This window comes from Streptomyces sp. YS415, assembly GCF_023544665.1.
In the GTDB taxonomy this organism is placed as follows: domain Bacteria; phylum Actinomycetota; class Actinomycetes; order Streptomycetales; family Streptomycetaceae; genus Streptomyces.
Genome location: NZ_JAMJFL010000016.1, coordinates 55897 through 113567, shown reverse-complemented (window position 1 = coordinate 113567; position 57671 = coordinate 55897). Strand labels below are relative to the sequence as shown.

Genomic DNA, 57671 nt, shown 5'->3' with positions numbered 1-57671 from the left:
CCTCTTCCCGGGCACCGGATTCGTCGAGCTGGCGATCAGGGCCGGGGACGAGGTCGGCTGCGGACACCTCTCCGAACTCACCCTGCACGCCCCGCTCCTCCTCCCTGAGCGTGGCGCCATCCACCTCCAAGTGGTGGTCGGCGCACCGGACGAGAGCGGGGACCGGGCAGTGACTGTGCACTCCCGCACGGAGGGCGCGGAGCCGGATGACCCGTGGACGTGGCACGCCGAAGGGGTGCTCGGAGCCAAGACGGTCGAGCCACTCGCGACCGACCTCACCGCCTGGCCACCGCCGGGCGCGGACGCGCTCGATGTGTCCGGCTTCTACGCGGGCGCCGAGGCGGCCGGCTACGGCTACGGCCCCGCGTTCCAGGGCCTGCGCAAGGCTTGGAAGCGCGGGGGCGAGGTGTTCGCCGAGGTTGAGTTGGGGGAGTCGGAGCGGGCGGAGGCGGCACGGTTCGGGATTCATCCGGCGTTGCTGGACGCGGCCTTGCACGCCAATGGGTACGGGGATTTCGGCGGTGGCGGGGAGACGCTGCGGCTGCCGTTCGCCTGGACGGGGGTTTCCCTGTTCGCGGCGGGTGCTGATCGTCTGAGGGTGCGGATCAGTGCGGCGGGTGAGGACGCACTGGCTGTGGAGGTGGCCGACGGCACCGGTCAGCCGGTTGCCGAGGTGCGCTCGTTGGCGCTGCGCCCGGCTACGGCGTTGGGCGGTGGCCGGGACGGGGAAGCCGACGATCTCTTCCGTATGGAGTGGGCGTCGCTGCCGGTTCCCGCGGAGGTCACCGGGGCCGGGGTGTGGGCGGTGCTCGGTGCGGAGGACCCGTACGGCGTCGGCGCTGCCGTCCAAGGCGCCGGAATGGCCGTGGACACGTACCCGGACCTTGGCGGGGTGCGGGTGGTGATGGAGGCCGGGGTGCCGGCGCCCGAGGTGGTGTTCGCCTGCGTTCCGCCGGTGGACGGGGCTGACGGGCTCGCCGGGGCCGGGCAGCGGGCGACGGCGGACGTGCTGGCCCTGCTGCGGCACTGGTTGGCGGACGAGAACCTGAGCGACACCCGGCTGGTGGTGGTGACGCGGGGTGCTGTGGCGGCGCGTGAGGGGGAGGACGTACGGGATCTGGTGGCCGCTCCGGTGTGGGGGCTGATCCGGTCGGCACAGTCGGAGAATCCGGGCCGGTTCCTCCTCCTTGACCTGGACCCGGCATCGGAGTCGGGTGCTGATCTTGTCGCTGAGGGTGTGGTGGCGGCATTGGAGGCGGGGGAGTGGCAGCTTGCGGTGCGGGGCGAGGACGTCCTGGTGCCGAGGTTGGCGCGGGCTGCTTCCGGTGCCGGGCTGGTTCCGCCGACCGGTGAGCGGGCCTGGCGGCTGGACACCGTGGCCTCCGGCACGCTCGACGGGCTGGCGCTGGTGCCGGCTCCGGAGACGACCGCGCCGCTCGCCGCAGGGCAGGTCCGCATCGCCGTCCGGGCCGCCGGAATGAACTTCCGCGACGTCCTCATCAGTCTCGGCATGTACCCGGGACAACCCATCCTGGGCAGCGAAGGCGCGGGTGTGGTGGTCGAGGTCGGCGAGGGGGTCAGCCATCTCGCCCCGGGCGACCGAGTCATGGGTGTCGTCCCGCACGCGTTCGCTCCGCTGGTAATCGCCGATGCACGGCTCGTGGCGCCGATCCCTGAGGGGTGGTCGTTCGAGCAGGCGGCCTCCGTCCCGGTGGTCTTCCTGACGGCGTACTACGGCCTGGTGGACCTCGGTGGTCTCAAGCGGGGTGACACCGTGCTGGTGCATGCGGGTGCGGGTGGGGTCGGTATGGCGGCGATCCAACTGGCCCGGCACTTCGGCGCAGAGGTCCTGGCCACGGCCAGTCCGGGCAAGTGGGATGTGCTGCGGGGGCTGGGGCTGTCGGACGACCGGATCGCCTCCTCCCGTGATCTGGACTTCCGGGAGAAGTTCGGGGCGAGGGCCGAGGGTGTGGACGTCGTCCTGAACTCCCTCGCCCGCGAGTTCGTCGACGCCTCCCTCGAACTCCTTGCCCCCGATGGACGGTTCGTGGAGATGGGCAAGACGGATCTCCGTGACCCTGAGCAGTTGGCGCAGGCCAACCCGGGCATGACGTACGCGCCCTTCGAGCTGGGCGAGGCGGGGCCGCAACGGATGGGCGAGATCCTCGCCGAGGTGATGTCCCTCTTCCAGTCGGGCGTGCTGAAGCCGTTGCCGGTGCGGACGTGGGATGTGCGCAGGGCGCCGGAAGCCTTCCGGTTCATGAGCCAGGCCAAGCATGTCGGCAAGGTGGTGCTCACCATGCCGCCGGTCCTCGACCCCGAGGGCACGGTCCTGATCACGGGCGGGACGGGAACCCTGGGTGGGCTCCTGGCCCGTCATCTGGTCACCGAGTACGGGGTACGGAACCTGCTGCTCACCAGCCGCACCGGACCCGAGGCGCCGGGCGCCAAGGAACTCATCGCCGACATAGAGGAGTTGGGCGCTGTTGCGACCGTCGCCGCTTGTGACGCCGCCGACCGTGATCAGCTAGCCGCCCTGCTGGACGGCCGTAGGGTCACCGGTGTCGTCCACGCGGCGGGTGTCCTGGCCGATGGCGTGCTGACCTCGCTCACCCCGGAACAGCTGGCCGCGGTCTGGCGGCCGAAGGTCCAGGCCGCCGTGAACCTCCACGAGCTGACCCAGGACTCCGACCTCGCCTTCTTCGCGCTGTACTCCTCCGCCTCCGGCGTCTTCGGTGCGCCGGGCCAGGCCAACTACGCGGCGGCGAACGTCTTTCTGGACGCCCTCGCCCAGCACCGCCGTGCCCAGGGCCTGCCCGCCACCTCGGTGGCCTGGGGTTACTGGGAGCAGGCCAGCGCCATGACCGGGCACATGGAGAACCGCGACCGCGCCCGCCTCTCCCAAGGCGGTCTCGTCCCGCTCACCTCCGAACACGGTCTCACCCTCTTCGACAAGGCCCTGCGCCTGGACGAAGGGCTGCTGGTGGCCAGCGGGATCGATCTCGCGGAACTCCGCTCTCTCGCTGCCGGCGGGGTGCTGCCGGGGCTGTTGCGAGGGTTGGTGCGTGCGCCGGCCGTGACTCGGAGGTCGGCGGCCTCGGTGGGGGCGGCCGGTGGCGCGGGTTCGCTGGCGGAGCGGCTGGCGGGGCTGAGCGAGGCCGAGCGGGAACGGTTCCTGCTGGACCTGGTCCGCTCGCACGTCGCCGCCGTACTCGGCCACACCAACCCGCAGGCCGTCGACGCCGAACGCCCCTTCAAGGAACTCGGCTTCGACTCCCTCACCGCGGTCGAACTGCGCAACCGCCTCAACACCGCCACCGGCCTTCGCCTGCCCGCCACCCTCGTCTTCGACCACCCCACCCCCACCGCCCTCACCCGGCAGATCCGCGCCCAGCTCCCGCTCGCCGAGGCGGCCGACACGGCGCCGACCCTCGCCGCGGAGCTGGAGCGGCTGGAGCGGGTCATCGGCGCGGCCGACTCCGACGAGGTCGTCAGCCACCGTGTCACCGACCGGCTCCGGGCGCTGCTCGCGGCCCTGGAGGGCGCGTCGCCCGCCGCCGATCCGGCGGAGGACGACGACCTGGACGGGGCCACGGACGACGAACTGTTCGACCTCCTCGACAGCGAGTTGGGGACAGCGTGAACCGATCCGGCCGACTCGACGCGCCTCCGGGAGACCTCCGATGAACAACGAGCAGAAACTCCGCGACTACCTCAAGCGGGCGACTGCCGACCTCCGCCAGGCCCGACGCCGCATCAAGCAGCTGGAGGAACAGCCTCCCGTCGCGATCGTCGGCATGGCCTGCCGCTACCCGGGCGGCGTCGTCTCCCCGGAGGACCTGTGGCGGCTCGTCCTCGAAGGCGAGGACGCCATCGGTCCCTTCCCCGAGGACCGCGACTGGGACCTCGACGGCCTCTACGACCCCGACCCGGACGCCGAGGGCAAGACCTACGTCAAAGGCGGCGGCTTCCTGCAATCCGTCGGCGACTTCGATGCCGAGCTGTTCGGGATCTCACCGCGCGAGGCGCTGGCGATGGACCCCCAGCAGCGGCTGCTGCTCGAAGCGTCCTGGGAGGCCGTCGAGCGGGCGCGCATCGACCCGCACAGCCTGCGCGCCACCCCGACCGGAGTGTTCACGGGCGCCCCGTCGTCCGAGTACGTGTCCCGGCTGAACAGCCTCCCCGACGGCATGGAGGGCTACATCAGCATCGGCAACGCCGCCAGCGTGTCCTCCGGACGGGTCGCCTACACCCTCGGCCTCGAAGGCCCGGCCGTCTCCGTCGACACCGCCTGCTCCTCCTCCCTGGTCGCCCTGCACCTGGCGATCCAGGCACTCCGCAACGGCGAGTGCACCCTGGCGCTCGCGGGCGGGGTCACCGTCATGCCGACCCCCGCGACCTTCGTGGAGTTCGGCCGCCAGCGCGGGCTGGCCGAGGACGGCCGCTGCAAGGCGTTCGCGGCGGCGGCCGACGGCTTCGGCCCTGCGGAGGGCGTCGGCGTCCTCGTCGTGGAACGGCTCACGGACGCCGTTCGCAACGGTCACCCCGTCCTGGCGGTCGTCCGTGGCTCGGCCGTCAATCAGGACGGCGCCTCCAACGGGCTCACCGCCCCCAACGGCCCCTCCCAGCAGCGAGTCATCCAGCAGGCCCTGGCCAACGCGGGAGTGGCTGCCGCCGACGTCGACGTGGTGGAGGCGCACGGCACGGGCACGACCCTCGGCGACCCGATCGAGGCGCAGGCGCTGCTGGCCACCTACGGGGTGGACCGAGAAGCGGAACGGCCGCTGTGGCTCGGTTCCGTGAAGTCCAACATCGGGCACACGCAGGCCGCGGCGGGCGTCGCGGGCGTCATCAAGATGGTGATGGCGATGCGGGCGGGCATTTTGCCGCAGACCCTCCACGTCGACGATCCCACCCCCCACGTCGACTGGACGACGGGCGAGGTCGAGCTCCTCACCGAGGCCCGCACGTGGACGACGCCCGACGGGCGGCCCCGCCGCGCCGCCGTCTCCTCCTTCGGTATCTCCGGCACGAACGCCCACGTCGTCCTGGAGCAGGCCCCCGCCGACGAGCACTCCGGACCCGAACCCGTCCCGGCCGACGGTGGCCTCGCCGGTTCCCCGCTGATCCCCTGGCCGGTCTCGGCCCGAACCGCCGAGGCACTGGCCGCCCAGGCACAGCGCCTCGCGGATGCCGTGGCCGACACCGACCCGGTCGACGCGGGGTGGAGCCTGCTGACCTCCCGCGCCAAGCTCAACCATCGTGCGGTGGTGTGGGGTTCGAAGACGGAGGAGCTGACCACCGGCCTGCGTACCCTGGCCTCGGCCGGAGTCGCGCCCAATGTCGTGACGGGCGCGGCGGATACAGGCGGCTCCGGAGTCGTGCTCGTGTTCCCCGGGCAGGGGTCGCAGTGGCTGGGCATGGGGCGGGGGCTGCTGGAGTCCTCGCCGGTGTTCGCGGCGCGGATCGGTGAGTGCGAGGCGGCGCTCGGACCGTACGTGGACTGGTCCCTCAGCCAGGTGCTGAAGGGCGACGACGACGCCTGGATGCGGCGGGTGGACATGGTCCAGCCGGTGCTGTGGGCGGTCATGGTCTCCCTGGCGGCGGTCTGGGAGTCACTGGGCATCGAACCTGCCGCCGTCATCGGCCACTCGCAGGGTGAGATCGCGGCTGCGGCGGTGGTCGGTGCGCTGAGTCTGGATGACGCGGCTCGGGTGGTCGCTCTGCGCTCGGCTGCGATCCGGGACGAACTGGCCGGTCGCGGTGGCTTGTTGTCGCTGGCGACGGGCCCGGAGCAGGCGGCGGAGTGGGTGTCTTCGTATGGCGATCGGGTGTCGATAGCCGTCTACAACGGCCCCGATGCCACGGTGGTGGCCGGTGATCCGGAAGCCCTGGACGAGATTTCCGCGATGGCGGAGGCCGCCGGCATCCGCGCCCGGCGGGTTCCGGTGGACTACGCCTCGCACTCCGCCCATGTCGAGGACATCAAGGCGAAGCTGCTGGAGGCCCTCGCCCCGGTGACACCGCAGACCTCCCGCATCCCGGTCATCTCCACAGTCACCGGCGGTGCGTTGGACACGACGACGATGGATGCCACCTACTGGTACGAGGGCCTCCGTCGACCGGTGCGCTTCACCGAGGCGATCACCGCCGCGCTCACCGCCGGGCACACCCGCCTGGTCGAGGTCAGCGCGCACCCGGTGCTCACCATGGGCGTGCAGGCCATGGCGGAGGCGGCGGAGCAGCCGGTCACCGTCGTCGGCACCCTGCGCCGGGACGAGGACGACAACGCCCGCTTCCTGGCGAGCGCCGCCGAACTGTGGGTCAACGGCACCGACATCGACTGGTCCGCCGTCTACGCGGGCCGCGCGGTAAGCCGCGTCGACCTCCCTACCTACGCCTTCCAGCACCGCCGCTACTGGCTGGAGGCGGGTTCCGCGGAAGCCGATGTCGTCGGCGCCGGACTGGCCCCCACCGGTCATCCGCTCCTGGGAGCCGCTGCCGGTCTTGCCGCGGACGGCGGAGTCGTGCTCACCGGCCGGCTCTCCACGCGCACCCACCCGTGGCTGGCCGATCACGCCGTCGCGGGCACGGTCCTCTTTCCCGGTACCGGGTTCGTGGAGCTGGCGATCAGGGCCGGGGACGAGGCGGGCTGCGGGCATCTCGGCGAACTCACCCTCCAGGCGCCGCTGGTCTTCCCCGAGCAGGGCGCGGTACAGGTGCAGGTGTTCGTGGAACTGCCCGACGGCTCCGGGCGGCGTGCGGTTTCCGTGCACTCCCGGCCCGAGAGCTCCGACGGCGCCGCGGAGGAGTGGACGTTGCACGCGGAGGGCGCCCTGCTGCCCGAACAGCCCTCTCCTGCCGAGCCGTTCGGTGAGGTGTGGCCCCCGGCGGGCGCGGAGCCGGTGGACGTCTCCGGTTTCTACGCCGCCGCGGCCGAGGCGGGCTACGCGTACGGGCCCGCGTTCCAGGGCTTGCGCGCGGTGTGGCGGCGCGGTGCCGACCTCTTCGCCGAAGTGGCGCTGCCCGAGGGCCAGAAGGGCGACGCCGCCCGCTTCGGGCTGCACCCGGCGCTGCTGGACGCCGCCCTGCACGCCCACGGTTGTGCGCCCGCGCCGGAGGCTGCCGCAGGACCGGACGGGACGCTGCGGCTGCCCTTCGCGTGGAACGGGGTGACCCTCTTCGCCACGGGCGCCGACCGGCTGCGGGTCCGGCTCCGCGCCGAGGCCGCCGACGCCGTACGCCTCGACCTCGCCGACGGTACCGGCGCGCCGGTCGCCTCCGTAGACTCCCTGCTGGTCCGCCCGGTGACGGCGGCCCAGCTCGCGGCGGCCCGGGCGCCGCGGACGAGCGACATGTTCCGGGTCCGCTGGACCCCGTTGCCCTGCGATCCGGAGGCCGTGCGCCACGCCACCTGGGCCGTGGTCGGGGACGACCCCCACGGTTTGGGCGCGGCGGTGCAGGGCGCGGGCCTGGCGGCCGATGCCTACCTCGATGTGGCAGGGGTCCGTGGCGTACTCGAGTGGGGGGTGCCCGCCCCGCACGTCACCTTGCTCGCGGTGCCCCCGGCCGCTGCCTCGTCCCCCGGCGACCCGGCGGGGGCGGGCCAGGAGACCGCGGCGCGGATACTCGCCGTCATCCAGGAGTGGCTGGCCGAGGAAGGGCTGGCCGAGTCGCGGCTGGTGTTCGTCACCCGGGGTGCCGTGGCCGCGGGCGGCGACGACACGCTGACCGACCTGGCCGCCGCCCCGGTATGGGGTCTGATCCGTTCCGCGCAGTCGGAGCATCCGAACCGGTTCCTGTTGGTCGACCTGGACCCGGCGGAGCAGCCGGGCGGCCCGGACGCCGATCTGCTGCCGGCGGCCGTCACAGCCGCCCTGGACACCGGTGAGGGGCAGGTCGCGGTGCGCGGCGGAACCACCCTGGTGCCCCGGCTGGTGCGGCCCGGCGCCGAGGACGCCCTGGTGCCGCCCGTGGACGCGGAGTCCTGGCGGTTGGACGCCACGGGCAGCGGCACCCCGGACGGCCTGACCTTGGTGCCCGCCCCCGAGGCGGACGCCCCGCTGGCGCCGGGCGAGATCCGGGTCGCCGTGCGTGCCGCCGGTGTCAACTTCCGCGATGTGCTGTTGACCCTGGGCATGTATCCGGGTCGGCCGATCCTCGGCAGCGAGGCGGCCGGGGTGGTCCTGGAGGTCGGCGCCGACATCACCGGCATCGCCCCGGGGGATCGGGTCATGGGTCTGATGACGGAGGGTTTCGGCCCGCGGGTGGTGACGGACGCCCGGCTCGTGGTGCCGGTCCCCGACGGCTGGACCTTCGAACAAGCCGCGTCGGTGCCGGTGGCGTTCCTGACGGCGTACTACGGCCTGGTGGACCTCGGTGGTCTCGAGCGGGGCGACACCGTGCTGGTGCATGCGGGTGCGGGTGGGGTCGGCATGGCGGCGATCCAACTGGCCCGGCACTTCGGCGCCGAGGTCCTTGCCACGGCCAGTCCGGGCAAGTGGGATGTGCTGCGGGGGCTGGGCCTGACGGATGACCGGATCGCCTCCTCCCGCGACCTCGACTTCCGGGAGAAGTTCGGTGCGAGGGAGGAGGGTGTGGACGTCGTCCTGAACTCCCTCGCTCGTGAGTTCGTCGACGCCTCCCTCGAACTCCTCGCTCCCGATGGCCGCTTCGTCGAGATGGGCAAGACGGATCTCCGTGACCCGGAGCAGCTGAAGGAGACGTACCCCGGAATGACGTACGCGCCCTTCGAGCTGAGTGACGCCGGCGCCGAGCGGATCCAGGAGACCCTGGGCGAGCTGATGCGGCTGTTCGAGTCGGGTGTGCTGGAGCCGTTGCCGGTGCGGGCGTGGGATGTGCGCAGGGCTCCGGAAGCCTTCCGGTTCATCAGCCAGGCCCGGCATGTCGGCAAGGTCGCTCTGACCATGCCGGTGCCGGTGGACCCGGACGGCACCGTCCTGATCACCGGTGGCACCGGTACCCTCGGCTCGCTCGTGGCCCGCCACCTGGTCGCTGAGCACGGCGTACGGAACCTGCTCCTCACCAGCCGCACGGGCCCGGATGCGCCGGGCGCGCGGGAACTCGTCGCGGGCATCGCTGAGTTGAGTGCGACCGCGACCGTCGTCGCCTGTGACGCCGCCGACCGTGATCAGCTCGCCGCCCTGCTGGAGGGCCGTACGCTCACCGGTGTCGTGCATGCGGCGGGCGTTCTCGCCGACGGGCTGGTCACCTCCCTCACACCCGAGCAACTGGCCACCGTATGGCGGCCCAAAGCCCAGGCCGCCCTGCACCTGCACGAACTCACCCAAGACTCCGACCTCGCCTTCTTCGCGCTGTACTCCTCCGCCTCCGGCGTCTTCGGCGGCGCCGGTCAGGCGAACTACGCCGCCGCCAACACCTTCCTCGACGCCCTCGCCCACCACCGCCGCGCCCAGGGCCTGCCCGCCACCTCCCTCGCCTGGGGCTTCTGGGCCGAGACCAGCGCCCTGACCAGCAACCTCGGAGAGACGGAACAGGCGCGGATGAGCCAGGGCGGGATGCTGCCGCTCACCACCGAGCGCGGGCTCGCCGTCTTCGACGTGGCCACCGGCTCGGACGGCGCCGTGGCCGTGGCCGCCGCGCTCGACACGAGCGGGTTGCGCGACCGCGCTCCCCAGCAAGTGCCGCCGTTCCTGCGGGAGTTGGTTACCGCCACCCGGCGGCGGCGCGGTACCGCGGCCAACGAGGTCGTCGAGTCGGCCTCCGGGCTGGCCAGGCGGCTCACCGGACTGGACCCGGCCGGGCGGGACGAGGCGCTGCGCGAGCTGGTGCGGAGCCATGTCGGCGTGGTCCTCGGCCACACGGATGCCGCCGCCCTCGACATGGCACTGGAGTTCGTCTCGCTGGGCTTCGACTCGCTCACCGCCGTGGAGCTGCGCAACCGGCTCGGTACGGCCACCGGTCTGGCCCTTCCGGCGACGCTGATCTTCGACCACCGGACGCCGGAGGCGCTGGCCCGGTATCTCTCCGGTGAGCTGGCGGGCAGCGGCGAGGCGGCGGACGGCGGGCCGGTCGCCGCCGTCCCCGCGGAGTCCCGGCCCGCGGATCCCGACTCGCTCAGCGGGATCTTCCTGCGGGCCTGCCGCGAGGGCCGGTTCGCGGAGATCAGCACGGTGCTGCGGACGGCGGCCGACTTCCGTGAGAACTTCAGCGGCCCGGCCGAGCTGGCGAAGCTGCCGCAGCTCACCCCGCTGGCCAGGGGCGCCCGGGCGCCTCAGCTGATCTGCTTCCCGACCTTCGCCTGGAAGCCGAGCGTCTACCAGTACCTGCCGTTCGCCTCCGCGCTCAGCGGCAGCCGTACCGTCTCCGCGCTCTCTCTTCCGGGGTTCATGACCGGCGAGGCGATCCCCGCCGACCTGGACGCGCTGGTGCGGACGCTGGCCGAGGCCATCCGGCAGAACGCCGGGGACGAGCCGTACGCCCTGCTCGGCTACTCCAGCGGCGGCCTGATCGCCAGTGCCGTCGCCCGGCATTTGGAGGAGGCGGGCCCCGCTCCGGCGGCTCTGGTCATGGTGGACACCCACTGGTGGGACACGGCGGGCGGGTTCGACCTCGATCCGTGGGCGAACAGCGTCCTCAGCGGGCTGCTCGACCGGGTCGGGGAGAGTGACCACCAGGGGGAGAACTGGGGCGACGCCTGGGTCACCGCGCGCGCCCGCTACCTGTATCTGGACTTCCGCCAGGCCGAGTTGGCGGCCCCCACCCTGCTGGTGCGGGCGGCCGACTCGCTCGGTCCGGAGGGCTCCCGGCGGCGCGCTGACTGGGGCTACGAGCACACCGCCGTCGAGGTGCCGGGCGACCACTTCACCTTGATGGAGGGGGAGTTCGCCGCCGGAACCGCGGGTGCCGTGGACAGCTGGCTGCGGGAGCTGCCGGTGGGCGACTGACCTTTTCCGACGCCCCGTTCCTCATCCTTCACCACCCCAGCGACACGCACAGGAACCCCAGCGACACGCACAGGAACCCATCGACATGCACAGGAGAGGAGGCGCGGTGTTCGAACTCGCGGGACGGACCGCCTTCATCACCGGCGGCGCCCAGGGCATCGGACTGGGCCTGGCCCGGGCGCTCGCCAAGGAGGGCGTGCGACTCGCCCTCGCCGACATCGACACGGACGCGCTCGCCGCGGCCGGCACCGAACTGTCGGCGCTGACCGGGGTGGCCACCTTCACCCTGGACGTCACCGACCGCGCCGCCTACGCCCGGGTGGCCGACGAGGCCGAGGAACGTTTGGGACCGGTGACGCTGCTCTGCAACAACGCCGGTGTCGGCGGCAGTTACCCGGTCACCGCGATGAGCTACGAGTTGTGGGACCTGTTCCTCGGGGTCAACGTCGGCGGGGTGGTCAACGGTCTCCAGACGTTCCTGCCCCGCATGATCGCCCGCGGGGAGCCGGCGCACATCGTCAACACCGCCTCCACCGCGGGGCTGGCGCCGCAAGGCGGGCAGGCGGGCTATATGTACGAGGGGACCAAGGCCGGGGTGATCGGTCTGTCCGAGGGGCTGTCCCGGCAGTTGGCGCACGAGGGCCATCCCATCGGGGTGACCGTGTTCTGTCCGGGCCTGGTGGCCACCAACATGGTCGCCACCGGACGGGCCGCGCGTCGCCGGATCAGCGGTGACCTCGGGCTCACCGCCGTGCAGGAGGAGGACCGGGAGAGGCTCCTCACCGAGCAGGACTTCTATCTGCGGCAGCTCGGGCACTCCCCGGACGCCGTGGGGGAGATGCTGGTGGAAGGGCTGCGGTCCGGGAAGCCGTACGTGATCACCGACCGCGGCGTGGCGGAGCCGCTGGCCGCCCGCTCGAAGGCCCTGTTCACGGCGCTGCCGCCGGAGACGGAGCACGACCGGCGGATCGCCCGCCATGTCGCGGCCCAGCTGCGGGAGGCCGCCCGCTCGGGCAGCAAGACCCACTGAGTCACCCGTGCGGACGCAAAGCCCACTGAGCCACCCGTGCGGACGCAAAGCCCACTGAGTCACCCGTGCGGACGCAAGACCCGGCGAGTCAGCCATGCGGACGGGGCCGCCGCGCGAGGCGGAAGACGCTCGCGCGGTGGCCCCGTGCCGTTGCGGCCCCGGGGGAGACGGGCCGCAACGGGGCTCAAGGCGTCCCCGGACGACATCCGGAGCCGACTCAGGCGACGTCGCGCCGCCTGAACCCGCTCAGCCCCGCCGCGATCAGCGCGGCGGCGAGCAGCACCAGCACCAGCAACGGGGTCGCCCGGAAGTCCGCCGACGGCAGATCGGGAACATGGGTGAACGGCGACAGGTTCATGACCATCTGATCGAGCTTGAGCACCTCGCCGAACTGGCCGATGACCAGGACGACGGCCAGTACCGCCCAGGCGACGGCCGTGTAGCGCGGCAGCAGCCCGAAGAGCAGGGCGCACAGGCCGATCAGCGTCCACACGGCGGGCACTTGGGCCAGTGCGGCGCCCAGTACCCGGGGCACCTCGCCGGCGACGTCACCGCTGTTGATGCCGTGCGCCAGACCGGCCGCGAGCCCCGCCGAGGTGAGCATGACGACCGAGCCGAGCGCGGCGACGGTGAGGTGACTGCCCGCCCAGCTCAGCCGGTTGACGGGCGTGCTGAGCACGGGGTCGATGCGGTGGGCGGACTCCTCGCCGGACAGCCGCAGCGCCGACTGGACGGCGTAGGCGCCGACGACGACGGCGATGAGGGAGGTGATGGTGGCGAGGAAGACGTCCACGATGCTGCCGCTGCCGCCGAGGTCGCGCAGCAGCTCGTCGATGTTCGGATTGTCCTCGGCGACGTCGACCATGCCGTCCGCGACCCCGCCGAACGCGGCGCCGACGACCAGGAAGGCGAGCGCCCAGCCCAGCATGGAGCCGCGCTGCAGCCGCCAGGCGAGGGCGAAGGGGGAGCGCAGGGCGGGGGCCGCCTCGGTGGGCCCGAGCGAGGGGGGCAGCACACCGGCGCCGACGTCGCGCCTGCCGATGAGCACGCCGACCGCGGCCAGGAGCACGGCGGCGGCGAGGACGAACAGCAGGGCCACCGCCCAGTCCTCGTCGGTGTACGGGCGCATCATCTGGGCCCAGCCGATGGGGGAGACCCAGGTCAGCCACGACAGGCCGCCGTCGGAGGCGCTGGCCGCGTCACCCGTGGCGCGCAGCAGGTAGGCGAGGCCGAGGACGGTGGCCGCGATGCCGTTGGCGGAGCGCGCGTGGTCGGTGAGCTGGGCGGCGATCCCCGCCACCAGGGCGAAGAAGATGCCGACGCCGGCGCAGCCGAACGCGAAGGCCCAGGAGCCCGTGGCGGGCAGGTCGGTGTTCTGCAGGCCGAGCCCGAGGAGCAGGGCGATGACCAGGTTCATGCCGGTGACCAGCAGCAGCGAGCTGGCGAGCCAGGCCTTGCGGCCGAGGACCGCCGAGCCGGCCAGCTCCGCGCGACCGCTCTCCTCCTCGGCGCGGGTGTGCCGCACCACCATGAAGATGCTCATCAGGCCGATGATCGTGGCCATGAACGCGACCAGCTGGTAGGCGTTGACGCCGCCGGTCGTGGTCAGGTCGAAGGCGCGACCGCCGAGGGCGAGCATCGCCGGGTTGGTCTCGACCGTCTCGGCGAGCTTCTCCCGCTCCTCGGCCGTGCCGTACAGGTCGTTGTTGCTCTGGGCGGATGCCGTGGTGAACAGCACGATGCCGAGGATCCAGGCGGTGGCGCGGATCCGGTCGAGCCGGAGGGCGAGCCGCAGCAGCGTCCCGGTGCCTGCGTAGTCCCTCACCGCGCGGCCTCCGCCCGGTCGTCGGCGTCTTCGGCGCCTTCCTTGTCCTGCGCGGTGGTGTAGTGGCGCATGAACAGGTCCTCGAGCGTGGGCGGCCGGCTGACGAGGCCCCGCAGGCCCAGGGTCGTCAGATGCTGTACGGCGGTGTTGAGGTGGCCGGCGTCCACGTCGAAGGTGACGGTGTGGCCGTCCTCGCGTCCGATCCGCACGTCGTGCACCCCGGGCAGGTGCGAGAGGTCGCGGACGGGCTCGGTCAGTTCGGCGCGGATCGAGGTGCGGGTGAGGTGGCGCAGTTCGGTGAGGGTGCCGGATTCCACCGTACGGCCGCCGCGGATGATGCTGACGCGGTCGCACAGCCGCTCGACCTCGGACAGGATGTGGCTGGACAGCAGCACGGTCCGGCCCCGGTCGCGCTCCTCGTCGATGCAGTCCTGGAAGACGGACTCCATCAAGGGGTCCAGGCCCGAGGTGGGTTCGTCGAGGATGAGCAGGTCGACGTCGGAGGCGAGGGCGGCCACCAGGGCGACCTTCTGCCGGTTGCCCTTGGAGTAGGCGCGGCCCTTCTTCTTGGGGTCCAGCTCGAACCGCTCGATGAGGTCGTCCCGGCGCTTCTTGCTCGCGCCGCCGCGCAGCCGTCCGAGCAGGTCGATGACCTCGCCGCCGGAGAGGGTCGGCCAGAGGGTGACGTCACCGGGCACGTAGGCGAGCCGCTTGTGCAGCTCCACGGCGTCCGTCCACGGATCGCCGCCGAGTAAGGACAGCCGGCCGCTGTCGGACCGCATGAGCCCCAGCAGGATGCGGATGGTCGTCGTCTTGCCGGAGCCGTTCGGGCCGAGGAACCCGTGCACCTCCCCGGCCTCCACGCTCAGGTCCAGCCCGTCGAGGGCCCGGACGGGGCCGAACGTCTTGACCAGTGAGGAGATTGAGATGGGTGGCGTCATGATTTTAAGGCTACTTGAACATTTTGAAATTTGCGAGAACTGGAAGAAAGTTGAATGGCCGGTTAGGGTGGGCGGCAGGAGGTGCAGCACACGTGTCCACAGGCAGAGCACAAGCAGCGAGCGATGCGTCCACGGGGCCCGAGGGGGCGGCCGGAGGCGAGAGCAGGGCCGTGGAGCGGCTCGCGAGCCGGTTCGCCGAGACGGGCCTGCCCCGTATGTCCGCACGCGTCTTCGCCGCTGTCCTGGTCTCCCCGGGCGGCGCGCTCACGGCGGCTGAGATCGGCCAGTTTCTTTCCATCAGCTCCGGCACCGTCTCCACCGCCCTGCAGAGCCTGGTCCGGATCGGCCTCATCAGCCGGGAGAACCAGCCCGGCTCCCGCCGTGACCTCTACCGGGTCCGGGAGGACCCCTGGCCCGACGTCTTCGCCATCCGCAGCCTGTGGCTGCGGGAGTTCGCGAAGGGGGCCATGGAGGACATGGAACTGCTCGACGAGTCCAACAGCGGCGGCCGCGCCCGTCTGATGGACATGCGGGACTTCGGGCTCTTCGTCATGCCCAAGCTGGAGCAGATCGTCGTCGACTGGCGCGAGCACCGGGCCTCCGGTGCCGCCGACGTCCCGCCCGACGACGCCGGAGGCGCCCCCGCCTGACCGGCCCGTTCGGGGAGAGGCGACTCGCAGGCGCGCGCACTCTGTGCCACGGTGAACACGGCACCGCTCAGGCTCATGAGGCGCCGTAGCGCCGGAGGACGTCCATGAACGACATCGCCGGGTCCGAGGGTGTCCCGAGAGGCTGGCGCCCGTGCCTGCTCGCCGGAGCGGTGTTCGCGGTCTGCATGGCCGGCACCACGCTCCCCACCCCCCTGTACGGCCTGTATCAGGAGAAGTTCGGCTTCTCCGAGCTCACCGTCACGGTCGTCTACGCCGTGTACGCCTTCGGAGTCATCGGCGTGCTGCTCCTCGCGGGCAACGCCTCGGACGCCGTGGGCAGACGCCCGGTGCTGTGGTGGGGCCTCGCTTTCGCGGCCGCCAGTGCCGTCTGCTTCCTGTGCGCCACCGCCCTCGGCTGGCTCTACGCCGGACGGCTGCTGTCGGGCCTGTCCGCGGGCCTGTTCACCGGGGCGGCCTCGGCCTACGTCCTGGAACTGGCACCGCCCGGCGCCTCCCGCGCCACCTTCGTGGCGACCGCCGCGAACATGGGCGGCCTGGGCTGCGGCCCGCTGCTCGCCGGAGTGCTCGCCGAGTACGCCGAATGGCCGCTGTACCTGCCGTTCGTCGTCCATCTCGCCCTGGTGGCCTGCTCGGCCGTGGTCCTCCTGCGGCTTCCCGAGACGGTACGGGAGCGTCGGCCGCTGACCGCCGTCCGGCCGCAGAAGCCCGGACTGCCCCCACGGGTACGGGCCGTGTTCGGGCCGGCGGCGGCCGCCTCCTTCGTGGGCTTCGCCCTGTTCGGCGTGTTCACCTCGGTCAGCCCGTCCTTCCTCGCCCACTCCCTGGACGTGCACAACCACGCCCTGAGCGGCCTGGTCGTCGCACTCGCCTTCTTCGCCTCCACGGGGGGCCAACTGGCCGTCGGCCGGGTCGGTGTGGCCCGGTCACTGCCACTGGGCTGCGCCGCGCTCCTCGCCGGCCTGGCGTTGCTGGCGGGCGCGCTGCACTGGGATCTGCTGTCGCTGGTGGTGCTGAGCGCGCTCGTCGGCGGCGCCGGGCAGGGCCTGTCGTTCCGGGGCGCGCTGTCCGCGGTGACCCGGGTGTCCGCGGAGGACAAGCGCGCGGCCGTGATCTCGGCCCTGTTCGTCGTCGCCTACACGGGCATCTCGGTACCGGTCATCGGCGTGGGCCTGCTGGTGGGGCCGATCGGTCTGGAGGGCGCCGGGCTGGTGTTCATCGCGTGCATGGCGCTGCTGGTGTCGACGGCCGGCGTCTACCTGCTGCGTCGGCCCGTCCCGGAGACCGCGGCCGAAGGCGTGCGCTAGCGTCCGCCCTCGGCCGCGGGCCAGGTCTTCCACACCAGCTCCAGCCGTGCGTAGGCGTCGTCGAACCAGGAGTCGACCAGCGGCACCGTCACCGTGACCGAGGTCAGGGACCCTGAGGTGTCCTTGACGGTGACGCGTGCCCGCTCCTCCTCGACGTCGCGCTCGACGAACAGGGCGGGCCCGCGTGCGAACTCCCGCCACGCGACGTCCTGCCCGGCGTCGAGCGCGTCGAGCGCCTCCTGCCACTCCCGCAGGTCCTCAGGGAAGACCCACAGGTCGAGACTGCCCTTCACGAACCGTGTGTCGACCACCAGGACACCGGTCAGGACACCGCCCGGGACGCCCCCTGCGGAGTCCGTCCCGGTGATGCGCAGGACGACGCTGTTCCCGTCGCCCTCCAGCCGTACCAGGTCGACCGGCCCGTCCGTCATGGGTGCTCACCCCGTTTCGCTCACCTGGCCGAAGACTAGCCCGGGGCCAGGTGGTGACGGTGTCAGGGGACCGGAGGCATGTCGCTCGGGCGGGAGTCCAGGCCCGTGCGGTGCTTGACCCAGGAGCCGCGGGTGAAGTCGGGGACCGCCACCGGACGGCCGCCCGCCGCGAGGGACTTGACGCTCAGCGGGATCGGGGAGCACCAGACCGCGCCGTCGTAGACGTCCATGTCGGGGACCAGACCGGCGCGCATCTGCTGGACGGTGCGCCACTGCAGGACGTAGTCCATGCCGCCGTGGCCGCCGTTGTTGGCCGCGTCGTCGCCGATCTTCAGCCACAGCCAGTGGTCGAACTCCTTGCGGTAGGCGTCGAACGCCCGCCAGGTGTGGCCGCTGTGGTCGGGCTCGAGGTAGATCCGGCCACCGCCCGTGGAGGTGACGCCCGCGTAGTCCTCGAAGATGCCGCGGCTGCCCGCGAGTGAGTTGATACGGCTGTACGGCCGCGGTGAGCTCACCTCGTGCTCGGCGCGGATCACCCGGCCCTCGGCGGTGTCGATCAGGCAGGTGACGAGGTCACCGTTGATGTACGTCTCCTTCCAGCTCGGGTGGGACTTGGGGATGAACCGCTCGCGGTAGTCGGCCAGGCCCCGGGGCTCGGTGGCCGTGGCCCGCAGTGCCGTCATGCGGTCGCCGCGGTTGATGTCCATCGCCGCCGCGATCGGGGCCAGGCCGTGCATGGCGTAGAAGGAGGCGGTGCTGCGGGTGTGCCACAGCCTGCGCCAGGAGTCGGTGTAGTAGGTGTCCGAGAACAGCAGGGCTCGCAGGTCGTGCAGATAGCCGCCGTGGCCGTTGGTCACGTCGCCGAACAGGCCGTCGTGGGCCATCTTCAGCATCGCCAGCTCGTTGCGGCCGTAGGAGCAGTTCTCGGAGAGGATCAGATGGCGCCGGGTGCGCTCGCTGGTGTCGACGAGGTCCCACAGTTCGTGCAGCTCGGTGGCGATGGGCAGTTCGACCAGCGCGTGCTTGCCGGCGAGCAGGGCGGCGCGGCCCTGCTCGTAGTGGAACTCCCAGGGCGTCGCGATGTACACGAGGTCGATGTCGTCGCGGCGCAGCATGCGGGCGTAGGCGTCGGCCGAGCCACCGTACTCGGCCGGGCGGGGGCGGCCCTCGGCGACGAGCCGATCGGCGGTGCGTCTGGCGCGGTCGGCGCGGATGTCGCACACGGCCGTCACCGTGCAGCCCGGGACCGCGGCCCAGCCCGAGGACATCCCGTGGCCCCGGTTGCCGAGCCCGATCAGGCCGACGCGGACCGTCGGACACACCTCGAACGGCACGTCGATCATCGATTTCTGTCCCGGGCGCCGCGACGGGGCCACCTCGGCGGTCGGGGTCGTGGGGGCGGCGGAGGCCTGGGTGCCGAGTCCGGCGACGACGGCTCCGGAGGCCAGGGCCCCGCCCATGAGGGTACGGCGTGAGACAGCAGGGATTTCAGGCATGGCGCGGATCGCTCCCTTATGCGTGGCGGCCGGCTGCTCTTGCTGCCGCATGACTTTGTCCACGCGAGCGCCCTGTGTCAATAGATGCTCGAAAACTAGCTGTTGCGAGCAGAATCGAGCATGCGGCTGTCAAGTGGCCGAACTTCGCCGGTCCTTGAGGGCAGCACGAAAGCCCCGCTCGCCGGTCGGTGTCGATGACCGGCGAACGGGGCCTTCGCGCGGGCGAGTTCGGCCCGTCGTGCGGTGGGTCAGCGGGCGAGTACGTCCCTGATCCGGCCGTGCACCACGTCCCGGGCCTCGGCGGGAAGTGCGCCGAGGTCCGTGTTCTCCAGGGCGTGCAGGACCGTGTCGACATCGGTGTCGCAGGCCGTGGTCGCGGTGAGGAACTCGTAGCCGTCGCGGACGGCGACGCGCAGGCGCCTGGTGCCGTCGGGCTCCGCGTGCACCGCGGTGGCCACGACGAACGGCGGCGGGCCGCCCGGGTCGCCCTCCTGCTTCAGATAGCCGCTGACCAGCGGGGTACGCCAGGTGATGCCGAGCAGGACGGGGCGCTTCGCCAGCAGTTCGGTCAGATCGGTCTCGTAGACGCCCGTCGTGTCCAGGACCGTGGCGCGGGTGTCCAGGACCAGCGCGGCGGGGAGCAGGCAGCGCAGCGTGCTGCCCACGATGTTGCCGCCGACCGTGGCGGCGCGGCGCACGGCGCCGGTGCCTATGCCGCCGGCCGCCCGGCGCAGCACCTCCGGCACCCGGTCGTCGATCCGCTGGAGCACGACGGCCGAGCCCAGCGTCTCGGGCCCGAGGGCGTTCGCTTCCGGCAGGTTGCGCAGGGACATGGCCCGGTCGGGGAAGCCGTCGCGCTGGAAGGACGCCCACACGAGCGTCGCCCCGCCGATCGGCAACGCCCCCTCGGCGGTGTGCTGTTGGACCTCGGACACGGACGTGGGCAGATGCAACAACACGGAGCGGCCTGCTTTCGCGCGATGGGTCTCTATCAAACGCGTATCGCATTCTCCCCACCGGGCAGGGGGCGCATGCAGGGTTCACGGGGTCACTCCACGCACCCCCGATGCTGGACTGTTCGTACAGCACCTGGACATGTAGTCTAGAAGTGAGCCGACGGACAGGAGTGGGTGATGGCAGGCGAACCGGGCCTGGAGGCGGAGCGGGACGCGATCATCTCGGCGTTGACACCGGTCGTGAACGGGCTGGTGGCGACCTTCGGGCCGCTGTGCGAGGCGGTGCTGCACGACTACCGCCGACCCGAGAGATCCGTGGTCGCGGTCGCCGGTTCGGTGACCGGACGGGCCGTCGGCGGGGCGATGAGCGAGATCGGCATGCGCATCGTCGCCCGCGGCGCGGACGCGGACGACGACCTGAACTACGTCACGCGCACCCCGACCGGGAAGCTGGTCAAGGCGTCCACCATGGTGCTGCGGGACTCCACCGGCGAGGTCTTCGGCGCCCTGTGCGTCAACCTGGACGTCACCGCCGTCAACGAGGCCCACGCCCTGCTCGGCGCCCTCGCCGGCATCGGCCGCGACAGCACCGAGGCACCGGTCACCACCTTCGGCAACGACATCGACTCCGTCGTCGACGCCATCCTCGACGCCCACCAGCTCCGCCAGAACCGCGGCTGGGCGGAGCTGGACCGCGCCCAGCGCCTGGAACTCTTCCGCGGCCTGGACGGGCGGGGCGTGTTCGCCGTGCGGCGCGCGGTGGAGCAGGTCGCCGCCCGGCTCGGCATCTCCCGCGCCTCCGCCTACCACTACCTCGCCCAGGCACGCGCCGCGACCGGCCCGGCTTCCGACCCCGATGGAGGACCCGCGTGACCAGTACCCCGCCCATCACCCCCGACGATGTCCGTGACGCGGCCGCACGCCTCAAGGGCGTCGCCCACCGCACGCCGGTGCTGCGCTCGCGCACCCTCGACGGCCTCGTCGGCGCCGAAGTCTTCCTCAAGTGCGAGAACTTCCAGCGCGTGGGCGCCTTCAAGTTCCGCGGCGCCTACAACGCCGCCTCGCGGCTGACGCCGGACCAACTCACCCGGGGCATCGCCACCTACTCCTCCGGCAACCACGCCCAGGCCGTCGCCCTCGCCGCCCGGGAACTCGGCACCACCGCCGTCATCGTCATGCCCGAGGACGCCCCGCCCTCCAAGCGGCGGGCGACCGAGGCCTACGGCGCCGAGATCGTCACCTACGACCGCTACACCGGTGACCGCGTCGCCCTCGCCGAGGCCCTGGCCGCCGAACGGGGCCTCACCGTCATCCCGCCCTACGAACACCCCCACGTCATGGCCGGGCAGGGCACGGCCGCGCTGGAACTCCTGGAGGAGACCGGCCCGTTGGACGCGCTGGTGACCCCGGTCGGCGGCGGCGGGCTCATCGCCGGCAGCGGCACCATCGCCAAGGAGCTGTACCCGCGGCTGCGGTTGATCGGCGTCGAACCCGAGGCGGGGGACGACACCAAGCGGTCCCTGGAGGCCGGCCGGCGCATCGAGATCCCGGTGCCGAAGACCATCGCCGACGGCCAGGCCCTGCACACACCCGGCGAACTCACCTTCTCCGTCAACCAGCGGCTCGTCGACGCCATCGCGCTGGTCGGCGACGACGAGATCCGGGACGCGATGCGCTTCGCCTTCGAGCGGCTGAAGATCGTCGTCGAACCGAGCGGCGCCACCCCGCTGGCGGCTCTCCTCTCCGGCCGCCTGGGCGCGCTGCCGGCCCGGGTCGGAGTCATCGTCTCCGGAGGCAACGTCGACGCCGAGCGGTTCGCCCGGCTGTGCGGGGACGCCGGCTGACATCCGGGCCGCGCGACGGCGGCCACCCGCATGGCGGTGCCGACCGGTCGGGCGGACGATGGAGGGGTGGGGTCCGGCCCCCGCCGGGGCCGCTCGGCAGCGGTCGGGAGACGGAGACCGGCCCCGGCCGTACCGACACGGCCGGAAGGAGATCCGTGATGATCGAAGTGAAGACGCTCGACAAGCCGGACGAGCGGCGCGATTTCCCCAGAGGACACCTCGAGGCCGTCCACCTGACCGGACTCGACTTCGCCGTGGGCACGTTCGAGCCCGGCTGGCGCTGGTCCGAGTCCGTGGCCCCCATCGCGGGGACCGAGAGCTGCGAGGTCCACCACAACGGCTATGTCGTCCAGGGCCGGCTGCACGTCACGATGGACGACGGCGGCGAGGCCGAGGTCGGACCGGGCGATGTCTTCGTGGTCCCGCCGGGACACGACGCCTGGGTCGTGGGCGACGAGCAGGTCGTCGTCTACGACTTCGCGGGCACCATGGCCACGGAGTACGCCAAGGCCAAGGAGTAGTGACAAGGGCGAGGCTCAGACGGTGACGACGATCTTCGCGCGAGCGTGCTCCACCTCCAGGTGACGAATGGCCTCGGCCGCCTCACTGAGGGGATACGTCCGCTCGATGACCGGCGCGATCCGCCCGGCCTCGGCCAGTTCCTTGAGGGTCGCGAGGTTCTCCCTGCTCCGGCGGGCGGGGAGTTCGACCAGCCGCTGCCGGGTGAAGGGCGCCGCCAGCCGCCGCTTCAGGAACAGTCCCATCGGGCCCAGGACGCTGCCGCCCTCATAGACCCCGCCGCCGGACAGCACCAGGGTGCCGGTCGGGGTGAGGGCGCGCCGGAACGCCCGCAGCGAGTGGTTGCCGACCAGGTCCAGCACCACGTCGTAGCGCCGGTTCGCGCGGGTGAAGTCCTCGCGTGCGTAGTCGATGACATGGTCCGCGCCGAGCGAGCGGGCCATGTCCGCGTTGCGCTCGCTGCACACCGCGGTCACCTCCGCGCCGTACGCCTTGCCGAGCTGCACGGCGAAGGTGCCGACTCCGCCGGAGGCGCCGTTGACCAGGAGTGTCTGCCCCTCCCGCATCCCGCCCACGTCCCGGACGCCGATCAGGGCCGTGTTCCCCGCCAGGGGTATCGCGGCGGCCTGCTCGAAGGTGAGGTTGGACGGCTTGGGTCCCACCGCGTCGCCCGGCGCGCACACGTACTCCGCGAAGGCGCCGTCGGCCTCGCCGAACACCTCGTCGCCGGGCCCGAGATCGGTGATCCCGCTGCCCACCGCCTCCACCCGGCCGGCGAAGTCCCGGCCCCTGACCCGTGCCTTGGGTCCGCGCAGCCCCATCACCGCGCGCGCCACCTTCGGGTCGCCGTGCATGAAATGCCAGTCGTAGGCGTTGACCGACGCGGCGTGCACCCGCACCAGCACCTCGCCGGGGCCCGGTTCCGGCCGCTCGATGTCCCGGAACTCCAGCACGTCCGCCGGGCCGTACCGGTCCTGCACCACTGCCTTCATGCCCTCCCCCTTCACCGCTTTCGAGACTAGGGATTCCGGCCGGTCCGGGGCATCAGGGGCGGACCCTGATTCTTCTCGGGGCACGACCCTGCCTTGCCCGGGGAAACCGATCGGTTTACAGTGGCGTCCGAGAGGAGGAAACCGATCGGTTTCCTCCGTCGAGCGAGTGGAGAGCCCCATGACCACCATCGAAGGTTCCGTCGCCCTGGTCACCGGCGGCAGTCGCGGGATCGGCCGGGCACTGGTCGCCGCGCTGTACGAGCGCGGCGCCAAGAAGGTGTACGCCACCGCCCGCGACCCGCGGACCGTCACCCACCCCGAGGCCGTGCCGCTGGCCCTGGAAGTCGGCGACCCGGCGTCCGTCGCGGCCGCCGCGGAGCAGGCCCAGGACGTCACCCTGCTGATCAACAACGCGGGCGTCAGCGTGAACGCCGACTTCCTGGCGTCCCCCGTCGAGGACGTCCGCCGCGACTTCGAGACGAACTTCTACGGACCGCTGCTGGTCACCCGCGCCTTCGTCCCCGTCATCGAGCGCAACGGCGGCGGTCACCTCCTCAACGTCCACTCCGTGCTGTCCTGGATCGGGCTCGCCGGTTCCTACAGCGCGTCCAAGGCCGCCCTGTGGTCGCAGACCAACTCCCTGCGCCTGGCCCTGAAGCCGCGCGGCATCGAGGTCACCGGCCTGCACGTCGGCTACGTCGACACCGACATGGCGGCCCACGTCGACCAGCCCAAGTCCACCCCGGAGAGCGTCGCCGCCCAGGCTCTCGACGGCATCGAGGCCGGCGCCTACGAGGTGCTGGCCGACGACATCTCCCGGCAGGTCAAGGCAGGCCTGTCCGCGGATCTCGTGGCGCTCTACCCGCAGCTCGCGGCCTGAGAGCCCGTGCCGCGGGCCCCGCTCACACCGGCAGCAGGCGGGACACGAGGTCGCTGAGCTGGCGGGCGTTGCGGCACTCGTGCATCTCCACCAGCTCGGCGTACTCCGGCGCGGCGGAGTCGCCCGTGCCCCAGCTCGTGGTCTGCTCCGGGTTCAACCAGTAGACGCGGCGGGCCCGTTCGGTGATCCGGCGGACGGCCGCGAGGTTCGGGTCGCTCATGTTGGTGCGCGCGTCGCCGAGCACGAAGACCGTGGTGCGCGGGCCGACCGCGTCGCCGTACCGCTCGGCGAACTCGCCCAGCGCCACGCCGTAGTCGCTGCTGCCGTGCCAGCCGGTGAGCGTGGCCTCGGCCCGGATGCGGGTGCCGAGGCCCTCCGGGTCGGCCGCGCCGTGCACGAGCAGACCGGTCACCTCGTCGATGCGGTTGACGAAGGCGAAGACCCGCACCTTGCTGAACTGGTCGTGCAGCGCCTGCACCAGCAGCATCGTGAAGTCCGAGAAGCCGGACACCGAGCCCGACACATCGCACAGCAGCACCAGTTCGGGCCGCACCGGCCGCCGCCTGCGCAGCACCGGCTTCATCGGTACCCCGCCCGTCGACAGCGAACCGCGCAGGGTTCGCCGCAGATCGATCGAGCCGCGCGCGGCCCGGCGCCGACGGGCCGCCAGACGGGTGGCGAGCTTGCGGGCGAGCGGCTGAACGGCCCTGCGCAGCTCGGCCAGTTGGGCCTTGCCCGCGAAGAGGAAGTCCACCCGGTCGGCGCTCGGCGCCACCGCCCGCCGGGCGATCTCGTCCCGGCCGCGCCGCTCCGCCACCCGGCGCCGCGCCTCCGCGGTCACCAGGGCCCGGAACGCCTCGATGCGCCGCCGGATCTCGTCCTCCAGCAGCCGGTCGGCGAACCCCGTACCCCCGCCCTGCGCCCGCACGTCGTCGCGGACCCGGGCGAGCAGCGTCTGCGGGCGCAGCCGGTCCAGGGTCTGGTACGACGACCAGCCGTCCGACCCCGGGGAGGAGCCGTAGCCGCCGAAGCCGTCGACCGCCTCCACCGCCAACCGGCCCAGCAGCGCCCGGTCGTTCGCCGCCAGCGCCTGCGCCAGCCGGTCGCGCAGCTCCTCCCGCCCCGCCGCCTCCTGCTCCGGCCCGCCGACGCCCCGCGGGAAGTACAGGTCGAAGACCGGGTCGAACACGGGCCTTTGAGCCGTACCGTGCAGCAAGGTCGCCGCCAGGCCCTCGCGCAGCCGCTCCCGGTCCGTCAGGCCGAGCGCCGCGACGGCCTGCCCCGCGTCCACGGTCTCGCCGGTGCCGATCCGGATGCCGTGCGCGCGCAGGGCGGCCACCAGCGACGTCAGCCGCTCGGCGACCCCCGCGGGGGTGGTCACAGGGCGTCCAGGTCGAGCTTGGCGGTGGCCTTCAGCACATCCTCCTGGTGCTTGAGGAGGACGCCGAGAGTGTCCCGTACGACGGTCTCGTCCAGGGTGTCGGCGCCGAGCGCGAGCAGGGTCCGCGCCCAGTCGATGGTCTCGGCGACCGACGGCAGTTTCCGCAGGTCCATGGCGCGCAGCGCGCCCACCACCCGTACCACCGAGCGGGCCAGCGCCTCGTCCAGCTCGGGCACCTTCAGCCGGACGATCCGGCGCTCCAATTCCTCTTCGGGGAAGCCGATGTGGAGGAACAGGCAGCGGCGGCGCAGCGCCTCGGACAGTTCGCGGCTGGCGTTGGACGTGAGGACGACGAAGGGGCGGCGGGTGGCCGTCACGGTGCCCAGTTCGGGGACCGTGACCTGGAAGTCGCTGAGTACCTCCAGCAGCAGGCCCTCCACCTCGACGTCCGCCTTGTCCGTCTCGTCGATCAGCAGCACCTTCGGGTCGTCGCCGCGGATCGCCGTGAGCAGTGGACGCGGGAGCAGGAACTCCTCGCTGAAGATGTCCGTGCGCGCCTCGTCCCAGGACTCGTCGCGGCCCGCGCTGATCCGCAGCAACTGCTTGGCGTGGTTCCACTCGTACAGTGCGCGGGACTCGTCCACGCCCTCGTAGCACTGGAGCCGGACGAGCCGGGCCCCGGCGACCTGGGCGACGGCCTTGGCGAGCTCCGTCTTGCCGACTCCGGCGGGGCCCTCGACCAGCAGGGGCTTGCCGAGGCGGTCGGCGAGGAAGACGGTCGTGGCGACCGCGGGCGAGGCGAGGTAGCCGGTCTCGGCCAGTCGCGCGGCGACGTCGTCGACGGAAGTGAACAACGGGGCCTCCAGGTCGGATACTGCGACCTATCTAAGCGCTTGTTCACCGCTTGTGTCACGCGGTAAGCCGTCTCAATACCGACCGGATACCGATCGGTTTCCGTGGTGCCCGGCTGCACGGTAATCTCGCCGTATGGCCCCAGACAAGGCGTCCACCAAGGACCGGCTCCTCGACGCGGCCGCCGAGCTCTTCTACCGCGACGGCGTGTCCATCGGCGTCGAGGCGCTGTGCCGGTCCGCCGGTGTCTCCAAGCGCTCGATGTACCAGCTCTTCGGGAGCAAGGACGAGGTCCTGGCGGCGAGCCTGGAGCGGCGGGTCCCGGAGTACGAGGCCCGGCTGGTGCCGCCGCCCGAGGACGCCGCGACGCCCCGCGAGCGGATCCTCGGCCTCTTCGAGCGGCTGGAGCAGGGCTCCGGCGAGCCGGACTACCGCGGCTGCCCCTTCCTGGCCGCGCTGGTCGAACTGAAGGACCCCGAGCACCCGGCGAGCGCGGTGGCCCGCACGGTGAAAGAGCGGCTCCAGTCCGCCTTCCGCACCGAGGCCGAACAGGGCGGTGCCCGAGACCCCGAACTGCTCGCCCGCCAACTGATGCTGATCTTCGACGGCGCGAGCGCCCGCGCGGGCGCCGGTCTCGAAACTCTCCAGGGGCTGACGAAACCCACGGTCACGGCACTGCTGGACGCCTCGGGCATGCGCTGAGCAGGGCGCCCGCCATGGGTGGCTGCGGCGGGCGCCGTCGGCCGGCCGCCATTGCGACCGCCTCCGCGGGTGGCGGCGGTGAGGGCCGCCGCTGTCTGCCCTGCGGCGGAGCGTTTTGGCCGCCGTGACCGATGCCCCCCGGAGGCCGCCGCAGGCACTGTCACCCGCCGGCCGCCGCCGCACCCGCCTGCCGCAGCAGCTGCCGTCCGTCGGCTCCCGCGATCGCTGCCCTGTGCCGATCGCCGCGCCGGCCGACGCTCGCGGGTTGCCGTGGCGATTGTCCCTGGCGGGTCGCTGTCTCGGCCGATGCTTGGGGGTTGCCGTGGCGGCTGTCCCCGGACGGTCGCTGTCTCGGCCGCCGACGTTGCGGGGCGCCGTAGCGACTGCCCCCGCAGCCACCGTCGTCCGTCGTCGTCGCTGCAAGCGCCCCGCCCCCCATCCGTCACCCCACCGCCACCGCCCCCACCGCCGGTGTCCGGAGCACTCGGCGGGCCGTGGCCAGGCTGGTGCCCAGGGTGGTGGTGGCTGCTACGGCGATCACCGCCGCGGCGATGCCGTAGAACTCGGTGGGCAGGAGCCGGTCGGAGCGGACCAGGGTGAAGGGGACGATGCCTGCCAGTGCCGCCAGCGTCCCGAAAACCACTCCGGTCAACGTGAGGATCAGTCCCTCGGCGCCGACCATCCCCAGCACCTGACCGGGCGTGGCCCCCGCCAGCCGCTGCTGGCCGAACTCCCGGACCCGGTACGTGGTCGCCGCGTACAGCGAGTTGACCAGCATCACGCAGACGAAGACCACGATGATGCCGACGACCGTGTAGTTCAGCGTCTCCAGATTCTTCGCGTCGACCGACTTCACCGCGCCCGAGGCCGCGAGGGCGTCGCTCTCCACGGCCTGCACGGTGACCGTGGCCGTGGACACCGCCGTGAAGAGGATCAGCGACATCAGCGTCCCGGCCAGGTCGGCCACCCGCCGACGCAGATTGCGCACCGCCAGCCAGCCGCTCGCGCCCCGCGGTGCCAGCCGGTCCAGCACGGCCCCGAGCAGCCGGGGCGCCCGCAGCGCGAACCCCACCGACAGCAGGATCGCCCCGTACACGGCCGGCGCCATCAGCGCCTCGTCCGTCGCCGAGAAGGCGAACGTGGCGCTCGCCGACAGGGCACCGGCCACGAGTGCCGCGTACCCGAAGAGCGTCCGCGCCCTGCCCGGCCGCCGGGACCCGCCCGTGGCCCGCCGTACGGCGAGGAACGCGGCGCCCGCCGACGCCAGCAGCGTGATGCCGATGCCGGTCGTGAGCGCGACCGGGCCGAGGACGTGGTCGACGGAACCGGCCACCTGGCCACTGTCCCGGAAGACGTCCAGCAGCGCCCGTCCGCCGAGCAGCGCCGCCCCGATCGCCGGCACCGCGCCCACGAGCGCCACCGCCACCGCCTCACCCACCACCATTCGCCGGAGCTGCCCCGGCGTCGCCCCCGAGCAGCGCAGCAGTTCCAGCTCCGCCGCCCGCTGGCGGACGTTGACCGTCAGCGTCGAGGCCACGGCGAAGAACACCAGCAGGCTGCCGTAGCCGCCGACGACACTCGCCGCCGTGGTCAGGGTCCCCGCGCTCGTCGAGTCGACGCCGTCCCGCGCGGCGGTGTCGTGCAGGGAGTTGAACGTCATGATGATCGCCGCGCCCAGGAAAGCGGCGAGCAGCGTCGCCAGGAACCGTCCGGGCCGCTGCCGGATCGACCGCATCGCCAGCAGGAACATCGCTCACGCCTCCGTCGCCACGGCGTCGCCCAGGTGCGCGAGGCGCTCGGCCACCGCGTCCGGGGTCGGCGCGTCCATCCGGCCGGCGAGCCGCCCGTCCGCCAGGAACACCACCGAGTCGGCGTAGGAGGCGGCGACGGGGTCGTGCGTCACCATCACCACCGTCCGCCCGTGCCCCCGCACCGCGTGCCGGAGCAGGGTGAGAACGTCCCGGGCGCTGCGCGTGTCCAGGGCGCCGGTCGGCTCGTCCGCGAAGATCACCCGGGGTTCGGTGACCAGCGCCCGCGCGATCGCGACGCGCTGCCGCTGGCCGCCGGAGAGCTGGTCGGGACGGTGGCCGAGCCGGTCGCCGAGACCGACCGAGGCCAGCACCTCCCGGACCCGCCGCTGGTCCACCCGCCGCCCGGCGAGCTTGAGCGGCAGCACCGTGTTCTGCGCGACGGTCAGCGTCTCCAGCAGGTTGTACTGCTGGAACACGAACCCGATCCGGCCGCGCCGGAACTTCGTCAGTGCCGTCTCGTCGCCGCCCGTCAGCTCGGTGCCGTCCACCCGCACGATGCCGCTGTCGGGCCGGTCGAGCCCCGCTGCGCAGTGCAGCAACGTGGTCTTGCCGGAGCCGGACGGACCCATCACCGCGGTGAAGGTGCCGCTCCCGAGCCCCAGGGAGACCTCCCGCAGGGCGGTCACCGCGCTGTCGTCGGTGCCGTAGGTCCTGGTGACCTTCACCAGCCGCAGCGCCTCCGCGGCGGGTCCCTCGTCGTGCCCGGACGTGCCCGTGCGAACCATCGTCATCACTCCCCGGTCGGGGCACTCCCTGTGCCCCGACCACGAAGCTACGGAGACCGCGGGCGCGGCACATGGGGTGCAGAACCCGTATCTGGGGGTGTACTCAGGGACACCCCGGACCGTCTCCAGGGCACCGGCCTGCTGCGGTGACACACCGGTGACAACCGTCACGGGACCGGTGCGGCGCGCCGACTACCCGGCCGTCGCCCGCGGCGGTACAGGTACCTCATGACGGTCGACGGGGGACGCCGCCACTCGTGGTGGCAGGGACTGCGTGAGTCGGTCGAGGGGGCGGACACCGATCTGCGTCCCGAGGGACTGATGCACATCGTGCCGGCCGGACTTGGCCCGGCCTACGTGAAGTTCGGGGACCTGTACCCCGAACAGCAATTGCAGCTGCAGCTGTTGTACGGCGCCTCGCAGCGCGCCTTCGAGCGCACCACGCGCGTCGCGGCGCGCGTCACCGTGCAGCGCGTGCTCCACAACGCGCTGAGCGATCCACGCCTCGAGGACGCCAAGCCGAACGACCATCTGGCCCAGTACCTCGACGAGGAGGTTGCCGACCTGCGCGGACGGCTCGCGCAGGACAGCGCGACCGCCGTCAGCCGCGGCCTCAACGTCGGCCTGACGCTCGGTTCCGCCGCCAGCCTGGTGCTGCTCGCCGTACCGCTGCTGTGGGGTGTCGCACTGCTCGGGGCGCTGGATGTGACGCTCAACTGCACCGACCGTTGGCATCTGCTGGGCGCGTTCGTGTGCGGCGGGGTCGGGGCGCTCGGCGCGGTGCTGAGCGTGCTGGTCCGGCTGCGGGGCAACGCCGAGCAGTTGACGAAGCGTCAGAACAGTGCCGGGGAGGGCCTGGTCGTGCCCGGCCAGATGGCCCGCAGCATGCGCCACGAGGGCGTGTACCGGGTGGTCGTCGGCTGGATCCTCGCCCTCGCGGTGTACTTCCTGCTCGGGGGCGGTCTCGTGCCCGTCTTCGAGGTTCCGGCCACGGCGGCCGACATCTGCCCGTCTGCCGCGGCCCCCGGCTCTCCCACGAAGGGCACGGACTTCTGGGGCTTCTGGTGCGCGATAGGTTTCGTCGCCGGCTTCAACGAGCGGTGGGCATTCGGCATCCTGGGCCGCGAGTCGACCCGCAAGCCGAAGAGCGCCTGAGCCCGGCGGGCGGGGCCCGAGCGTCGAGTGGACGAGCGGCGGCGGCCCACCGGCGGCCCACCGGCCCACCGGCCCACCGGCCCACCGGCCCACCGGCCCACCGGCCCACCGGCCCACCGGCCCACCGGTCGCGGCGCCCGCGGACAGCAGCAGGCCCCCGGGCCTGCCCACCGCCGACCCCGCTCCCCTCCCTCCGCGAGGGGCGGACCTCCTCTCCCGGCTTCGCCGACAAGATCACCGGCTGCCGGACCCCTCCGGCCGCTCCGCCCTGACCTGCGCGTTCGGGCCCGTCGTGTGGTCCGGCGCGTCCGGGGAACCCGGCCGCCATGGACGATCAGGCCCGCACCCAGAAGTCGTACTGGATCGAGACGGCACCGCCCGGCGACCTCGCGCCCCCGCCGGACGGTGACCTCACTGTCGAGGTGGCCGTGGTGGGCGCGGGCATCGCCGGGATCAGCACGGCCTGGGAGCTGGCCCGGCGGGGCCACGGCGTCGCCCTGCTGGAGGCGGACCGGATCGCCACCGGCGTCACCGGGCACACCACGGCCAAGGTGAGCGCCCAGCACACCCTGATCTACGACCGGCTCCGCCGTACCCGCGGCCGGGAGGGGGCGCGGCTGTACGCGGCCTCGCAGATGGACGCGATCCGGCACGCGGCCGAGACCGCGGAGACGCTCGGCGTGGACTGCGACTGGGAGCCCACGGCGGCCTACACCTGGGCCGAGGACGCGAGCCGCACCGACGAGCTGCGGGCCGAGGCCGCCGCGGCCCGGGAGGCGGGGCTGCCCGCGGAGTACGTGACCGAGACGGATCTGCCGTTCCCTGTCGCGGGGGCCGTCCGCGTGGAGGGGCAGGCCCAGTTCCATCCGCGCAAGTACCTGCTGGCGCTGGTCGAGGACCTCCGCCGGCTGGGCGGTCAGGTGTACGAGCACACCCGTGTGGTCGCGCTCTCCGAGGGCGATCGCTGTGTGCTCACGACCGAGGACGGGGTGAAGGTGACGGCGCGGTCGGTCGTGGTCGCCACCCACTACCCGATCTTCGACCGGGCGCTGCTGTTCACCCGCCTCTCGCCCCGCCGGGAACTGGTGGTCACCGCCCCCGTCGACGCGGACACGGCTCCGGTCGGCATGTACATCACCCCCGAGCAGAACACCCGCTCCGTCCGCACGGCGCCCTACGGCGACGGCAGGCGCCTGCTCGTCGTCACCGGGGAGCACTTCACCCCCGGCGCCGGCGGCGACGTCGAGGCCCGCTTCGAGAGCCTGTACGCCTGGACCCGGGAACGTTTCGGGGACCTCGACTTCACCCACCGCTGGGCCACGCAGGACAACGACCCCACCGACTCCGTACCGCTCGTCGGCCCGCTGCACCCCGGAAGCAAGCATGTCTACGTGGCCACCGGCTTCGGCGGCTGGGGAATGGCGAGCGGCATCATGTCGGGCCGCCTGCTGTGCGACCTGATCACCGGCCGGGAGAACGCGTGGAGCCACCTGTACGACCCGCGCCGGGTGGCGCCCGTCCTGCGGGAGGGGATGGACTTCCTCAAGCATCAGGCGGACGTGGCACGGCACTTCGTCGGCGACCGGCTCCAGCACCTGCCGGGCCCCACGGCGACATCGGTGGACGAGATCGCCCCCGGGGACGGCGCCGTCGTCCATGTGTCGGGCAAGCGCTGCGCCGTTCACCGCGACGAGGACGGGAAGGTGCACGCCGTCTCCGCCAAGTGCACCCACATGGGGTGTCTCGTCTCGTTCAACCGTGCCGAACAGGCCTGGGAGTGCCCGTGCCACGGCTCCCGCTTCGCCCCGGACGGCCGGGTGGTCCAGGGGCCCGCGGTGCGGCCCCTGGAGCAACGGGACATCTGAGCCGGGGGCCTCAGCCGACCAGGATCACCTCCAGGGTGCGCGGCCCGTGCACGCCCTCGACCCGGTCGAGCTCGATGTCGCTGGTCGCCGAAGGACCGGAGATCCAGGTCAACGGGCGGGCGGGGTCGAGGCGTTCGAGGGACTGCGGGACCGACGAGACGACCTGCTCGGGGACGCGTACGACGCAGACGTGATGGTCAGGGACGAGCGTGATGCGGCGCCTGCCCTGGTCCGGGCCGCCGTCCAGGACGATGGTGCCGGTCTCGGCGATGGCCACCGAGCACGCCGTGACCACACTGTCGACGCGGTCCAGTTCGTGCGGGGTGCTCTCGGTGCTGTCCGGCACCTGCTCGGCATCGGCAAGCGCGAGCCACGACGGCTCCAGACCCGGCGGCACGATCACCGTCCTCGCGCCCCGCGCGGCCAGCAGTCCGGCGATCGTCGCCGGCAGGTCGCCGGGGATGCACCGGTGCACGACCGCCCGGTAGTCCGCCAGGTTCTCGGCCAGCAGGCCGACTGTCTCCTCGGCGGTCCGCTCCCCGTGCTGTCGCAGGTAGGCGCGCTCGACCGGGGTGTCCTCGTCCGGTCCCACGTCCGCCAGCGCGCGCCGCACCCGGCCCAGGATCCGTTCCCTGCTGCTCACTTGGCACCGTCCTTTCCGCCGTGCGTGCGCTGCCACCAGTCCCGGAAAGGCTCCCGGGGCACCGCGGGCAGGTCCCGGGTGCCGCTCCACGCCTTCCCGGGCCCCGGCAGGCTGCGGGGGTGCAGGCGCCGGGTGCGGGAGGCGAGCCGCTGGCCGGTGCGCAGGGCGGCCGGGTAGGTGAACGCCCAGCGGGCCGCCCGCAGGGCCGCCCGTTCCGCCGCGTGCCCCTTGGCGGGCTTGAGTACGACCTTGTTGCCGCCCTGGGTCACCGGCCCGCCCTGCACCACCCGCTCCCGCAGATGCACCAGCACCTCCGGGATGTCGATGGCCACCGGGCACACCTCGTAGCAGGCGCCGCACAGAGAGGAGGCGTACGGCAGGGAGGCGTCGATCTCGCTTGCCGTGCCCCGCAGTTGAGGGCTGAGGATGGCGCCGATCGGGCCCGGGTAGACCGAGCCGTACGCGTGGCCGCCCGCCCGCTCGTACACCGGGCAGACATTGAGGCAGGCGGAGCAGCGGATGCAGCGCAGGGCCTGGCGGCCGACCTCGTCGGCGAGGGTGTCGGTGCGGCCGTTGTCGAGGAGGACGAGATGGAAGTCCCGCGGCCCGTCGTCGTCCGTGGTCCCCGTCCACATGCTCGTGTACGGGTTCATGCGCTCGGCGGTGGAGGAGCGGGGGAGGGTCTGCAGGAACACCTCCAGGTCCTGCCAGGACGGCACGACTTTCTCGATGCCGACGACCGAGATCAGCGTCTCGGGCAGGGTCAGGCACATCCGGCCGTTGCCCTCGGACTCCACGACCACCAGGGTGCCGGTCTCGGCGACCATGAAGTTGGCGCCCGAGATGCCGACCTTGGCGCGCAGGAACTTCTCCCGCAGATGCACCCGGGCGGCCTCGGCGAGCTCGGCCGGCGTGTCGGTCAGGCCTTCGGGGGCCGGACGGCCCCACTCGCTCATCTCCCGGGCGAAGATGTCCCGGATCTCGCCGCGGTTGCGGTGGATCGCCGGGACCAGGATGTGGGAGGGCCGGTCCTTGCCCAACTGCACGATCAGTTCGGCGAGGTCGGTCTCGTAGGCGCGGATGCCCTCCGCCTCCAGCGCCTCGTTGAGCCCGATCTCCTGCGTGGCCATCGACTTGACCTTGACGACCTCCGACTCCCCGGTCGCCTTGACGAGGCCCGTGACGATCCGGTTGGCCTCGTCGGCGTCGGCGGCCCAGTGCACGGTGCCGCCCGCGGCGGTCACCGCCTCCTCCAACTGCACCAGGTAGCGATCAAGGTGCCGCAGCGCACGGTCCTTGATCCGCGCGCCCGCGTCCCGCAGCGCGTCCCAGTCGGACACCTCCGCCACGGCCGCGGCCCGCTTGCCGCGGATGGTGTGGGTGGCGTGGCGGAGATTGCCGCGCAGAGTCTGGTCGTGCACTGCCTCGTGCGCGGCCTTCGGGAAGGCCGGCATCCCTACGAACGTCCCGCTCATCCGGCCGGTTCCTCCTCCGTGCTCGCCAGGATCTCGGCGATGTGGACGGGCCGCATGCCCGTCCTGAGCCGGGTCATGGTGCCGCCGATGTGCATCAGGCACGAGTTGTCGGCCGAGCAGAGCACGTCCGCGCCCGTGGACTCGGCGTTGCGGACCTTGTCCGCGCCCATCGCCGCCGAGACATCGGAGTTCTTCACGGCGAACGTGCCGCCGAAACCGCAGCACTCGTCGGCACCGGGCAGCTCGATCAGCTCCAGTCCCTTCACCGCCCGCAGCAGCCGCTGGGGCTTGTCACCGAGTCCCAGGCCGCGCAGCCCGTGACAGGCCGGGTGATAGGTCACGGTGTGCGGGTAGTACGCCCCGACGTCCGTCACTCCCAGCACGTCCACCAGGAACTCCGTCAGCTCGTACGTCTTCGGCACCACGGGCGCGAGGGTGGCGGCGAGGGCGTCCCCGCGCCCCTCCGCCCGAGCCCGCTCGCCCATCCGCGGGTACAGCTCGCGCACCATCGCCCCGCACGACCCCGACGGCGTCACGATCGCCTCGTACTCCCCGAAGACATCGGAGAAATGCCGGGCCAGCGGCTCCGCCGCATGCCGGTATCCGGTGTTGTAGTGCGCCTGTCCGCAGCAGGTCTGCGCCATCGGGAAGTCGACCTCGACACCCAGCCTGGTCAGCAGCTTCACCACGGCGCGGCCGGTGTCCGGATAGAGCGTGTCGTTGACACAGGTCAGGAACAGAGCGACACGCATCGCGGCTCCTTCTCGTCGATCATCGGATGAGTGCAGGGTAGTGCGGGGCCCGGACGCGGGGGAGTGCCGCTCATCCACGGGCGAGCCGGGCCTCGGCCTCGCGCCACCGGGCGGTGTCGCCCCGTGGCTCGTACCGGGTCAACGGCTGGGTACGGGTGAGCAGGTGCCGCCCGTCCGCGAGGTCCCGGACCAGGCCGTGCGGCCGTGCCTGGACCAGGACGTTGCCGAGGGCCGCGGCCTCGGCCGGGCCCGCGACCACCGGCAGCCCGCAGGCGTCGGCGGTGAGCTGGCACAGCAGGGCGTTGCGGGTGCCGCCCCCGACGACGTGCACGACGTCGACCGGCCGGTCGGCCAGCCGCTGGGCATCCGCGACGGCTCTGCGGTGGGCCAGGGCGAGCGAGTCGAGGATGCAGCGCGTGATCTCGGCGGGTGACTCGGGCACCGGCTGCCCGGAATCCCGGCAGGCCTCGGCGATCCGCTGGGGCATCCGGCCCGGCGCGAGGAACGCCGCGTCGCCCGCGTCCACGACCGACCGCAGCGCCGGCACCTCGGCCGCCCTCCGCAGCAGCTCGCCCAGGTCCGGCTCGTCCCAGACGCGCAGGCACTCCTGGAGCAGCCACAGGCCCATGATGTTGCGCAGATAGCGGACCGTGCCGTCCAGCCCCAGCTCATTGGTGAAGTTGGCGGCCCGGCTCTCCTCGGTCAGCACCGGCGCGTCCAGCTCCAGGCCGGCCAGCGACCAGGTCCCCGTGCAGATGTACGCGAAGTGCTCACCGGCACCGGCCGGGACCGCGGCCACCGCGGAGGCGGTGTCGTGGGAGCCGACGGCGGTCACCGGCACGGGTCCGGTGAGCCCGGTGTCGTCCAGGACCCCGGGCCGCAGCAGGCCGGCCGGCTCCCCGGGCTGCCGCAGGGGAGCGAACAGGTCCAGGTCGATGCCGAGCCGGGCGGCGATGCCGGTGGCCCAGTGGCGGGTGCGCGGGTCGATCAGCTGGGTGGTGGAGGCGTTGGTCAGCTCGGTTCCCTGCTCGCCGGTGAGCCAGTAGGTCAGCAGGTCGGGGATGAGCAACAGGCGCCGGGCACGGCCGAGTTGGTCCGTGTCGCGGGCGGCCGTGAGCTGGTACAGGGTGTTGAAGGGCGCGTACTGCAGCCCGGTCGCCCCGTACAGCTCCTCGGCGGGCACGGTCGCCCACACCTTCTCCGCGACCCCGTCCGTGCGGGAGTCGCGGTAGTGGACGGGATTGCCGAGCAGGGCCCCGTCGTCGTCCAGCAGCCCGTAGTCGACGGCCCAGCTGTCGATGCCGACGGAGTCGACCTGCCCGGCGGCCCGCAGGCCGTCCAGCACCCCCGCGTACAGCCCCAGCACGTCCCACCGCAGCCCTTCCGGCAGGCGCACCGGCCGGTTCACGAACCGGTGCGCCTCCGTCAGCTCCAGGCTGTCGGGGCCCACGCGGCCGACCATGACCCGTCCGCTGGACGCGCCGAGGTCGACCGCGGCGTACGACTTCACGGACCCGCTCACCGCAGGAAGGCGGCCGCGACGCCGGCGTCGACCGGGACGTGCAGTCCCGTGGTGTGCGTCAGCTCGCCGCCGGTGAGGGCGAAGACGGCGTTGGCGACATGGGCGGGCAGCACCTCCCGCTTGAGGATGGTCCGCTGGGCGTAGAACTCGCCCAGCTTGTCCTCCTCCACCCCGTACACGGCGGCCCGCTGGGCGCCCCAGCCCCCGGCGAAGATTCCCGAGCCGCGCACGACGCCGTCCGGGTTGACGCCGTTGACGCGGATGCCGTGCTCGCCCAGTTCGGCGGCCAGCAGCCGCACCTGGTGGGCCTGGTCGGCCTTGGTGGCGGAGTAGGCGATGTTGTTCGGGCCGGCGAAGACGGCGTTCTTGGAGGCGATGTAGACGATGTCACCGCCGAGCCCCTGGGCGATCATCACGCGTGCCGCCTCCCTCGACACGAGGAAGGAGCCGCGCGCCATGATGTCGTGCTGCAGGTCCCAGTCCTTGGCCGTCGTCTCCAGCAGCGGCTTGGAGATGGAGATCCCGGCGTTGTTCACGACGAGGTCGACCCCGCCGAAGGCGAGCGCGGCGGCCTCGAAGGCCGCGGTGATCTGCTCCTCGGAGGTGACGTCCACCGTCACCGCGACCGCCTTGTCCGGACCGCCCAGCTCCTCGGCGACGGCGGCGGCGTTCTCGGCGTTGAGATCGGCGACGACCACACAGGCGCCCTCGGCGACCAGCCGCTGGGCGATGGCCTTGCCGATCCCGCTGCCGGCACCGGTCACCAGCGCGACCCGGGTGGCGAGCGGCTTGGGCTTCGGCATCCGCTGGAGCTTGGCCTCCTCCAGCGCCCAGTACTCGATGCGGAACTTCTCCGACTCCTCGATGGGCGCGTACGTCGAGACGGCCTCGGCGCCGCGCATCACGTTGATGGCGTTGACGTAGAACTCGCCCGCGACCCGGGCGGTCTGCTTGTCCTTGCCGAAGGAGAACATGCCGACGCCGGGGATCAGCACGATCGCCGGGTCCGCCCCGCGCATCGCGGGGGAGTCGGGCAGGGCGTGCCGCCGGTAGTAGGCGGCGTACTCCTCGCGGTAGGCGGCGTGCAGCTCCTTCAGCCGCGCCACGGCGTCCTCCAGCGGAGCCGTGGGCGGCAGGTCCAGCACCAGCGGCCGCACCTTGGTGCGCAGGAAGTGGTCGGGGCAGGAGGTGCCGAGTGCGGCGAGCGGGGGGTGCTCGGCGCGGGCGAGGAAGTCGAGGACGACGGCGGAGTCGTCGAAGTGCCCGACCTGGGCGCGGTCCTGGGAGGCGACGGCACGCACGTGCGGCGCGAGAGCGGCGGCCCGCTCCCGCCGTTCGCCCTCGCCGAGCGCCTCGTACCCCTCGATGACGGGGCCGAAGGGATCGGCCTTCCCCTTCTCCGCCAGGAACGCCTCGGCGGTGCGGATGATGTGCAGCGAGTTGCGCTCGCACTCCTCGGAGGTGTCGCCCCACGCGGTGATCCCGTGCCCGCCGAGCACGCAGCCGATGGCCTGGGGGTTGGCCTTCTTCACCGCGGCGATGTCGAGCCCGAGCTGGAAGCCGGGGCGCCGCCAGGGCACCCACACCACGGTGTCGCCGAAGCACTCGGCGGTCAGCTTCTCGCCGTCGGCGGCGCAGGCGAGCGCGATACCGGAGTCGGGATGCAGATGATCGACGTGAGCGGCCTCGACGAGCCCGTGCATGGCGGTGTCGATGGAGGGAGCGGCGCCCCCCTTGCCGTGCAGGCAGTAGTCGAACGCGGCGACCATCTCGTCCTCGCGCTCCACGCCCGGGTAGACGTCGACGAGCGCCCGCATCCGGTCCAGCCGCAGCACCGCCAGCCCCGCCTCGGTGAGCGTCCCGAGATCACCACCGGACCCCTTGACCCACATCAGCTCGACCTCACCCCCCGTCACGGGATCGGTGTCGGTGCCCTTGGCGGAGGCGTTCCCGCCGGCGTAGTTGGTGTTACGGGGATCGGAGCCGAGCCGACGGGACCGAGCGAGGAGAGCGGCGGCTTCGGAGTGGATGGCCATGAAATTTCCTTACTTCGAGACAAGGGGTGAGTGCACTTCCCAAGGGGCGCGGGACAGTGCCGATATGCGGCTCCGCCGCGTGGGCGCGACCAGCCACAACCGGCCCGCACCCCGCATACGACAGATCAGGGCAGACGCTCACGCCCCCCAACCGGCCTGCTCCCCACCAACTCGCTCAGCCACGATCTTCTCGGCCCACCCGGACCGCGCATACGCAACAAGAGGCTCAGGATCCAGCCCCATCTCCTCCCGCACCTCCCGCAGCAGCGGCCGCACATCGGTGTTGTACGCGTCCATCACCACGGCATTCGCTCCGAGCACGTCCCCGGAGGCCTGCGCCTCGGCAAGAGAGACGCGATCCACCAGGAGCGCCTTCGCCGTGGCCTCCTGCACGTTCATCACCGACCGGATGATCGCCGGGACCTTCGCCTCGATGTTGTGGCACTGGTCGAGCATGAACGCGACCTCGGGGCTCAGGCCCCCGCCGCGGATCACCTCGTACATGATCCGGAACAGCTGGAAGGGATCCGCCGCGCCCACCATGAGGTCGTCGTCGGCGTAGAACCGCGAGTTGAAGTCGAATCCGCCGAGCTTTCCCTCCCGCAGCAGCGTCGCGACGATGAACTCGATGTTGGTGCCCGGAGCGTGGTGCCCGGTGTCGACGACGACCTGCGCCTTCGGGCCGAGCTTCAGGCAGTGGGCGTAGGCGGTGCCCCAGTCCGGGACGTCCGTCGTGTAGAAGGCGGGCTCGAAGAACTTGTACTCCAGCAGCATCCGCTGCCCGTCGCCGAGCCGCTCGTACACCTCGGCGAGCCCTTCGGCCAGCCGGTCCTGGCGGGCGCGGATGTCGTCCTGGCCCGGATAGTTCGTCCCGTCGGCGAACCACAGCTTCAGGTCGGTGGAGCCGGTCGCGTCCATGATGTCGACGCACTCCAGCAGATGGTCGACGGCCTTGCGGCGCACCGCCGCCTCCGGGTGGCAGATGCTGCCCAGCTTGTAGTCGTCGTCCTGGAAGGTGTTGGAGTTGATCGCCCCCAGCCGGACGCCCCGCTCCTCGGCGAACTTGGCGAGGGCCGCGTAGTCCTCGACCCTGTCCCAGGGGATGTGCAGGGCGACGGTCGGCGCCACGCCGGTCACGGCATGCACCTGCGCCGCGTCCTCCAGCTTCTCCTGGGGCGTGCGTGGCACCCCCTGTTGCGCGAACACCTTGAACCGGGTCCCGGAGTTCCCGTACGCCCACGACGGCGTCTCAATGGCCTGGGTCTTGAGCGCGGCCTTCACCGCGGCGAGGTCGGTCACTTCGGGCTCCTGTGACGTCGGGGCGGAAAGTCTTCAGAAACGCATCACCGTGAAACGATTCAAGACGGGAAGCTATGAGCCCCCCGAAGGGGTGTCAACCCCCAGGTCCAAGCCTGTTGCTCGTAACCGGGCTGTGACCTTCGTTCATCGAAACTTTTTCGACACGGACCCATTGACGTGACATGCGCCGCATGCCTAACGTCCCGGCAACCCAGTTGAAACCTTTCACGACGTCGCGAGGGCCGTCCCGCCGACGTCGTCGAGGAGCCCCCATGACCCACCCGTCCACCACGGGTCCGGCCCCGGTACTCGCGCTCAGGGACGTGTCGAAGTCCTTCGGCGCGGTCCGCGCCCTGCGGGACGTCTCCCTGGAGCTGTATCCCGGGGAGGTGCACGCCCTCGCCGGAGAGAACGGCGCGGGCAAGTCGACCCTCATCAAAACGCTCGCCGGAGTGCACCGGCCGGACGCCGGCCAGCTGCTGCTCGACGGCGCACCCGTCCTCTTCCACGGCCCCGGCGACGCCCGGGACGCCGGGATCGCCGTGATCTACCAGGAGCCGACCCTCTTCCCCGACCTGTCGATCGCCGAGAACATCTTCATGGGCCGCAGGCCCCGGCGCGCGTTCGGCCGTATCGATCACAAAGCCACCCACGCCGCCACGCTGGCCCTGATGCAGCGCCTCGGCGTCGAGCTCGACCCCGAGCGCCCGGCGCGCGGTCTGTCCATCGCCGATCAGCAGATCGTGGAGATCGCCAAGGCGCTCTCCTTCGACGCCCGCGTCCTGATCATGGACGAGCCGACCGCGGCCCTCACCGGCAGCGAGGTCGCCCGCCTCTTCGGCGTCGTCCGCACCCTGCGCGAACAGGGCGCCGCCGTACTGTTCATCTCCCACCGGCTGGAGGAGATCTTCCAGATCTGCCGGCGGGTGACCACCCTGCGCGACGGCGCCTGGATCGCCAGCGAGCCGGTCGACGGCATGACCGAGGACGACCTGGTCCGCCGCATGGTCGGCCGCGACCTGGACGAGCTGTACCCCAAGCAGGACGTCGCGCCCGGCGAGGTCGCCCTGAGCGTGCGCCGCCTCACCCGCGAGGGCGTCTTCACCGATGTCTCCTTCGACGTCCGGCGCGGCGAGATCGTCGGCCTCGCGGGACTCGTCGGCGCCGGCCGCACCGAGGTCGCCCGGGCCGTCTTCGGCATCGACCGCTGGGACGCCGGGGAGGTGTCCGTCGGCGGGAAAGCCCTCGTCAACGGCGCCCCCTCCACCGCGATGGCCGCCGGTCTCGCCCTGGTCCCCGAGGACCGGCGCGCCCAGGGCCTGGTGATGGACATGTCCATCGAGCGCAACATCGGGCTCACCGGCCTGCGGACGACCGTCCGGGCCGGACTGATGGACCGCGGGGCCGAGCGCAGCCGCTCCCTGGACTGGGCCGTCAAGCTCCAGGTGAAGTACGCCCGGATCGCCGACACCGTCGCCACCCTCTCCGGCGGCAACCAGCAGAAGGTCGTCCTCGCCAAGTGGCTCGCCACCCGGCCCGAGGTGCTCATCGTCGACGAGCCGACCCGGGGGATCGACGTCGGCACCAAGGCCGAGGTGCACCGGCTGCTCAGCGAACTCGCCGCCGACGGGGTCGCCGTCCTGATGATCTCCTCCGACCTGCCCGAGATCCTCGGCATGGCCGACCGCGTGCTGGTGATGCACGAGGGCCGGCTCACCGCCGAGATCGCACGCTCCGAAGCCACCGAGGAAACCGTGATGGCCGCAGCCACGGGGAGGGCCGCCGCATGACGGTGACCACCCCCCAGCAAGCCCCCGCCGCAGAGGTGCCGAAGGCGGGCGCGACCCGACTGGTCGACCGGGTCTTCAAGATGCGCGAACTGGCTATCCTGGTCGTCTTCCTGGCGATGATCGCCATCACCCAGGCCGGCAACAGCGAGTTCCTCACCGAACAGGGCATCAAGGACCTGCTCCTCAACGCGACGATCCTGGTGCTGGTGGCCGTCGGACAGTCCCTGGTCGTCATCACCCGCAACGTCGACCTGTCGGTCGGCTCGACCCTCGGCATCAGCGCCTTCGCCGCCGGTACGTATCTCCAGGGCGGCGGCAACCCGGTCGTGGCCGTGCTGCTCGCGGTCCTGATGGGCATCGGCTTCGGCCTGCTCAACGGCCTGCTCGTCAGTCTCGGTCAGGTGCCCGCCCTCGTCGTCACCCTCGGCACGCTGTACATCATCCGCGGCATCGACTCCATCTGGGTCGGCTCCCGGCAGATCACGGCGGCCGACCTCCCCGACGGCTTCGTCGACTTCGGCTCCGGCGGGATCTCCGCGGTGCCGTGGCTGGCCCTTATCGCCCTGGTGGTGCTGGTGGCCACCGCCTACTACCTCAAGCACTACGGCAGTGGACGCGAGCTGTACGCCCTCGGCTCCAACCCGGAGGCCGCCCGCCTCGCCGGCATCCCGGTCCGCAAGCGCATCCTGGCCGCCTACACCTTCTGCGGGGCGCTGGCCGGGCTCGCGGGGGCGCTGTACCTGGCGCGGTTCGGGAACGTCGACTCCGGCACCGGCAACGGCTACGAACTCACGGTCGTCAGCGCCGTCGTGGTCGGTGGTGTCGTCTTCACCGGCGGCTCCGGCAGCGTCTACGGCGCCGCCCTGGGCGCCCTGCTGCTGACCTCCATCAACAGTGTGCTGCCCGCCCTCGGCGTCAGCTCCGTCTGGGTGCTCGCCATCAACGGCATCCTGCTCATCCTCGCCATCGCGGTCGACCGGGTCGTCGCGCTGCGCGTGGCCTCGGCCCTGAAGAAGAGGAACGCCCGCCATGCCTGAGTCCTTGCTGCGCGCGATCCGCTGGGACACGGTGGTCGGCGCCCTCCTGATCGTGGTGCTCCTGCTGTCCTTCGGTTTCGTGGACGGTTTCGGCAACGCGCTCAACCTGTCGTTCCTGATCGGGAACACCCTTCCGATCGCCCTGATCGCGCTGCCCATGACCCTGCTGGTCGTCTCCGGCGAGATCGATCTCTCGGTCGCCTCGACGGCCGGACTGTCCGGAGCGGTCATGGGAGCCCTGTGGAACCAGGGCATGACGATCGAGGCGATCATTCCGATCTGTCTGCTGCTCGGGGTGGTGTGCGGGCTGATCAACGGTCTGCTGGTGACCCGGCTCGGGCTGCCGTCCCTCGCCGTCACCATCGGCACGCTGGCCGCCTACCGGGGCATCGCGCAGATCGTGCTCGGCTCCGACGCGGTGACCGACTTCCCCACCCCGTACCTGGACTTCGCCGCCGGCCGGATCGGCGACACGTTCATCCCGTACGCCCTCCTGCCCTTCCTGGTGCTGCTGGCCATCGCGGTGGTCGCGCTGCACGCCACCCCCTTCGGGCGGTCGCTGTTCGCGACCGGCGCCAACGAGGAGGCGGCCCGGTTCGCCGGGATCCGGGTCAAGCGGCAGAAGCTGATCCTGTTCACGGTGACGGGGTTCATGGCCTCCCTCACCGGCATCTTCTGGGCCCTGCACTACGCCAGTGCCCGCTACGACAACGCCACCGGGCTCGAACTCTCCGTCGTCGCCGCCGTGCTGCTCGGAGGCATCGACTTCGACGGCGGCAAGGGAACCCTCGGCGGCGCGATCGCCGGTGTCTTCCTGCTCGGCGCGCTGCAGAACGTGATGAGCCTGCAGGACGTCTCCGCCCAGTCGCAGATCCTCGTCACCGGTGTGCTGCTCGTGCTCTCCGTCCTCGGCCCACGCGTCGCCCGGCAGATCGCCGTCGCCCGCGCCGGACGCAGAGCCGCGGCCTCGCCACCGGGGCCCAAGGCCCCTGCACCGACCTCGTAACTCCTCCGCTCACCCACACCTCCCCGAAGGACAAGCCGACATGCGCAAGTCATCCCTCCGCCGTGCCTCCGCGGCCGTCGCCGCCGCCACCTCCCTCGCTCTCGCCCTCACCGCCTGCGGCGGCACCACCAAGGAGGACGTCGCAGGCGAGGACGCCTCCGCCGCCACCGCCGGCAAGGCCGACCCGAACGCCGAACTCAAGAAGGGCCTGACCGTCGGCTTCCTGCCCAAGCAGGTCAACAACCCCTACTTCACCTCCGCCGACAAGGGCGGCGAGGCGGCCGTCAAGGAGCTGGGCTCCAGCTACAAGGAGGTCGGGCCGTCCAGCGCCACCGACACCGCCGGGCAGGTCAGCTACGTCAACACGCTCACCCAGCAGCAGGTCGACGCCATGGCCGTCTCCGCGCAGGACCCCGGCGCCCTGTGCACCGCCCTCAAGCAGGCCATGAAGAACGACATCAAGGTCGTCACCTACGACTCCGACACCAAGACCGACTGCCGCAACGCCTTCGTCTCGCAGGCCTCCGCCGAGGACCTCGGCCGCACCGAGGTGCAGCTGCTCGCCGAACAGCTCGACTACAAGGGCGAGATCGCGATCCTGTCCGCCGCGCAGACCGCGACCAATCAGAACACCTGGATCGAGTTCATGAAGGACGAGCTCAAGGATCCCAAGTACAAGGACATGAAGCTGGTGAAGGTCGCGTACGGCAACGACGACGCCCAGCAGTCCTTCCAGCAGACCCAGGGCCTGCTCCAGGAGCACCCGAACCTGAAGGGGATCATCTCCCCGACCACCGTCGGCATCAAGGCCGCCGCCCAGTACCTGTCGGGCTCCAAGTACAAGGGCAAGGTCAAGCTGACCGGCCTCGGCACCCCGAACGACATGCGCAAGTACGTCAAGAACGGCACCGTCGAGGCGTTCGAGCTGTGGGACCCGGCCAAGCTCGGCGAGCTGGCCGCCCGTACCGCCGTCGCCCTGGTGTCCGGGCAGATCACCGGCAAGGAGGGCGAGACCTTCACCGCCGGCGACATGGGCGAGTACACCATCGGCAAGGACGGCGTGATCAGCCTCGGCAAGCCGACCGTGTTCAACAAGGACAACATCGACCAGTTCAACTTCTGATCCACAAGGGGCTGTTGATGCAACGCGTGTGCTTCCTGCTGAAGGTCCGGGCGGACCGCCTCGACGAGTACCGCGAGCGGCACGCCGCCGTGTGGCCGGAGATGCTCGACGCGCTCTCGGCGACCGGCTGGCACAACTACTCGCTCTTCCTGCGGGAGGACGGCCTGCTGGTCGGCTACCTGGAGACCGAGGACTTCGCCGCAGCCCAGGCCGGCATGGAAGCCACCGAGGTCAACGCCCGCTGGCAGGCGGAGATGGCGCCGTTCTTCGAGTCACTGGACGGCGCCCGACCCGACGAAGCGATGAAACCCCTCACCGAAGTCTTCCATCTAGCCTGAGCCGGAGTTGCTTTCATGAGAAGACGCACTGTGCTGGCCACCGCGCTGCTGGCCGCGGTGGCCACCCCGGGCACGGCGCGGGCCGCAGATCCCGGCCCCTCCGTCACCCTCACCGGCACCACCACGCTCGACTCCCAGGCCATCTTCTTCGTCTCCTACGACGGCCTGGTCAACAACAACTCGTTTCAGAAGAACGGCCTGTTGACCTACAAGGGGTACCAGTACGCCGTCTGGTACACCGCCGACCGCAACGCCGTCGTCGGCCGGCGCGCGCTCGGCGCGAGCACCTGGTCGACCGTCAAGGTCGGCCACACGCTCCGCTACAACGACTCGCACAACGTCATCTCCATGGGCGTCTCCCGGGTCGACGGCCGGCTGCACCTGAACATGGACTCGCACAGCGACGGCTTCACCTACGTCAAATCGGTGGCCGGCCTGATGGACAACCCGGCCGGGCTCTCCTGGACCGCCGCCCGCTTCGGCACACCTCAGTCCACGCTGGACGGCCTCGCGCTGACCAGCCAGTTCACCTATCCCCAGTTCATCGCCACCCCCGAGGGCCGGCTCCAGCTCAGCTACCGGGTCGCCGTCTCCGGCAACGGCCGCAACGCCCTCGCCGAGTACGACGGCACGAAGTGGACCGCGCTGGGGGAGTGGACCAGCTCCACCGGCACGTACACCAGCGAGCACGGCTCCTCGACCGCCCGCAACATGTACCTGCACGGCATCGACTACGACCGGGGCGGCCGGCTGCACTCCTTCTTCACCTGGCGCGAACAGAACGGCGCCGTGATGTGCGCCGGCGGCGGCATCACCAACCACGACACCGGCTACGTCTGGTCCGACGACCGCGGCCGGACCTGGCGCAACGACGCGGGCACGGTGGTCGGCACCACCGGCGGCTCCGACAGGGTGTCCGTCACCGACGCCGGCCTGGTCGTGGACCCGCTCAACGCGGACCACTCCCTGATGAACCAGGAGAGCCAGTTCACCGACTCCGCCGGCCGGCCGCACGCGATCATCTCCTACGTCCCCGGCCGCTTCGGGCAGTGCACCACGAACTACGTCGCCGACCGCACCGCGAACGGCCGCGCGTTCCATGTCCGCAAGAACGCCTCCGGCAGCTGGCAGAAGACCGAGATCCCGGTCCCCCTGAAGTCCAGCCAGCGCACAAAACTGGCCCTCGACAAGTACGACAACGCCTACGCGATCCTCCCGTTCGGCCGGATAGCCGGTGCCTCCAAGGCATCCGGATACAGCGACTGGACGCTGCTGTACGACGGCGCCGGGCTGAACGCCTTCGGCGAGGTCGTGATCGACGAGACACGGATCGCGCAGGACAACGTCCTGTCCGTGATGTACCAGGTGAAGTCCAGCGGTACGACGCCCTCGGCACTGCGCGTCGTCGACTTCCGGCTCCCTGGCTGAGCCATGCCGTCCACGGGCGGCGTGACGGTAATGTGAAGGCCCGCCCGCCGCCCCTCGTTCTTCCCCGGAGGTTCCTGCCTGATGGCCCAGTCGGTGGGTATCAAGGACGTCGCCCGCGCCGCCGGAGTCTCCGTCGGCACCGTCTCGAACGTCATCAACCGTCCGGACTCGGTCGCCACCGAGACCCGGGCCCGGGTGCTGTCGGCGATCGACCGGCTGGGCTACGTCCGCAGCGAGTCCGCGCGCCAGCTGCGCGCGGGCCGCAGCCGGATCATGGGGCTGCTCGTCCTCGACATGGGCAACCCCTTCTTCGTCGACGTGGCGCGCGGCGCCGAACGGGCCGCGCGCGACGCCGGGCTCGGCGTGATGGTCTGCAACAGCGCGCAGAACGCCTCCGAGGAGGCCGACTACCTCTCCCTCTTCGCCGAGCAGCGGGTGCGCGGGGTGCTGCTGACCCCGGCGGACGCCACCGGGCGCAACATCGGCGCCTTCCGGCGGCACGGCATCCCCTTCGTCCTCGTCGACCGGGTCGCCGAGGGCACCACCGAGTGCTCGGTCTCCGTCGACGACGTGGCGGGCGGCGCGCTGGCCGTCCGGCATCTCGTGGACGCCGGGCACCGCTCCATCGCCTACGTCAGCGGCCCGCCCAGCCTCAACCAGGTCCGCGACCGCCGTACCGGCGCGCTGTCCGCGCTCGCCGAGGCCGGCCTCGCCCCCGAGGTGCTGCGCGAGCTGCCGACCGAGCGGCTCGACGTTGCCGCGGGCCGGGACGCCGGCGCCCGGCTGCTCGGCCTCGCCGACCGCCCCACCGCCGTGTTCTGCGCCAACGACCTGCTCGCCCTCGGCGTCCTCCAGGCGATGTACGCGGCCGGGGTCAGCGTCCCCGACGACCTCGCCATCGTCGGCTACGACGACATCGAGTTCGCCGCCGCCGCGGCCGTCCCGCTCACCTCGGTCCGGCAGCCCGCCGTCACCATGGGCGCCCTCGCCGCCGATCTGCTGCTGGAGGAGACGGAGGACGAGGGCGGCGCGCGGGGCCACGAGCACCGCAGGGTCGTCCTCCAGCCCGAGCTGGTGGTCCGGCGCTCCAGCCTGTCCACCCGCTGACCGGAGATTCAGTACGATTTCATGATCCCGGGGATCGGATACCGGACGGACCTGTGCTGAACTGGCACGCGGCCCGCACATCCCTCCGACCCGGGAGTCCCGTTGACCGCGACCTACCGCCAGCCCGGCGTCCTCCTCACCGACCGCCGCTTCACCGTGCCCCTCGACCACGACGACCCGGCCGGCGAGACCATCGAGCTCTACGCCCGTGAGGTCGTCGCCGCGGAACGCGCGCACCAGAACCTGCCGTGGCTGGTCTACCTCCAGGGCGGCCCCGGCTTCGGGGCGAACCGGTTCGTCGGCAAGCCGGCCTGGCTCGGCCGCGCCCTGAAGGAGTACCGCGTCCTCCTGCTCGACCAGCGAGGCACCGGCCACTCCACGCCCGCCAACCGCCAGACGCTCCCGCTGCGCGGCGGCCCCGCCGCACAGGCCGACTACCTCGCACGCTTCCGCGCCGACTCGATCGTGCGCGACTGCGAGGCGATCCGGCCGGCCGTCACCGGCGGCGCCCCCTGGACCGTCCTCGGCCAGAGCTTCGGCGGCTTCTGCACCGTGACCTATCTGTCCCTCGCGCCCGAGGGCCTGACCACCGCCCTCATCACCGGCGGACTGCCCTCCCTCGACGCCCACGCCGACGACGTCTACCGGGCCGCCTACCCGCGCATCGAGCGCAAGGTCGCCGCCCACTACGCCCGTTACCCGCAGGACGTCGAGCGGGCCCGGCAGATCGCCGAGCACCTGCTCCAGCACGACGTCGTCTTGCCGAACGGCTACCGGCTCACCGTCGAGGCCTTCCAGTCCCTGGGCATCCTCCTCGGCGGCGGCGAGGGCAGCCACCGTCTGCACTTCCTGCTGGAGGACGCCTTCGTCCGCACCACGGAGGGCATGGCGCTCTCGGACGCCTTCCAGGAGGAGGTCCAGGGCCTGCTGTCGTACGCGAGCCACCCGCTGTACGCGCTGGTCCACGAGGCGATCTACGGTCAGGACGCCCGCCCTACCGCCTGGGCCGCCGAGCGCGTCCGCGCCGAATTCCCGCAGTTCGACGCGGCGAAGGCGCTCGCCGGGGACGGCCCGCTGCTGTTCACGGGCGAGTCCGTGCACCCCTGGATGTTCGAGAACGACCCGGCCCTGCGCCCGCTGCGCGAGACCGCCGCACTCCTCGCCACCCGCACCGACTGGACCCCCCTGTACGACCCCGCCCGCCTCGCCGCCAATGAGGTCCCGGTCGCGGCGGCCGTCTACCACGACGACATGTACGTCGACACGGCCCACTCCCTGGCCACCGCCCGCGCCGTCCGCGGCCTGCGCACGTGGGTCACCGACGAGTTCGAGCACGACGGGGTACGCGCGGGCGGCCCTCGCGTCCTGGACCGCCTGCTGGCGCTGGCCCGCGACGAGGTGTGACGCGCGCCGGTCACGCTGCCGCCCGCACCCCTCAGCCCCGGCCCGCCTCGTCACCGTCCCGAAGCCCTCGATGTCCCGTTAATCTGCGGGCATGAGCGATGATCCCTCGATCACACCCCTGCGCCCCATGCCCGAGGACTGGCAGCGCGCCCTCGCCGTCGTGGCGCACCCGGACGATCTGGAATACGGCTGCTCGGCCGCCGTCGCCGCATGGACCGACCAGGGCCGGGAGGTCGCCTACGTCCTGGCGTCCCGGGGAGAGGCGGGCATCGACACCCTCGAGCCCGCCGAGTGCGGACCGCTGCGGGAGCGGGAGCAGCGGGCGAGCGCGGCGGTCGTCGGGGTGTCGGTGGTGGAGTTCCTGGACCACCGGGACGGGGTGATCGAGTACGGCACCGCGCTGCGCCGGGACATCGCGGCGGCGATCCGCCGTCATCGGCCCGAGCTGGTGATCACGCTGAACCACCGGGACACCTGGGGCGGGGTCGCCTGGAACACCCCCGACCATGTGGCCGTGGGACGCGCCACGCTGGACGCGGCCGGGGACGCCGGGAACCGGTGGATCTTCCCCGAGCTGACCGAGCAGGGCCTGGAGCCCTGGGACGGCGTCCGGTGGGTAGCCGTCGCCGGGTCCAGCACGCCCACGCACGCGGTGGACGCCACGGCGGGTCTTGAGCGGGCGGTGCGCTCGCTGCTCGAACACCGCACCTACATCGAGGCATTGACCGACGAGGACCCCGAGACGTACGCCCGAAACTTCCTCACCGGCCACGCCACGGCGACGGGGGAGCGCTTCGGCGGAAAACCAGCGGTGGCTTTCGAACTCTTCGCCCGTTGAGCGGTGCAGGCTATGCGACAGCGCCCTCGATCCGGAGACCAAGGGCGCCGCAGCCTTGCCCCCACCGCTTGGCAGCTGGCATAGGGGCGGCTGAGTGCAAGATCTACCGCTTCGATGAGCGGGTGCAGGGCCCCGCCCGTCCGCCACGGGGGGAGCAGACGGGCGGGGCAGCTCTCTACCGGGGCTGCCGTCGGACAGTGCCGCTCGGCGTCACCGTCTTCTGTGGCGCGCGGACCACGGGGCGGCGAAACTTCCTCCGGGCCGCGCTCGGATCCCACAGCCGGGCCATGGGGCCGATGGGCGTGGCGCCACCGCAGCCTTCGCACGAGGCGATGACTATGCCCTGATAGATGGTGCCGATGGTCTCTCGGCCCTTGCACTCCCAGCAGGGGGTGCCGCTGAACCGGCCCTCCACGAACGCGAAGGCCCCGGTTACCGTGGCGCTGTCCATCAGGCGGCGCTGACCGCGGCCACCTCAGCGGCGGACGCCAGCTCGTCGTCGGTGGCCATCAGGTCGTCGAACTCACCGTCCTTGATCCCCTGGGCGAACTTGGTGAACTCGGCGCGAGTGAACTGCAGGACCGGCCCTTGCTCGTCCTTGTCGTCGGACAGGGCGATCATGCGGGTGCCGTCAGGCACGTGCGGGTGCGGGTGGCCGGCGGCGTCCGGTGCGGCGGCCACGATCACGCAGTCCTTCAGGATGGGGTCGAGGTCCGTACGGCTGGACTTGCGCCAGTCCAGACCCGGTGCGTGCGGATTCTCGTAGGGCTTGACCGCACGGCCGTTGCTGATGGTGCCCATCTGGTTTTCCTTCCTCGTACCTATTGGGGATGCCTGCCCCGCGGCGGGCGCTGGGACGGGGGTTCGTGGGTGCGACCCTGTCCATGCGGTCGCCGTGGACCCCGTCACGCCCGGGGTAGCTCCGTCGGTCAGTGGATACGGACGGTGTTGCTGCAGCGTTCGTGGATCCGGCCGGAGACGGCCGAGCCTCCGGAATGGCTGCCCTGGTCGAAGGGGCGCGTCGGCTCGCCCGGCCTGATGGGCTGGTCGCAGGCGATGCACATGCGGACGCCGGTGAGCGTCTCGTAGTGATCGCACAGCGCCAGGAGCGACCGGCCGAGTCTGCGCACGTGTGCGACGGCGTCGTAGGGCCTCAGTCCGGGGCGGTCGGCCAGCTTCCTCCGGGCTTCGCCCACCGAGACGAGCGCGCAGTAGCGCGGGACATCGTCGTTGGGCAGCCCTGCGGCGGCCTGCTCGATCTCCGGGATGAGCAGCTGCATGTGGCCGCACAGCAGACCGGTCAGCGTCTCCAGCGTCGTCAGGTCGACGGGGGTCACATCAGGTGGGAGCACCTGGGCGACGGTCGCGCGCATCGTCACGATGTCGGGGGCATGTACCTCTGCCGGTGCCCCCGCCTGGTCCGCCATCAGGCCCACCTCCCCGCGCGCGCATGGGCGAGCGCGGCGCGCAGGGCGTCTGGGTCGCTCAGCCAACGGTCGCCGCCGGGGCACATCCGCCAGTGCGGGCCCGGACCGTCGGTTCGCCGTGGCGGCGGGATGGTGAGGGTGGAGCCGACGGTGAGTGCGCGGGTGTTCTGCACATCCCACGCGGCGGCGGTCCCCAGCGGTACGAAAAAGTAGAGAGCGGGGCTGAGAGGGTCGTCGACTACGGCGCCGCAGCGGGCGCCGAGGATCGCCATAGCGGAGAGGCCGACACTGCGCGGAACACGGATGGCGTCCCAGTGTTGTCCGGCGTCGTGCAGGGTGCAGCCAGCAGCGGACGGTAAGTGCATGGTCGGCATGCGGGTCTCCTCGGGTTCCTGTCGTGATCCGGTGTGTTGAAGGTTGGCCCTGATGCGGGGCACTTCCGAGGACTTAAGAAGGTCTCTTCTCGGCCCAGAAAGGGACTTTCGTTAGGTCTTGCGGGTGATAGCTGGCCAATCGGAGGGCCTACGACGACACTTGAGTCGTACTCGATTTGGAGGTGCAGCAGTGGCACGCCGCCCAGGCAACACCCGCCTCAAGTCCGCCCGAGTAGCGGCCGGTTACCACTCTCAGCAAGCCCTCGCCGACGCCTTGGGCGTCGGTGTGCGGCAGGTCCGCCGGTGGGAGTCCGACACGCCGCCCTGGCCACACCCTGAGATTGGACAAGCTCTCGCACAACTCCTCGGCCAGGAGCTGACTTCGCTGGGATTCGCCCCGCCATCAGGAGCCACGCCGGAGCGGGGGCGCCGATCGGTGCTGGCCGCGACGGCCGCAGCGGTAGGCCTGGCCGCCGTCCCTACACAGGCCGTCGCAGTGCAGCCGGCCACCGCCGCCGAGGACTTCATGTCCGTCACAAGGTCGCACCGCCGCCTGTACTGGTCCGTGGCTCCGGCCACTCTGCACCCGGCCGCGCTTGCGCACGCCACCCTCGGTTGTGAATTGCTTCCTGAGTCGGCCGGGCAGACGAGGCAGCGGATTGCAGTGGCCCTCGCCGAGACGTGGCTGCTCGCTGGGCGGATCGAGTTCTTCGACCTGCGTGATGCCGCCCGAGCGCAGCAGACGCTCCTCCGAGCCCTGCAGGCAGCGGGCGAAGCCGACGACCCGCTGCTCGGGGCCGCCGTCCTCGCACACACGGCGTTCATCCCCGGATGGGCTGGAGACCGGGAGGCAGCCGTCGAGCGGATGGTGGCAGCGCGCACCTACGCCCGTCGTGGCCCGGCGTCGGCCGAACTGCTGGCATGGCTCGACGCGGTAGAAGCCGAGTGCGAGACGCGCTGCGGGCACACACGGACTGCGCTGCACCTGATCGGGCATGCCGAGGACGTCCTGGCCGCGGGCAGTGACCACGCGACCCCGGAGTGGCTTGACTGGTTTTCCCCCGTCCGGCTCGCCGCCTTCAAGGGGAACACCCAGTTGCGTGCCGGGCATCTCCCGCAGGCCCGCCAGACGCTGCTTGGTGTCCTCGACGCGCTCGGGGCGACTGATGAAAAGCAGATGACGGTCGTGCTCGGCGACTTGGCCGCTGTGGAGGCGGCGGCCGGCAGCCCGGATGCCGCCTGCGGGTATGCGGTTCGCGCGATCGACCAGCTGGAGCGCACCTGGTACGCGATGGGCATGGACCGAGTGCGGGAGGTCCGGCGCATGCTGGCGCCGCATCAACACGAGCAGTGTGTGCGGGAGCTGGACGACCGGCTCTACGGGTGGTCGACGACGGTCAGTGCTCTCGCGCGTTGAACTGGGCGATCTGGCCGGACAGCTCGAGGAGGCTGTCGATCCGGAACGTCGGCAGCTTTTCCGCCTGCTTGCTGCGCCACTGGATCGTTGCCCATGGTCCGCGGTGCACGAGCGCGGTGTGCATGCCGGCCACCCGGGCGGGTGCGATGTCATTGTCGACGCGGTCGCCGACGTAGAGCATCTCGCCGACCTCAGCAGGCACAACCTCGGCGACCCGATCGAAGAACGACGGATCTGGCTTACTGGCGCCCCAGTCGTCAGAGGTGCCGATCAGGTCGACATCACCACTGAACAGCTGGCGGAGGATCTTCCCTGCGCGAACGGTCTGGTTCCCGGCGATGCCCAGCCATAGGCCGTCCGCGCGCAGCGTGGCGAGCGAGTCTCGGACGTCCGGATACAGGTCATCCTCGCCGAACGTCTCGGGCTGACCAGCCTCCGCGCGCCTCTCACGCTCGGTGTAGAGGTCGAAGCCGGGACGGAACTCCTGGAACACGTCCCTGTAGTCGCGGCCCTGGGCGATGACGGCCCCGAACATCGAGTGGAAGGTGTGGCGGGGGACGCCCAGCCAGTCTGCCCAAGTGCCGTATTCCCGGGTCTCGTCCACGAGGCATTCACCGACGTCGAAGATCACAGCGCGAATCATGAGGCGAGCGTATCGAGCGGCCAGGAGGCGCTCTGTTCCCGGCACGACGAATGGCCCCCTGCACGGCCTTGGATGGGCCGTGCAGGGGGCCGTTCCGGTCATGAATGCTGCCGTCAGCACAGCCCGAGGGGTTCGACGTGCACCATGTCTGTAACCACCTGGGAGGGAATCAACATGGCCACACACACTGCGTGGAAACATCGAGTGCAAGATGGTCTTGAGCCGCTGCAGAAGCAGCTCCTGCCGCGCTACCGAACGACGGAGCGGTTCCGTGTCTACTCGTCCAGCCTCGTCCCTGGGGTGCTGCAGACGGAGCCGTACGCGAAGGCCGTGTTGGGAGTCGCCGCCCGGAAGCAGGGTTTGGCCGTAGACGACAGCGCCAAGGCGGCCAAGGTCCGAGTCGAGCGAGGGCAGGTCATTCACGACCACGGCCGGCAGTTCGAGTTCCTGCTGGAAGAGCCCGTCCTCTTGTATCAAATGGCCGGTACGGAGGCGATGAAGGCTCAGCTCAACCACCTGCTCGAGGCCGATGCCCTGCCCACCGTGTCCCTCGGCATCATCCCCAAGGCCACACCCGAGCGACAGCACTGGCCGGAAGAGACATTCCATATCTATGACGACCGCCAAGTGAACGTCGAACTCGTCTCCGCCGATGTGGATCTGACGGAGTCCTCCGAAGTCGCCTCCTACATCGCGGCCTTCGAGGCGTTGCGGAGCATGGCCGTGTACAGGACGCAGGCGCGCGAACTCGTCCTGCGGGCCATCGAGTCCCTGCACTGACCCGGACGCACGACAGCGCCCCCTGCACGGCCCACACACGGAGCCGCACGGGGGGCGTCGTCGTCTACAGGTACTGCCGTCGGTACGGTTCGAGGGCTGGGGCCAGCGGCCCGGGTGACGGGCGCGGACGGTTCTATCCGGGACTCCGTCACGTCTGCAGACCAGCGCATCCGGGTCCCATGAGGCGCCGTCCTCCGGGCTCCCCGTCCGCAACGGGGCGTTTCGGGGTGGTACTTGAAGACGTCCCTGGACCCGGCGCCCGAGTGGCCGCTGACCACGCCAGCGGACAGGCCGAGCACTCGGTGCACTCGCAGTGCGGGTGCGTCTGCAGGTGCCCGGCGCTGGCCTTGCGCCATGCCGTGTTGTAGCCACATTGGTGGGGTGCCGGGCCTGCGGCTCTTGTCTTGGTCTGGCAGGCGGTGCACCGCCCGCTGGGGATGAGAGTGCGGCAGCCCACCGTCAGGGGCCATCCTTTGTCGATTTCGGTAAGACAAATGGTCGAGCTGGAGCAGCGCTCCAGGGACATCCTTCAGCGGAGTCCGGAGATCGACGCATCGGCAACCACACAGGGCGCGCCGCATGCACGTCGGGAGATGCGGCTATCGGCGGCGCGATCCGCTGCGGGCTCACGAGCGCACCCAACTGCTGTCCATGGGCATGTGGCTCTGTTGGGCGCTGTGGGCGATGGCTCAGCGCGTTGCCTTCATGATGGCCCTGGCACCCATGGTGCAGGCGCTGGTGAAGCATCAGCGCCTTGCGCGCGAATGCGCACATGCGCCGACGGCCGCGTCACCAGGACGTACATCCTCGCCGCCCCCGAGCAGCCGACCCCGCTGCACCTTCCTGACCTGCGGTACTGAGCGATGGCAGCCGGCCGTAGGCTGGTAGGTATGCACGACCTCACCCTCGACCCGGCCGGCCTGCGCGGCGACTGCGCGAATTGTTTCGGGCTGTGTTGCGTCGCCCTGCCCTTCGCCCGCTCCGCCGACTTCGCGGTCGACAAGCGGGCCGGCACGCCCTGCCGCAACCTCCAGGACGACCACGGCTGCGGCATCCACACCCGGCTGCGCCAGGAGGGCTTCACCGGCTGCACGGTCTACGACTGCTTCGGCGCCGGACAGCGGGTCTCGCAGGTCACCTTCGGCGGGGAGGACTGGCGCGAAGCGTCCGCCGAGCGCGCCCGGCTGATGTTCGAGGTGTTCCCGGTCGTCCGCCAGCTCCACGAGCTGCTCCGGTACCTCACCGAGGCGCTGGCGCTGCCCGCCGCCCGCCCGGTCCACGCGGATCTGCGCCGGGTGCTGAAGAGGACCGAGGAACTGGCCGGGGGCAGCCCCGAGGAGCTGTCCCGAGTGGATGTGGGCGCGCACCGGCAGGAGGTGGGCGGGCTTCTGCTGCGGGCCGGCGAGCTGACCCGGGCGGGTGTGCGCGGCAGCCGGAAGGACCGCCGCGGCGCCGACCTGATGGGCGCCCGCCTCAAGGGCGCGGACCTGCGGGGGGTGAGTCTGCGCGGCGCCTACCTGATCGCCGCCGACCTCACCGGCGCGGACCTGCGCACCGCCGATCTCCTCGGCGCGGACCTCCGCAACGCCGACCTCACCGACGCCGACCTGACCGGCGCCCTCTTCCTCACCCAGCCCCAGCTGAACGCCGCCCGGGGGAGTGCGGGGACCAGGCTCCCGGGGGCACTGACGCGGCCGGCACATTGGGTGGGGGAGGGCTAGGGGAGCTCGTTCGGGTCAGTCGCCCGGTTCGCTCACCGGGTGCCGTTCCCGGGTGGGCGGCGCCGCCGGTGCGCGGCGGTCCAGGCCCAGCCGCAGGCCCTCCGGCATGAGGGTGAGGCGTTCCGTCACCCGGAGCCGGTACGCGGGGTCCGGGCGCAGGGCGTAGCGGCGCAGCAGCAGGCCGAGGACCAGCGTGGCCTCGTGCAGCGCGAACTGGCGGCCGATGCACGCCCTCGCCCCGGTGCCCCACGGCTTGAAGGCGTGCGGGGGCCGGGAACGTACCGCCTTCGGGTCGAAGCGGTCCGGGTCGAAGCGCTCGGCGTCGGCGCCCCAGACCTCGGGGTCGCGGTGCAGCATCGGCGTCAGCACCAGCGCCCAGGCGCCCCGCCGCATGGGATGCTCCCCGGCCAGCACCGTGTCCTCGCGGGCCTCCCGGGCGAAGGCGGGCGCGGTCGGCCACAGCCGCAGCGACTCGTCCAGCACCCGGCGCAGGTAGCGCAGCTTGGCCACCTGGTCGTAGCCGGGCAGCTCGGTGTCACCCCAGATGCGGTCCACCTCGGTGCGGGCGCGGGCGGCGACATCCGGATGGCGGGCGAGGTAATGCAGCGCGAACGAGAGCGCGCCCGAGGTGGTCTCGTGCCCGGCCACCAGGAAGGTGATGACCTGACGCCGGACGTTCTCGGCCGACAGCCGTTCCCCGGTCTCGGGGTGGGCGGTCTCCAGCATCCGGTCCAGCAGATCACCGTCCCCGCTCGTCGTGCGGCGGGCCCGCACCAACTCGTCGACCGTGCGGTTGAGGTAGGCGATGTCGGCCTCGTTGCGCCGCGCCGAGCGACGGGTCAGGAACGACGCCGGGACGGTGTTCAGCCGCTGCGCATGGGCGAGCGTACCCACCATCGCGGTCACGAAGGGATGCGGCCGTGCGCGTTCGAACGAGCCGAAGTCGTGCCCGAACCCGGTGCGCGCGATGGTCTCCAGGGTCAGCTTCGTCATGTCGCCGGGCACGTCCACCGTCCGCCCCGCCAGGGCCGCGCGGTCCCAGTGGCCGGTGAGCCGCCCGGCCACGTCCAGCATCATCGTGTGGTAGCCGGCCATGGCCTCCCGGCTGAACCCGGGGGCCAGGACGTCGTGGGCGAGCTGCCAGTTGGGCTCGTGGTTGTACGCGGTGAACAGTGCGTCCCCCACGACCGGCCGCAGATTGGC

The 57671-nt window shown here is 71.8% G+C and carries 45 protein-coding genes and 1 pseudogene (2 of these 46 only partly in view); 25 read left to right on the top strand and 21 right to left on the bottom strand.

From position 1 onward, the window contains the following. The 4 genes and pseudogenes from M8H82_RS21870 to M8H82_RS21860 form a co-directional block, all read left to right on the top strand. On the top strand, positions 1-3643 hold the 3' portion of the coding sequence (locus tag M8H82_RS21870) for a type I polyketide synthase (RefSeq protein WP_250076557.1). It extends 9185 nt beyond the left edge of the window; the window shows 3643 of its 12828 coding nt (coding positions 9186-12828); the start codon falls outside the window, past its left edge; the stop codon is at positions 3641-3643. 40 nt (positions 3644-3683) lie between these two features. Then, positions 3684-6275: pseudogene (locus tag M8H82_RS36830) on the top strand (type I polyketide synthase); the annotation flags it as partial. Between the two features lie 252 nt (positions 6276-6527). Next, complete coding sequence (locus M8H82_RS36825) at positions 6528-10928, top strand: KR domain-containing protein (protein ID WP_374211686.1); 4401 nt, start codon at positions 6528-6530, stop codon at positions 10926-10928. A gap of 85 nt (positions 10929-11013) precedes the next feature. Further along, a complete protein-coding gene (locus M8H82_RS21860) occupies positions 11014-11958 on the top strand; it encodes an SDR family oxidoreductase (RefSeq protein WP_250076555.1) in 945 nt (314 codons plus the stop codon). A gap of 217 nt (positions 11959-12175) precedes the next feature. Here the strand turns inward: M8H82_RS21860 and M8H82_RS21855 are convergent, their stop codons facing one another. Together M8H82_RS21855 and M8H82_RS21850 are read right to left on the bottom strand one after the other, a co-directional pair. Then, complete coding sequence (locus M8H82_RS21855; protein WP_250076554.1) at positions 12176-13783, bottom strand: ABC transporter permease; 1608 nt, start codon at positions 13781-13783, stop codon at positions 12176-12178. Beyond that, entirely contained in the window at positions 13780-14724 is a 945-nt protein-coding gene (locus tag M8H82_RS21850) for an ABC transporter ATP-binding protein (RefSeq protein WP_250076553.1), read from the bottom strand. Before M8H82_RS21850 ends, M8H82_RS21855 begins: the two co-directional genes overlap by 4 nt. A gap of 92 nt (positions 14725-14816) precedes the next feature. Between M8H82_RS21850 and M8H82_RS21845 the strand changes: the two genes are divergently transcribed. Together M8H82_RS21845 and M8H82_RS21840 are read left to right on the top strand one after the other, a co-directional pair. Beyond that, positions 14817-15374 (top strand): MarR family transcriptional regulator, encoded by a 558-nt coding sequence (locus tag M8H82_RS21845; RefSeq protein WP_250076552.1) that lies wholly within the window; start codon positions 14817-14819, stop codon positions 15372-15374. 104 nt (positions 15375-15478) lie between these two features. Beyond that, positions 15479-16699, top strand: a complete 1221-nt coding sequence (locus M8H82_RS21840) for an MFS transporter (RefSeq protein WP_250076551.1) — start codon at positions 15479-15481, stop codon at positions 16697-16699. Here M8H82_RS21840 and M8H82_RS21835 read toward each other — a convergent pair. The 3 genes from M8H82_RS21835 to M8H82_RS21825 all read right to left on the bottom strand — a co-directional run bounded on the left by M8H82_RS21835 (position 16696) and on the right by M8H82_RS21825 (position 19585). Further along, complete coding sequence (locus tag M8H82_RS21835) at positions 16696-17130, bottom strand: DUF5959 family protein (RefSeq protein ID WP_250076550.1); 435 nt, start codon at positions 17128-17130, stop codon at positions 16696-16698. The genes M8H82_RS21840 and M8H82_RS21835 overlap by 4 nt on opposite strands. A gap of 62 nt (positions 17131-17192) precedes the next feature. Further along, positions 17193-18626, bottom strand: coding sequence for a Gfo/Idh/MocA family protein (locus tag M8H82_RS21830; protein ID WP_250076549.1), 1434 nt, complete (start codon positions 18624-18626; stop codon positions 17193-17195). A gap of 248 nt (positions 18627-18874) precedes the next feature. Then, complete coding sequence (locus M8H82_RS21825; protein WP_250076548.1) at positions 18875-19585, bottom strand: FAD binding domain-containing protein; 711 nt, start codon at positions 19583-19585, stop codon at positions 18875-18877. Between the two features lie 174 nt (positions 19586-19759). Between M8H82_RS21825 and M8H82_RS21820 the strand changes: the two genes are divergently transcribed. From M8H82_RS21820 to M8H82_RS21810, 3 genes are all read left to right on the top strand, one after another. Next, entirely contained in the window at positions 19760-20455 is a 696-nt protein-coding gene (locus tag M8H82_RS21820) for a transcriptional regulator (protein ID WP_250076547.1), read from the top strand. Further along, positions 20452-21426, top strand: a complete 975-nt coding sequence (locus M8H82_RS21815) for a pyridoxal-phosphate dependent enzyme (RefSeq protein WP_250076545.1) — start codon at positions 20452-20454, stop codon at positions 21424-21426. Before M8H82_RS21820 ends, M8H82_RS21815 begins: the two co-directional genes overlap by 4 nt. A gap of 158 nt (positions 21427-21584) precedes the next feature. After that, positions 21585-21947: a cupin domain-containing protein gene (locus M8H82_RS21810; protein WP_250076540.1), complete on the top strand. Its 363-nt coding sequence runs from the start codon at positions 21585-21587 to the stop codon at positions 21945-21947. 15 nt (positions 21948-21962) lie between these two features. On the opposite strand, the gene M8H82_RS21805 is transcribed toward M8H82_RS21810, so the two are convergent. Then, on the bottom strand, positions 21963-22937 hold the full coding sequence (locus M8H82_RS21805; RefSeq protein WP_250076539.1) for an NAD(P)-dependent alcohol dehydrogenase: 975 nt from the start codon (positions 22935-22937) through the stop codon (positions 21963-21965). Between the two features lie 178 nt (positions 22938-23115). On the opposite strand from M8H82_RS21805, the gene M8H82_RS21800 reads away from it, so the two are divergent. Continuing rightward, entirely contained in the window at positions 23116-23817 is a 702-nt protein-coding gene (locus tag M8H82_RS21800; RefSeq protein WP_250076538.1) for an SDR family oxidoreductase, read from the top strand. Between the two features lie 22 nt (positions 23818-23839). Here the strand turns inward: M8H82_RS21800 and M8H82_RS21795 are convergent, their stop codons facing one another. Next, complete coding sequence (locus M8H82_RS21795; protein WP_250076536.1) at positions 23840-25198, bottom strand: VWA domain-containing protein; 1359 nt, start codon at positions 25196-25198, stop codon at positions 23840-23842. Then, positions 25195-26052, bottom strand: a complete 858-nt coding sequence (locus M8H82_RS21790) for a MoxR family ATPase (protein ID WP_250076534.1) — start codon at positions 26050-26052, stop codon at positions 25195-25197. Before M8H82_RS21790 ends, M8H82_RS21795 begins: the two co-directional genes overlap by 4 nt. 133 nt (positions 26053-26185) lie before the next feature. On the opposite strand from M8H82_RS21790, the gene M8H82_RS21785 reads away from it, so the two are divergent. Then, the gene (locus M8H82_RS21785; protein ID WP_250076532.1) at positions 26186-26752 is read left to right on the top strand and encodes a TetR/AcrR family transcriptional regulator; all 567 of its coding nucleotides are present in this window, start codon (positions 26186-26188) and stop codon (positions 26750-26752) included. A gap of 442 nt (positions 26753-27194) precedes the next feature. Here M8H82_RS21785 and M8H82_RS21780 read toward each other — a convergent pair whose 3' ends face one another. Both M8H82_RS21780 and M8H82_RS21775 read right to left on the bottom strand, forming a co-directional pair. After that, a complete protein-coding gene (locus M8H82_RS21780) occupies positions 27195-28502 on the bottom strand; it encodes an ABC transporter permease (protein ID WP_250076529.1) in 1308 nt (435 codons plus the stop codon). A gap of 3 nt (positions 28503-28505) precedes the next feature. Next, positions 28506-29294 (bottom strand): ABC transporter ATP-binding protein, encoded by a 789-nt coding sequence (locus M8H82_RS21775; protein WP_374211683.1) that lies wholly within the window; start codon positions 29292-29294, stop codon positions 28506-28508. Positions 29295-29516: 222 nt separating this feature from the next. Here M8H82_RS21775 and M8H82_RS21770 point away from each other — a divergent pair, with 222 nt between their 5' ends. Further along, complete coding sequence (locus M8H82_RS21770) at positions 29517-30443, top strand: hypothetical protein (protein WP_250076528.1); 927 nt, start codon at positions 29517-29519, stop codon at positions 30441-30443. A gap of 326 nt (positions 30444-30769) precedes the next feature. Further along, positions 30770-32308: an FAD-dependent oxidoreductase gene (locus M8H82_RS21765; RefSeq protein ID WP_250076526.1), complete on the top strand. Its 1539-nt coding sequence runs from the start codon at positions 30770-30772 to the stop codon at positions 32306-32308. A 10-nt stretch (positions 32309-32318) separates the two neighbouring features. Here M8H82_RS21765 and M8H82_RS21760 read toward each other — a convergent pair whose 3' ends face one another. From M8H82_RS21760 to rhaI, 6 genes are all read right to left on the bottom strand, one after another. Next, on the bottom strand, positions 32319-32951 hold the full coding sequence (locus M8H82_RS21760) for a lactate utilization protein C (RefSeq protein WP_250076525.1): 633 nt from the start codon (positions 32949-32951) through the stop codon (positions 32319-32321). After that, complete coding sequence (locus tag M8H82_RS21755) at positions 32948-34426, bottom strand: lactate utilization protein B (RefSeq protein ID WP_250076523.1); 1479 nt, start codon at positions 34424-34426, stop codon at positions 32948-32950. Before M8H82_RS21755 ends, M8H82_RS21760 begins: the two co-directional genes overlap by 4 nt. Further along, positions 34423-35178, bottom strand: coding sequence for a (Fe-S)-binding protein (locus M8H82_RS21750; RefSeq protein WP_250076522.1), 756 nt, complete (start codon positions 35176-35178; stop codon positions 34423-34425). The genes M8H82_RS21755 and M8H82_RS21750 overlap by 4 nt, the downstream gene beginning before the upstream one ends. 70 nt (positions 35179-35248) lie before the next feature. Further along, complete coding sequence (locus tag M8H82_RS21745; RefSeq protein WP_250076521.1) at positions 35249-36688, bottom strand: rhamnulokinase family protein; 1440 nt, start codon at positions 36686-36688, stop codon at positions 35249-35251. 8 nt (positions 36689-36696) lie between these two features. Beyond that, positions 36697-38736 (bottom strand): bifunctional aldolase/short-chain dehydrogenase, encoded by a 2040-nt coding sequence (locus M8H82_RS21740; RefSeq protein WP_250076520.1) that lies wholly within the window; start codon positions 38734-38736, stop codon positions 36697-36699. A gap of 138 nt (positions 38737-38874) precedes the next feature. Continuing rightward, positions 38875-40035 (bottom strand): L-rhamnose isomerase, encoded by a 1161-nt coding sequence (rhaI, locus tag M8H82_RS21735; RefSeq protein ID WP_250076518.1) that lies wholly within the window; start codon positions 40033-40035, stop codon positions 38875-38877. A gap of 272 nt (positions 40036-40307) precedes the next feature. Between rhaI and M8H82_RS21730 the strand changes: the two genes are divergently transcribed. From M8H82_RS21730 to M8H82_RS21690, 9 genes are all read left to right on the top strand, one after another. After that, positions 40308-41825: a sugar ABC transporter ATP-binding protein gene (locus M8H82_RS21730; protein ID WP_250076517.1), complete on the top strand. Its 1518-nt coding sequence runs from the start codon at positions 40308-40310 to the stop codon at positions 41823-41825. Further along, positions 41822-42862: an ABC transporter permease gene (locus tag M8H82_RS21725; protein WP_250076515.1), complete on the top strand. Its 1041-nt coding sequence runs from the start codon at positions 41822-41824 to the stop codon at positions 42860-42862. Before M8H82_RS21730 ends, M8H82_RS21725 begins: the two co-directional genes overlap by 4 nt. Beyond that, positions 42855-43868, top strand: a complete 1014-nt coding sequence (locus M8H82_RS21720) for an ABC transporter permease (protein ID WP_250076514.1) — start codon at positions 42855-42857, stop codon at positions 43866-43868. Before M8H82_RS21725 ends, M8H82_RS21720 begins: the two co-directional genes overlap by 8 nt. Positions 43869-43908: 40 nt before the next feature. Continuing rightward, positions 43909-44991: a rhamnose ABC transporter substrate-binding protein gene (gene rhaS, locus M8H82_RS21715; RefSeq protein WP_250076513.1), complete on the top strand. Its 1083-nt coding sequence runs from the start codon at positions 43909-43911 to the stop codon at positions 44989-44991. Positions 44992-45008: 17 nt separating this feature from the next. Beyond that, positions 45009-45329, top strand: a complete 321-nt coding sequence (locus M8H82_RS21710; protein ID WP_201047760.1) for an L-rhamnose mutarotase — start codon at positions 45009-45011, stop codon at positions 45327-45329. A 15-nt stretch (positions 45330-45344) separates the two neighbouring features. Further along, positions 45345-46757 carry a BNR repeat-containing protein gene (locus M8H82_RS21705; protein ID WP_250076507.1) on the top strand — a complete coding sequence of 471 codons (1413 nt, stop codon included), beginning with the start codon at positions 45345-45347 and terminating at the stop codon, positions 46755-46757. Positions 46758-46838: 81 nt separating this feature from the next. Further along, positions 46839-47864: a LacI family DNA-binding transcriptional regulator gene (locus tag M8H82_RS21700; protein ID WP_250076505.1), complete on the top strand. Its 1026-nt coding sequence runs from the start codon at positions 46839-46841 to the stop codon at positions 47862-47864. Between the two features lie 102 nt (positions 47865-47966). Beyond that, a complete protein-coding gene (locus M8H82_RS21695) occupies positions 47967-49268 on the top strand; it encodes an alpha/beta fold hydrolase (protein WP_250076501.1) in 1302 nt (433 codons plus the stop codon). A gap of 91 nt (positions 49269-49359) precedes the next feature. Next, on the top strand, positions 49360-50106 hold the full coding sequence (locus tag M8H82_RS21690) for a PIG-L deacetylase family protein (protein WP_250076498.1): 747 nt from the start codon (positions 49360-49362) through the stop codon (positions 50104-50106). Positions 50107-50556: 450 nt separating this feature from the next. On the opposite strand, the gene M8H82_RS21685 is transcribed toward M8H82_RS21690, so the two are convergent. The 3 genes from M8H82_RS21685 to M8H82_RS21675 form a co-directional block, all read right to left on the bottom strand. Then, complete coding sequence (locus tag M8H82_RS21685; protein ID WP_250076494.1) at positions 50557-50907, bottom strand: DUF397 domain-containing protein; 351 nt, start codon at positions 50905-50907, stop codon at positions 50557-50559. A 128-nt stretch (positions 50908-51035) separates the two neighbouring features. Then, on the bottom strand, positions 51036-51533 hold the full coding sequence (locus tag M8H82_RS21680) for a DUF6415 family natural product biosynthesis protein (RefSeq protein ID WP_250076491.1): 498 nt from the start codon (positions 51531-51533) through the stop codon (positions 51036-51038). Then, entirely contained in the window at positions 51533-51805 is a 273-nt protein-coding gene (locus tag M8H82_RS21675) for a hypothetical protein (RefSeq protein WP_250076489.1), read from the bottom strand. The genes M8H82_RS21680 and M8H82_RS21675 overlap by 1 nt, the downstream gene beginning before the upstream one ends. A 292-nt stretch (positions 51806-52097) precedes the next feature. On the opposite strand from M8H82_RS21675, the gene M8H82_RS21670 reads away from it, so the two are divergent. Further along, complete coding sequence (locus M8H82_RS21670; RefSeq protein ID WP_250076488.1) at positions 52098-53324, top strand: helix-turn-helix transcriptional regulator; 1227 nt, start codon at positions 52098-52100, stop codon at positions 53322-53324. Here the strand turns inward: M8H82_RS21670 and M8H82_RS21665 are convergent. Next, on the bottom strand, positions 53305-53967 hold the full coding sequence (locus tag M8H82_RS21665; protein WP_250076487.1) for an HAD family hydrolase: 663 nt from the start codon (positions 53965-53967) through the stop codon (positions 53305-53307). The two genes, M8H82_RS21670 and M8H82_RS21665, sit on opposite strands and share 20 nt — an antisense overlap. A gap of 174 nt (positions 53968-54141) precedes the next feature. Here M8H82_RS21665 and M8H82_RS21660 point away from each other — a divergent pair, with 174 nt between their 5' ends. Continuing rightward, positions 54142-54747, top strand: a complete 606-nt coding sequence (locus tag M8H82_RS21660; protein WP_250076486.1) for a DUF5753 domain-containing protein — start codon at positions 54142-54144, stop codon at positions 54745-54747. Positions 54748-55637: 890 nt separating this feature from the next. After that, positions 55638-56468: a pentapeptide repeat-containing protein gene (locus M8H82_RS21655; RefSeq protein WP_250076484.1), complete on the top strand. Its 831-nt coding sequence runs from the start codon at positions 55638-55640 to the stop codon at positions 56466-56468. Between the two features lie 15 nt (positions 56469-56483). Here M8H82_RS21655 and M8H82_RS21650 read toward each other — a convergent pair whose 3' ends face one another. Next, positions 56484-57671: the 3' portion of a cytochrome P450 gene (locus tag M8H82_RS21650; RefSeq protein WP_250076482.1), read on the bottom strand. 294 nt of this gene lie beyond the right edge of the window; only the last 1188 of its 1482 coding nucleotides appear in the window; its start codon lies off the right edge, out of view; the stop codon is at positions 56484-56486.

Coding starts and splice junctions, on each gene's coding strand:
- rhaS (WP_250076513.1), top strand. CDS start 43,909: ATGCGCAAGTCATCCCTCCGCCGTGCCTCCGCGGCCGTCGCCGCCGCC.
- M8H82_RS21730 (WP_250076517.1), top strand. CDS start 40,308: ATGACCCACCCGTCCACCACGGGTCCGGCCCCGGTACTCGCGCTCAGG.
- M8H82_RS21660 (WP_250076486.1), top strand. CDS start 54,142: ATGGCCACACACACTGCGTGGAAACATCGAGTGCAAGATGGTCTTGAG.
- M8H82_RS21775 (WP_374211683.1), bottom strand. CDS start 29,294: ATGACGATGGTTCGCACGGGCACGTCCGGGCACGACGAGGGACCCGCC.
- M8H82_RS21655 (WP_250076484.1), top strand. CDS start 55,638: ATGCACGACCTCACCCTCGACCCGGCCGGCCTGCGCGGCGACTGCGCG.
- M8H82_RS21750 (WP_250076522.1), bottom strand. CDS start 35,178: ATGCGTGTCGCTCTGTTCCTGACCTGTGTCAACGACACGCTCTATCCG.
- M8H82_RS21765 (WP_250076526.1), top strand. CDS start 30,770: ATGGACGATCAGGCCCGCACCCAGAAGTCGTACTGGATCGAGACGGCA.
- M8H82_RS21780 (WP_250076529.1), bottom strand. CDS start 28,502: ATGTTCCTGCTGGCGATGCGGTCGATCCGGCAGCGGCCCGGACGGTTC.
- M8H82_RS21705 (WP_250076507.1), top strand. CDS start 45,345: ATGAGAAGACGCACTGTGCTGGCCACCGCGCTGCTGGCCGCGGTGGCC.
- M8H82_RS21835 (WP_250076550.1), bottom strand. CDS start 17,130: ATGACGGACGGGCCGGTCGACCTGGTACGGCTGGAGGGCGACGGGAAC.
- M8H82_RS21755 (WP_250076523.1), bottom strand. CDS start 34,426: ATGAGCGGGACGTTCGTAGGGATGCCGGCCTTCCCGAAGGCCGCGCAC.
- M8H82_RS21830 (WP_250076549.1), bottom strand. CDS start 18,626: ATGCCTGAAATCCCTGCTGTCTCACGCCGTACCCTCATGGGCGGGGCC.
- M8H82_RS21725 (WP_250076515.1), top strand. CDS start 41,822: ATGACGGTGACCACCCCCCAGCAAGCCCCCGCCGCAGAGGTGCCGAAG.
- M8H82_RS21680 (WP_250076491.1), bottom strand. CDS start 51,533: ATGGCGGACCAGGCGGGGGCACCGGCAGAGGTACATGCCCCCGACATC.
- M8H82_RS21785 (WP_250076532.1), top strand. CDS start 26,186: ATGGCCCCAGACAAGGCGTCCACCAAGGACCGGCTCCTCGACGCGGCC.
- M8H82_RS21860 (WP_250076555.1), top strand. CDS start 11,014: ATGCACAGGAGAGGAGGCGCGGTGTTCGAACTCGCGGGACGGACCGCC.
- M8H82_RS21720 (WP_250076514.1), top strand. CDS start 42,855: ATGCCTGAGTCCTTGCTGCGCGCGATCCGCTGGGACACGGTGGTCGGC.
- M8H82_RS21665 (WP_250076487.1), bottom strand. CDS start 53,967: ATGATTCGCGCTGTGATCTTCGACGTCGGTGAATGCCTCGTGGACGAG.
- M8H82_RS21840 (WP_250076551.1), top strand. CDS start 15,479: ATGAACGACATCGCCGGGTCCGAGGGTGTCCCGAGAGGCTGGCGCCCG.
- M8H82_RS21805 (WP_250076539.1), bottom strand. CDS start 22,937: ATGAAGGCAGTGGTGCAGGACCGGTACGGCCCGGCGGACGTGCTGGAG.
- M8H82_RS21810 (WP_250076540.1), top strand. CDS start 21,585: ATGATCGAAGTGAAGACGCTCGACAAGCCGGACGAGCGGCGCGATTTC.
- M8H82_RS21800 (WP_250076538.1), top strand. CDS start 23,116: ATGACCACCATCGAAGGTTCCGTCGCCCTGGTCACCGGCGGCAGTCGC.
- M8H82_RS21685 (WP_250076494.1), bottom strand. CDS start 50,907: ATGGGCACCATCAGCAACGGCCGTGCGGTCAAGCCCTACGAGAATCCG.
- M8H82_RS21820 (WP_250076547.1), top strand. CDS start 19,760: ATGGCAGGCGAACCGGGCCTGGAGGCGGAGCGGGACGCGATCATCTCG.
- M8H82_RS21850 (WP_250076553.1), bottom strand. CDS start 14,724: ATGACGCCACCCATCTCAATCTCCTCACTGGTCAAGACGTTCGGCCCC.
- M8H82_RS21690 (WP_250076498.1), top strand. CDS start 49,360: ATGAGCGATGATCCCTCGATCACACCCCTGCGCCCCATGCCCGAGGAC.
- M8H82_RS21770 (WP_250076528.1), top strand. CDS start 29,517: ATGACGGTCGACGGGGGACGCCGCCACTCGTGGTGGCAGGGACTGCGT.
- M8H82_RS21700 (WP_250076505.1), top strand. CDS start 46,839: ATGGCCCAGTCGGTGGGTATCAAGGACGTCGCCCGCGCCGCCGGAGTC.
- M8H82_RS21740 (WP_250076520.1), bottom strand. CDS start 38,736: ATGGCCATCCACTCCGAAGCCGCCGCTCTCCTCGCTCGGTCCCGTCGG.
- M8H82_RS21710 (WP_201047760.1), top strand. CDS start 45,009: ATGCAACGCGTGTGCTTCCTGCTGAAGGTCCGGGCGGACCGCCTCGAC.
- M8H82_RS21675 (WP_250076489.1), bottom strand. CDS start 51,805: ATGGCGATCCTCGGCGCCCGCTGCGGCGCCGTAGTCGACGACCCTCTC.